Below are 55,760 nucleotides of genomic sequence, written 5' to 3' on the forward strand. Positions count from 1 at the left end.
GTGGGTCCAGCGGTCGCCGACCGCTGGATCGCGGGATCGAGCCCGCCGCATCGGGTGGAGGCGCATGTCCGAGGCATTCGATTGGTCATGGCTCCGGCAGGCAACTGCCGTGCCGGAGATCACGTTGGATTCGTACCTGGATCTACCGGAGGATCTGACCCGGCAGATCGAGGTCGAGGATGGCCGCATCATTCACTGCGAGTCGCCCAGCCCTAGTCATCAGCGTATCTCCCGGAACCTTGTCCAGGCGGTGCTGGATGCGACGGAGAAGCACGACCGCGACAACCGCACGTGCCATGAGGTGAACAGTGAACTCGATGTGCTGTTCTCCGAAGTACCGCGGTTCAATTACCGGCGTCCCGATGTCATCGTGTACCGATGTGTTCCCCGTGACCGCGGTGGTCGTTGGAAGGACAAGCCGCTCGCCGGGGACGTAGTCGTCATCGTCGAAGTAGTGTCGGCCTCTACCGTCACCGAAGATCTGATCACCAAACGAAGGCTGTACGCGAAAGCAGGAATTCCGCACTACTGGATTATCCGAATGGCCGGGGACGACGGTATCGCGATGTCCATCGAGCGGCTGCGATTGTCGGCGGACCAGCTATATGTGAGCGGCGGCGGTGCCGTTCGAGATAAGGATCTCTTCGCCGTGCAGACCGCTGACCCGTTAGAGGTCACCGTTACTTGGGACCAGCTGGACCGAGGGTTTCCGAGCTGATCGGGTGCTGGCCCCGCAATTCGTGACTGCGAGCGAGCGGTGATTGCCTTGGCCCGCACCGGTTCGCGGGATCCGCACCGTCAGGCGCCCCGGGCAGGGTGCGGGTCCCGAGAGTTGGTGCAGGTCCCGGGGTAGGTGTGCGCGCGGGTATGTTGCCTTGCATGGGAGGACGGCTTGCGCTGGTGGTGGGGGCGGAGTGTTCGGCGTTGGGGGAGCTGGGGTTCACGGGTCGGCTGGCTGCTGAGCTGTATGCGCGGTTGCGGGAGGTGGGTGGGTGGGGGAGTGCGACGGGGGTTGATGGGCCGGTGCTCGATCCGACTGCGGGAGAGCTGGTTACGGCGATCGATGTGGCGTTCGAGCGGGCTTCGGCGCAGCGGGCGACGTTGTTGGTTGCGTTCATCGGGCATGGGACGGCTACCAATTCGGGGGACTTCTATCTGATGGCGCGCGATTCGCCGTTGGTGCCGCGGTCGGACAACGCGTTTCATTTGACGCAGGGGATCAGGGAGCGGCTCAATACCTCGGCGCTGGACGGGTTGATCGTGCTGGTCGACGCGTGTGAGACCGAGCAGGGGGTGCGGGGTGCCGCGCGGCTGTGGACCGGGCCGCTGGCGCGGTCGGCGGGGCGGATGGAGTTGCTGGTGGCGGCGGGGGACGGGCCTGCCTATGCGGGATGTTTCACCCGCACAATGCTTTCCACCTTCGGTGCCGGACTGCCGCTGCGTGGCGAGAATCTGCTGCCGTACGACCTGGTCGATCCGGTCGCGCGCGGTTGTGCCCTGCAGCAGCCGTTGCACTTGTCGTTCACCGCGGGCACGGTGTCGACCAGTCCGGGTGGTGATGCCGGACTGTGGTTGGTACCCAACGCGGCTCGGCGCAGAGACGCGCTCACCGGTCGGCCTGCGGCCGGTGTCGTGGACCAGCTGACCCGCCGATTACTGTTCACCGACACGATGCGCGAGTGCCTTGCCGAGGTGATCGATGCGGGTGGCCAGCGGTTACGCGCGGTGATCGGTCCGCCGGGCGCAGGCAAGTCGACCCTGATGGCACTGCTTATCCGGCCCAGCGTGGTCGATGGTCTGGCCATCGCGCCCGAATATGTAACCGCGGCAATATTTCTCACGGCGAGCAGCTCGCTCGAATCGGTGGCTGAGGAGTTATCCGCTCAGCTGGCAGCGCGGGTTCCGGGGTATGCCGAAGCGCTGCGCGCTGCTCAGGAGCGTGCCGAAGCGGCCGAGTCGGATGTCTTCGATATCTGGGTCCGGCGGCCGCTGGCCGAGGTGTCGCGGCCGGGTAGCCGGATCACGCTGGTACTGGACGGCCTGGATCAGCCGACCGCAGGCAGCCGAAAACTGCTGGTGGCTGCGGTCGCTGAGCTGACCGGCCGCGAGGATCTGCGCCATGTCCGGGTCATCGCCGCGATCCGGGAGGGATCCGGCACCGACCGGCACCCTGACCTTGCGCACATGCATCGCGTCGCGCTGCCCGAGCCGACCGCCGCCGACATCGCCGCCCTCGTGCGTGCCGGGTGGCGCGAGCTCGTTCCGGCTGCACCGACCAGTTCGTTCGACGCGCCCGCCGCACTCGGTGAACCTGCGAAGTCGCCGAGCGGTCCAACGCTCACACACCAAGGGCTGCCGCCCTGGCTCGAGGAGATCAATAAGTCGGACGAGGGCCCGGTGTGGGGTACACCGCAGCCGGACATTGCCGAGGACGAGGACGAGGACGAGCCCGCCAGGGCGCCGGAAGCCGGGGGCTGGCTGCTGGCCCGGTTGCAAAGCGAAGTCCTGCCGTCGTTGATCGGGCGTTCGGTCTCGGTCGGCACCGAACTGGAAGCCGTTGTGGCCCAACGAGTCCGGACGGCCATGTACACGGCCGAACCCGCTGCGTCGGGCTCGATCGGTCCGCTGCTCGCCATCCTCGTGGCGGCCGGGGCAGGCCCGGTGCTACCCATCGAGCTGCTCGAGAACGCGATGTCGTCGTTCCGCGAGGACATCACTGCGGTCCGGATCCGCGACATCGCAGTCTGCCTGGGTGCGCTGATCACGCGCAGCAACCCCGGCACCGCGCAGGAATCCCTCGGCATCGCCCACAACGCACTGCTGCCGGCGCTGACCGCGCAGTTCACATGGCTCGACGTAGTCATCGAAGACGCGCACCGTGCGATCATTGCGGCGACGATGCGGTGCACCAGTGCCCGCGCCGTCGAGTACGCCCGTGGATCAACAGCCCGCCACTATCTCGAATGCGGCGACAGCGGGCGTGCGTTGGCCTACCTCACCACCCTCGAGACGACGCGTGCTGTCGACAACCGCGATTTGTGGGCCGCTTGGTTGCCGTCGATCGAGGCAGTGGCCGGTGCCGTTCATCCCGACACCTTGCATGCCCGGGAGTATCTCGCGCTGCGGCGGGCGGAGAGCGGTGACCTGCACGGTGCGATCGCCGAGTACGCGCGGCTGCTCGAGGGCCAGCTCGAGATCCTCGGACCGGACCATGCGAACACCCTGTCGACACGCTTCAATCTCGCCGTATGTCGTAGTGAGTCCGGCGACCTGGCGGACGCGTCGGCAGATTTGGCCCAGGTGCTCGCCGACCGGCGCCGGGTGCTCGGAGCGGACCATCCGGCAACGCTGGCGGCGCGGAACAGGCTCATCACACTCCAGGCGCGGCGGGGCGACCTGTCCGGCGCCATTGCCGAGGCGCGGCGATTGCTGGCCGATCGGCGTCGCATCCTGGGATCCGATCACGCCGAGACCATGGCGACGCGCAGTAACCTCGCGGGATTTCTCAGTGAGAACGGAGATTCGGCTGGCGCTATCGCGGAGCTGGTGGATCTGCTCGCGGATCAAGTTCGGGTGCTGGGATTTCACGATAGCCGCGTGCTGCTGACGCGCGCGAAGCTAGCTACCGTGCGTGCGCATAGTGGTGACTTCGAAGGGGCGATCGCGGAGTTCGAATCCGTGCTGGCCGACCAGCTTCGTCTGCACGGGCCCGACGACCCGAGCGTGCTCCGCACGCGTTTGAACCTCGCGGCTTATCGCGCGCACGCTGGCGATCTGGCGCGTGCGCTGACCGACTCGGAAGAAGTATTGGTCGACCAGATTCGGGTGCAGGGACGGGACCATCGCGCGACCCTGCTCACCAGAGGCAATCTCGCTTCTCTCCGCGCGCACAACGGTGACCTACCCGGCGCGATCGCCGAGGCCGAACAGGTCATCGCCGATCAGCTGCGCATCCTGGGCCCGGACCACCCCGACGTGCTGGTCGCGCGCAGTAACCTCGTGTCGTACCGGAAGCAGGCAGGCGACGTGCAGCGTGCTGTGCACGATGCCGAGCAGCTGCTCGCCGACCGCCTCCGCGTACTCGGGCCGGACCATCCGGACACGCTGCTCACCCGCAATAATCTCGCTGCGTATCGCGCGCACTCCGGCGATATTGCGGGCGCGGTGGCCGACTTCGCGCGCCTGCTCACCGACCAGGAGCGGGTGTTGGGCGCGGAGCACCGTGACACCAAGGTGACCCGTAATCACTTGGCGCACTGGCGCTCCCGGCTCCGTGAATAACCGGCGCTCCCGACTTCGCGAGGAGTGGGCGTCATGGAACTCGGTGTCGATGGGTTCCGGCGGCGCAGGCCCTGCCACCGATGAGAGCGGCATAGTCACAGCAGATCCCGCGCGAGCCGGGTCGCGCCGACGGCCATGTAGCTGCCGGTGAGGGCGGTCATGGCGACAGCGGTGGAGCGGGGGACGTCGCCGCGGGCAACGTGGGTGGCCCCGTGCGTGGTGTCGATGATGTCGACCATGAGGGCTATGCGCTGCCAGCGCGGCCGCTCCTCGGCGGGGGCCGTGAGGTAGCCGACGCCGAGCGCGATGGCTCGTGCGCCGAAGATTCGCGTCATATAGGTCAACTCAGGTGTCGAGCGAATGCCGAAGGCGGCGCTCAATTTTCGTGGCAGGGCGATGGCCGCAGCGCCCAAGACGATTCGACCGACGGCGAGGCCGCGCAGCGGACCGGCCAGCGGGGAAGGGGTCGGCGTGGTGTTCGTTGCCATGCACACGAGGGTCCCCGAAAGACGAGGCGGGGTCGATTACCTCGGAGGTAATCGACCCCGGGCCGACCGCTACGAAGTCCACTTCCCGCGCACGCCCGCGAACACCTGCGCCGCCGGGTCTGCGGTGATCTTGTCGGAATCGGTGTCGTAGTCGTACAACTCGGCGTACCGCCCCCAGTCGATGGCGATGTCGAGTTGCCGGCGCGCGTCTTCCGGTCCGAACCCGCGACGGAGCAGGTCGAGGAAGAACCCGGCGCGCAGGCTGCCGTCGGCACTACCGGCCAGCCCCTTGCAGATTGTGCGGACCAAAGGCGCACGGTGGCGGGCCTGTTCGGCGAAGATGCGCTTGCTCTCCTGGATGTCGGCGGTGGTGAAGCGGGAGCCGATGTCGGTGAGCAGTACGTCGCCGTGCTCGACGGTGATCAGGCCGAGCATCTCGGCGGCGTCGACCAGCGGCAGCAGGTCGTCGATCTCGAAGTTGAGTTCGTCGGCGATGTCGGGCAGGTCGGCGCGGCCGCCGTTGGCGTAGACGAGTTCGACCAGACCGGCCAGCCCGCCGACGGACGCGTCGGGCAGCGGCTGGGCCGTCGGCGTGGCCTTATCCGGTTCGGCGACAACGGGTTCGGTGTCGCGCCCGGTGAGCAAGCCGTAGATCTGATCGACCATGGCCTCGAACCACGGCGCGCGCCGGTCCCGCGGGCGCGGTTGCGACACTGGGATTTCGGCGATTATGCGACCCGGATTGGATCCGAGGACGAGCACTCGGTCGGCCAGCTGCACGGCCTCCTCGATGTTGTGGGTGACCACGCAGATCGCCTTGGTCGGGAAACCGTCGGTGGCCCAGAGGTTCACCAACTCGGTGCGCAGGTTCTCCGCGGTAAGCACGTCGAGCGCCGAGAACGGCTCGTCCATCAGCAGCAGATCCGGTTCCAGCACGAGCGCGCGGGCGAAGCCGACGCGCTGGCGCATCCCGCCGGAAAGCTCCTTGGGATAGGCGGATTCGAAGCCGTCCAGGCCGATCATGTCGATGGCGGCCAGCGCCCGCTGCTGCCGCTCGGCAGTCGGCACGTTGCGTGCTGCCAATCCGAGCTCGACGTTGTCCTGCACGGTGAGCCACGGCATCAGCGCGAACGACTGGAATACCAGCGCGGCACCGGGATTGCTGCCGTTGAGCGGTGTGCCGCGGTAGGTCACCTCGCCGTCGGACGGCGCGATGAGCCCGGCGATGATGCGCAGCAGGGTGGACTTCCCGGAGCCGGAGCGGCCGAGCAGGGCGACGATCTCGCCGCTGCGCAGTTGCAGATCGATGCCGTCGAGCACCCGCAACTCGTCGCCGGCGGCGCCGATGAATCGCTTGCCGACGCCCGAGATATCCAGCAGCACAGCGCGATCGGCCTCGGTGGTGGTCACGGTCATGATCGATCTCCCGTCGAACTAGTGGAGCGGTGGCCGGTGGTCACAGCGAGTACCGCCGTTCGGCCAGTGCGTAGAGCCGCCGCCAGAACAGCCGGTTGATGCCGACCACGTAGATGCTCATGACCAGCACGCCGATCAGGATCCGTGGTGCGTCACCGACTTTCGTCGCCTCGTGGATGTAGGAGCCGAGCCCCGCCGCGACCAGCGTGGTGGACCCGTAGTCGACGACCTCCGAGACGATGGACGCGTTCCACGCGCCACCGGCCGCGGTGATCCCGCCGGTCACATAGCTGGGGAAGATGGCGGGCAGAATCAGCCTGCGCCACCACAGTTTTCGCGGCAGTTGCAGGTTGGCCGCGGCCTCGCGCAGATCGGTCGGCACCGCGCTCGCGCCCGCGATGACGTTGAACAGGATGTACCACTGCGCGCCGAGCGCCATCAGGATGGTGCCCGCCCAGTTCAGGCTGGCCCCGCTCCACACGAGCACCGCGGTGATGAACGGGAACAGGAAGTTGGCCGGAAAACTGGCCAGCACCTGCACCACCGGCTGCGCGAGCCGGGAGACCTTGGGGTTCAACCCGATCCACACGCCGATGGGCACCCAGATCACGGTGGCGAAGACGAGCAGCACCACGACCCGCAGCAAGGTGAGGAAGCCGAGTCCGAACGCGTGCCCGACTTCGCCGAAGCCCGCGGTGGATTCGATGTACCCGACCACGCGATACCCGCCATAGGCGACCGCCGCGCCGACCACCACGGCGAACACCAGATCACCGGCCCGGCGCCGCACCGGCGAGGCGTGCAGCGGGTACTCGGCGAGCCCGAACACGCTCATCAGCCGATCCAGCGGCGCAACCAGCGGACCGAGCACCTTGCCCAGCAGCAGCGGAATGTGCGAGCGCCGCAACAGATTCAGCACGACACTGCGCGGCGCCTCGGCGGCCCCGGTGTCCTCCACCCGGAACCGCTCCGCCCATGCCGTGAGCGGCCGCCAGAACAGGAAGTTCACCCCGACGACCATCACGATCATCACGCCGATCGCGATGAACACCTTGCTCAGATCGCCGTCGCCGGTGGCGGTCGCGACGTAGGACCCGATCCCGGGCAGCGCGTATTCATGGTTGTTCACGCTGATCGCCTCGGACGCGACCAGGAAGAACCAGCCGCCGCCGAAGCTCATCATCCCGTTCCAGACCAGCGGGATCATGCCGCTCGGCACATCGACCCGCCAGAACCGTTGCCAGCGAGACAATCTCAGGTTGCGCGCGGCCTCGTCGAGCTCGCGCGGCTGCGCGGCCAGACTCTGGTAGAACGCGAACGCCATGTTCCAGGCCTGCGACGTGAAAATCGCGAAGATGGCGGCACTTTCGAGGCCGAGCTGCGAACCGGGGAACAGCGCGATGAACCCGGCGACGGTGATCGACAGGAACCCGAGGATCGGCACCGACTGCAAGATGTCGAGCAGCGGGAGCAACACCGTGCGGGCCCGCCGCAGCCGCGCCGCGGCGGTCGCGTAGACGAAGGTGAACAGGATCGACAGCCCGAGCGCGGCGAACATCCGCAGCAGCGAGCGCGCCGCGTAGTAGGGCAGTTGCCAGGGATCGGTGGACACGGTGGCGGGCGCGGCGGCTTGGTCGAACGGCACGTTCGCGCTCGCCGACACCCGGACGACCAGCCAGATCAGCACCGCGGCCCCGACGAACACCACGACATCGGCGAACCGGTTGCGCGGCCGATCGAGCGCGGTGCCCGCCGGGTAGGAACGAAGCAACGTCATGCCTGCGGCCCCTTCACATCCGAGGTCGCGATGTGCCACCCGACGCTGGTCACCGACGGTTCCAGGCTGAGCCTGCTCACCGCCGTCTCCATCTGCCGGTCGTCGCGCTGGTCACCGAACAGTTCGGCCCGCACCTCGACGCGGCCCGGCGTGCCGGTGTTCGCGCTGGAGATGGAGATCAGCTGGAAGTCGGTGCGGGTCAAGGCCTGCACCAGCAGGGCACGCACATGGGCTTCGTTGTCGTCGTTGGTGACCGCGACGAACTCGTAGGACGCAGGCTGTTCGTGCCCGGCCTCCGGCTGCTTGTCGACCGCGCGCCCCGCCGCCCGCAGCGCGACATTGACCACGATCACCGCGACCGTCCCCGCCGCGGCGGTGCTGAACATGCCTGCGCCGGCGAGGGCGCCGACCGCCGCCGCGCACCACAGCGTGGCCGCGGTATTGAGGCCGCGCACATTGAGCCCGTCGCGGATGATCACGCCCGCGCCGAGGAAACCGATGCCCGACACGATCTGGGCGGCCACCCGGGTCGGGTCGGCGGTGCCGCCGGAGAAGCCGTGCGCCGACAACAGCACGAACAGTGTGGCGCCCGCGGCGACGAGCGCGTTGGTGCGCAGGCCCGCCATCCGGGCCCGGTACTGCCGCTCGAAGCCGATGGCGGCGCCGAGGCCGACGCCGGCGAGCAGCCGGAGGATCATTTCCACTGTTGTCATGACCGCACTCCCTGAACAATCGTCAGCGCACCGTCGAGACCAGCAGGTTACGGGGTATTTCCCGAAACGAAATCGGCTGATGAGGTGTCACCGGGTGAATATTTGGCTAACAGGGGATACGGACTGTTACCGCCGGGCATCCGGCTCACCTCCTTCGTCCATCAGCGCACGACGAATGCCGGGCGTCACGTACTTGATCGTTGCAGAGCGCAGCACGAATGACCGCGAAAAACGCCGGTCAGCACCCGTCCTCGTTAGACCTTTGGCACTTCACGGCGTAAACCCGGTGGATCCGGGAGCCAATCGGGATCACCCCTTAAGCCGGGGAGATCTGTCCTGACCCGGGGCGTCTCTCGACGTTCGGGGTCGCTGGCCTGTTTCCGTGAAGGAGCCTCAGCGAACGATCGGCACCTTGCGCTGGTCAGTAAACACCCGAATGGAAACATTGGCAACCCAGATGTGAGCGCGGTCGCACCCGGGGCCGAATCCTGTTGCGCCGAGGGCGAATCAGGACCGATACAGCGAGCGGTACGCGGTGATCATCGCGACGCAGTGGTCGATGATCTCGTCGCGGGTGGCGCGCAGCGACCCGTTGAGCCACGCCGAGAACATGCCCGCGTTGCCACTGGCCATGGTCACCGCGGCGAGCCTGCGTTTGACCGGGTCGTCGATGTGGGAGAAGAGGTGGTCCTGCATGAGCCGGGTGAACACCGGCATCACCGAGATGGTGGTCTGGCCGAGCCCGGTACTGGAGTACGGCTCCACCAGGAACAGCCGGGATTTGCGCGGGTCGGCGAGCACCTTGTCGACCAGGATCCGGGCGAGCTCACGGTCGCGCGACGGCTCGTCGGCCGCGGCGAACGCGGTCATCGGCTCCAGGAACTCCTCGGCGACCTGCCGGTAGAGCACGTCGAGCAGCTCGTCGCGGCTGGTGAAGCTCTCGTAGAAGTACCGGTCGGTGAGGTTGGCCCGCCGGCAGACCGCGCGCATGGTCACCCCGCTGGCGCCGGCCTCACCGATCAGATCGAGCGCGGCCTCGAGGAGCGCGCTGCGGCGGGCCTCCCTGCGTTCGGTCAGGGTCGTGCCGCCCCAGATCCGCGGGCCCGCGTCGTCGTCTGATTCCTGGGCTGATTGCACCGCACCAGACTAGTCCGCGGCGAGCCCGCCGACCCGCACCGCCCGACTTCGGGTCTTGCCGAAACGGATTCGGCACGCGGGTCGCCGGGCCTGCCTGCGGCGCGTCGGTCAGGGCAGGACGACGCAGACCGGACCGAGGTTGACCCCGTTGCCGACGGTGGCGGCGGTCGAGACGAACGCTCCCGAATTGTGCACCGCGTAGACGGTGTGATTGCCGGGGAGCAGCGGTGTCCACTTCGCGGTCACCGTGCCGGAGGCGGGCACGGTGATCCAGCCGCCGGGATCGAAGGTGCCGGTGGCGTCGAAGAAGCCGATGACGTCACCGGGGGTCGCGGTGGCCGTGGCGATGTAGCTGCAGGTGGTGCCGAACGCGGTGGAACTGCCGAAACTCAGGCCGGGTGCCACGCCGACGGCGGTGACGGCGGCGGGCGCGGCGGGTGCGGTGAGCACCAGGGCGGCGGTCATGGCACCGAAGGAGGTCAGTGCGGCGGCGACGGATTTCTTCGACCGGTACATGAGGAATCTTCTCTCTCGGGCGTGAAATGGAGACGGCGCGGGCGTCCGCGCTCCCGAGTAGTCTCCGCGCGTCGCGAAAGAGACACGCCCGTAATGGCCGGATGACTCGCGCGCGTCACCCGCCACGTTCCAGCGGCAGGCCCGCGTCCCGCCAGGCGACGATGCCGCCCGCGAGGCTGCTCGCTCGGTAACCCGCCTGGGTGGCTCGGGTGGCGAACCGTAGCGACAGCTCGCCGACCGGGCAGACGAACACCACCGGCCGGGACCGGGGGAACGGGATGCCCTGGGCGAACATCTCGTCCAGCTGGTCGTCGCGAATATTGAGCGCGCCGGGCACGTGCCCGATCCGGTAGGCCATCGCACCGCGGGTGTCCACGATGGTCGGCTTGCCGGTGCGTTCCAACTCGGCCAGCTCATCGGGCGTCAAGGTCGGCGTGGCCGCCTGTTCGGCGGCGCTCGGGGGTGGTCGGCGCTCGGCGCGGTCGAACAGTTCCGGCCTGCGCTTCTTGATGTAGGACAAATACGGTTCCAGCCGGTCGCAGACGATGAATACGGCGACGATCGGGCCGTCCGGTCGGCGTGCCGAAACGTCCGGTACCGCAAGGGCTTCCAGGGCGGCCGCGTAGCTCGCGCCGCTGGTCGGCCCGGCCAGGATGCCGTAACCGGTGGCCAGCCGGAGGGTGGCGTCCACCGCGACGCCGGACTCGACGGTCACGATGTCGTCGTAGAAATCGGGCTGGAACAGCCCGACATCCCACATCTCACTCTCCGAACGGATACCGGGAATGAAGTCGGCGCGATCGGAAACCACTGCGACGGTGCGCAATTCGGGATTGTGCTTGCGCAGGTAGGTGGCGGTGCCTCTGGTCGACCCGGTCGTGCCGAGCCCGCCGATCAGGTAGTCGACCCGGTTGATGCCGTCGGCGGCCAGGTCCTCGTGGATCTCCCGGCCGGTGCCGTGGTGATGCGCCTCGATGTTCTTCTCGTTGGTGTACTGCGAGGCGTGGTAATAGGCGTCGGGCTGCTGTGCCATCGTCGCCTCGATCACCGAGTACACGTCGTTCGGCGTGGTCGGGTCGGGGCACTCGGACAGGCCGGGCAGCTCGACGATCTCAGTGCCCAACAGCTGCAACAGTTCTCGTACCTCGGTGACCTTGATCCGGTTGGTCACCGCGCGCAAGCCGATGCCGTGCATCGCGCCGAGCACCCGCAGCGCCTTCGCGGTATTGCCGCTGGACGCCTCGATGAAGCTCTGCCCGCCGGCCCGGATGGCGTCGAGCTCGTCGCGGATCATGCCCCAGGCCACCCGGTCCTTGACCGAGCCGAAGGGGTTGTGCGACTCCAGCTTCGCGTACAACTCGACATCGGGCAGACCGTGCACGGCGGGATCGAGCCGTAGCAGGGGAGTGTTGCCGATGAGTTCGGTGATGTGGTCGTAGCGCATCAGGGCGCCCCGCTGGGTCGGTGCGGCACCGGCGGACGCCACGGCCCGCGCGGCGGGGTGCGCCGCTGCGGTGGCAGCGCGACCGAGAGGTGCGGCTCGTAGTCGGCATCGCGGTACACCTGGAAGCTGCCCGCCCGGTGCGCCACCGCCAGCTTGATCGGCGGCGGCCGCATCGACGCCGTCGCCGCGGACAGGTCCATGTGATAGGCGGCGGTATTGGGGAACACCACCAGATCGCCGGCGCGCGGCCGTTCCGGCAGCCACACCTTGTGATTGGTGATCAGGTCCCGCTCCAGACAGAGCCGGCCCGCGAAATACACACCCACGGGCCCGGTTTCGGTCACCGGATGCAGACTCGGCGCGGTGTCGCCCGCGCCACGGGTCGGCACCACCGCACCGTCCGGCGGCACCGGCGAGGACGGCCGGTGCGCGGTGCTCGGCAGAATGATCGGATCCACCATCACCTCCTGGTCGGCCGGGGTCACCGAGTCGCGGCTGAGATCGACATTGACCAGCACGCTGCCGTCGGCGAGCTCCTTGACGAAGTCGACCCGGGCCACCGTCGCACCCGCGTGGTCGAGCAGCGCTTTGCCCGGCTCCAGCCACACTTCGAGCAAGTTGTCCGAGGCGACCTCCGCGACGGTGCGCCCGCCGTGGCGCTCCAGCGGGGCGGTGAGCAGATCGTCGAGCATCCTGGTGGCGGGAATCGTGTTGGCGTACTTGTGGAACACCGGAGTGCCGTGCACCGCGCCATTGGCGACGTGGTATCCGAAAGTGTTGCTGCCCCAGCTCATCGGTTCGCCGCGGCCCAGTAATGATTCGCGCAGCGCGCGCACATAACCGTCGAACCGATCGGCGTCCTCGGTGAAGACCTGCCGGAAGCCGCCGCCGATATTCAGCACGGTCGGTGTCAGCCCGTAACCGTAGGCCCGTTCGATCAGCGCCAGGCAGGCGTCGATCGCGCGGACCCGTTCGCCGAGGTCGCCGGAGTCCAGATGAAAAGCGAAGCCGAGCAGGTCGATTCGGCTGCGATGCGCCGAGAGCACGTCGAACGCCCGCTGCATATGCGCGAGCGGCACCCCGAAGCGACTGATCTGGCCCTCGTCGAAACCGGAAACCCGCAGCAGCACCGGCACTTTGGCACGGTCGCCGGCCAGCTCCGCGATGCGCCGGAGCTCCCAGAGATTGTCCACATTGATCGTGACGCCGCAGTCGATCAGATCGCGCAGGAAGACTTCACCTTTCGGCCCGGTCACCTCGATCCGCATCGGCCCGAACCCGCCGCCGATCGCACTCGCCAGCTCCTGCGGGGAGGCGACATCGATACAGATCTTGGCGTACTCGGCCGCCCGCACGAAGGCGCGCGACTGATTGGCCTTGTGCGCGTAGCAGATTCGATGCCGCGGCAGTCCGCGGTCGAGTACCTCGCGGAATTGCCGCACGTTCTCCGCGTACACCTGGGGAAACACCAGGTGCACCGGGGAGCCGAACCGGATCAGGGTCTCCGCCACCGCATCCGGGGTATCGAGGAAGGCACGCACCAGCGGATGCAGCTTCGCGGGTAGCGCCGGTAACGGTGCCGTCATACCGCGGTTTCCGACGGCTCGGCGGTCCTGGCGCCCTCCGCCGCGCGTTCCGGCTGCTCCGCGACCGGGTTGTAGCCACCGTCCCGGATGGCCTCGAAGGCCCTGGCCCGGTTACGCGGGCTACGGAATTCGGCGACCACCCGCTTGCTGATCAGGTCGATCTCGACCACCCGGATGTCCATCGACTCCAGCACCCCGCCGATGGTCCGGACACAGTGCTTACAGGTCATGTCCGGCACGTAGAACACCTGATCTTCGGCGGTGGCGGCGCGATCGGCGGTGTCCTCGTCCAGCGCGGCGCTCACCTCGACGAGCTCGCATCGGGCGACGGCCTGGGTGAACACCGTGACGAACTGGTCGACCACCACCGGCAGGACGGTGTAGTGCCCGCCGCCGAGGTGATGCGGCATCGCAGCCAAGCAGGCGGGCCGGGTCCCCGCAGGCAGCAGCGCGTACTGACGCGAGATGAGGTCGAGGTCGTCGTGATATTTGGCGAGCGCCGCCGCGATGCTGAGCCCTTCGACGTGGGTGGCTCGGCGCATCACGGTGTGTGCGTCGGCGATCGTCGCGTCCTTCATCGCCCGCAGCGTCGCGACGGTCTCCGCGGAGTAGCGCACCGTGCCGTCCGGCTGCGCGATCAGTGTCACCGGGATCATCCCGCGCCGATAGGTCGACGCCTGCAACTCCCAATACCAGCGGGTGGCGACGGCCGAGAAGAGGCCGGATTCGCGCATGCCGAGCGCGAGTTCGATGGCGCTGCGATACGGCGTCTGCCTGGCCAGCAGGGCATGCTGGGCCAGCGCCCGCCCGGCGGCCTCGATGCCGACCCGGAAGATATCCATCGGCTCGTGATCGGTGGTGGTGCCGTCGAGTACCGCGTGCGCGCGCGGGCCGAGCGCGGAAATGCGTTCGGCGAAAGCGGTATTGGCGTCGAGCGCGTGCCACAGCGCCAGCACGGTCTCGCGCATGGCGATCGGTACCAGCGGGCCGAGGCCGTCGGCGCGGTAGTGGCCGGTGTTCGGGATGCCGTCGCTGTCGGTCCAGGTGATCCGGTGGGTGGCGCTGGTGACCTGATAGGGCCGGCACGGTCGCATGAACCGCTCCAGGTACAACCGCTGCGAGTAGGTCAGGTGACTGTTCGGCTCGGTATGCAGTGCGGTGCAGGTGAATTCGAACCTGCGCTGCTCGGGGACGGCTACCGGTGTCGCGAACAGCCCCGGCTGTGCCAGCTCGGCGAGCACCCGGGACGCGGCTCGCCGGTCGTAGCGCGGGGTGTCCATTGTCATCTGACCTCCTCGGCAATCATCATGACGCACTTGGTGAATCGGTCGATCTCGTCGGCGGTGTTGTAGATATGGGTGCTGACCCGCACCGAGTCGTCGGCCTGCGCGCCGTCGGCGGCCGTGCAATGCAGGCCGGTGCGTACCAGGAAACCCAGTTCGCTCAGCACGAAGCCGAGGTCGGTCGCGGTGATCCCGTCGAGGGTGAACGAGACGATGCCGTAGCCGACCGGGGACGGCGTAAATGCGGGCCCCGGCAGGAATTCGAGTCCGTCGATCGGCCGGAGGGTGTCGATGAGCCGCACCGTGAGCTCGCGATTGTGCGCGGCGATGGCGCCGATATCGAACGACTCCAGCACCTCCAGCGCGCTGCCGAACGCGAGAATGCCGGGGATGTTGTGGGTACCGCCCTCGAGTAGCGCGGGCATCGCCGCTGGGACAAGCCCGGCCTCGCTCACCAGCACCCCCGAGTTGCCGCCGGGCAGGAAGGGCACCAGCTTATCGTGTACTCGCCTGTGGCAGTAGAGGATTCCGGTTCCCGGTGCGCCGAACATCTTGTGCGCGGCGAAGATTGCGAAATCCGCGCCGAGCTCGGTCACATCCACCGGTACGTGCCCGCCGCTCTGGCTGCAGTCGACGCACAGCAGAATCGCGGGGTCCAGCTTGCCGCGCAAGGGTGCCAGAGTCGTCAGCCCGCCGTACACGTGATGCAGGTGGCTGGCAGTGATCAGTCGGGTGCGCGGGGTGACCTTGGCGAGGATGTCGGCGGTGTCCGCCTCGCCACCGGCGGTCACCCGGGAGGGGATCAGCTCGATCCGGCGCCCGAAGCGGGCGAGCAGCCCGCGTAGGTGATGCCAGGGATGCACGTTCGACGCGTGATCGGCTGGGCTGTACAGGATTTCGTCGCCGTCCTCCAATACGGCCAGCCCCCAGGAGAGAGTGACGGCGTTGAGCGCCGCGGTGGCGCCGCCGGTGAAGACCACCTCGTCCGGGTGCTCGGCGCCGATGAAGGCCGCGGTGCGGTCCCGGATTCTGCTCAAACGGGTGGTGAGGCTGGTCGCCCACGGGTACGTGCCGCGTCCGGCGTTGGCGGTGCGTGAGCTGTGATAACGGTGAATGGTCTCGATGACCGGCAGCGGCTTCTGCGTGGTCGCGGCGCTGTCCAGATAGATCTCGGTGGAGTCGGCGAGTGCGGGAAAAAGCTTGCGGATGTCGGCAGGGGCGTGCGCCGCCGCCGGCGATAGTCGTCCGGCCGAGGCCCGCGCGAAATGCGGCCTCGAGGCATGGGATCGCAACGTGACGCTCCCTCCGCAAAACCGCTTCACAAGGTGCGTTGGACGCCACCAACGATACGCACTTCTGGCAGGTCTTCGAAGGATTCTCGTGGGCAACGGGTTTCACCTACTAGGGTGGAGCCATGTCTTTGACCTTGAAAGAGCGTCAAGAGTTCCTCGCACAGCCGCATGTCGCGGCCCTGTCGGTGGCGGGTGGTCCCGACCGGGGTCCGCTGTCGGTGCCCATCTGGTATCAATACGAGCCCGGCGGCGAGCCGTGGGTGATGACCGGGGCCGATTCGCGCAAGCTGCGGTTGATCCAGGAGTCCGGCCGGTTCACGCTGCTGGTGCAGCGCACAGAACCGACCACTCGGTATGTTGCGGTGGAGGGTCCGGTCGCCAAGATCATCCCGCTCACCGAGGAGCTGCACGTGGAGATGGTGCGGCGCTACCTGACCGGCGATGCCGTCGACCACTATCTGAAGCAGGCGGAAGGCTTCGGCGATCAGGTCGTGGTGTACCTGCGGCCCGAGCACTGGCTGTCCGCCGACCTCGGCGGCGTGTGAGCCGACCGGCTCAGTACTTGCCCTGGAGGTACTCGACCAGGTGCTGACGCTCGGTGGTCAGTTCGGAGATCGCGCTCTTCACCACATCGCCGATACTGACGATGCCGATCAGCCGGCCCTGGTCGATCACCGGCAGGTGCCGAATTCGATGCTCTGTCATCGTATTTCGTAGCCCGTCGACGCGGTCGTCGGGCGCGCAGGTGCGCACGTCGGTGGTCATGATCTCCGACACCGGGGTATCGAGTAGCTCCGCACCGCGCGCATGCAGGTTACGCACCACGTCGCGTTCGGAGATGATCCCGACGATCCCTTCGCCGTCACGTGACACGACAACCGCACCGATATTGTGCTCGGCCAGCGTGGCCAGCAGGCTTCGAATTGTCGTGTCGGGCGCGACCATTGCTACGTCGCTACCTTTTCTGCGCAAGATCTCGGCTATTCGCATGCTGTCACCCATCCAGATGTCTGCGGCAGTTTCAGGATCCCAAGTTCGGGCGCTGGTGACCAGCACGAATCAGTTACAGGGTCACGGGGTGGTCACAGGCGGCGGGTGACACTGCGGTCCAGATCGCGGGCGAGCAGTGCGATGGCGGCCTGCGAGATGCCGGCCGAGGTGGCCAGGTCGATGGTGGTGAGCTGCGCGATGCGGCGTAGTCGGTAGTCGACGGTGTTGGGGTGCACGTAGAGCTGACGGGCGGTGAGCTGGCGGTTCATATCGTTGCCCAGATAGGCGCGCATGGTTTCGAAGAGTTCGGCGTGCGCTTCCAGCGGATCGAGGATGGTGGCGATCCGCCGGGTCGCCGGCCCACCGCGGGTGAGTTGGTACTCCACCGCCAGATCGGCCATGTGATAAAGGCCAGGGGGCTTGCCACCCACCCGAACCAGATTGAGTAGTTCGTGCGCTTGGTCGGCGGATTCGGGGATCTCGTCGGTGTCGCAGGCGACGACGGTCGCGGTGAGCGGCACTTCGGCGGCCTCGGCGAGTTGCGCGAGAGTCTCGGCGGTGAGCGGGGTTTCGCCGTCGTCCACCGGGATGAGCATGGTGCCGCCCTTGGTGCTGAGCAATGCCAGCGCCCGCGAGGCGAACACGGTGGCCAAGGCCGATTGCAGCCTGCGTAGTTTGCGCCGGGCCGCGACGTTCGCGTCGACCCGCGGATCGCGTTCGTCCGGATGTTCCGAAAGCGATAGGGCCACTACCTGATACGCGTCGGCGATCGGGATGCCCGCCTGCCTGGCCAGGGCCGAACTGCCGCGCCCGCTCAGCAGCGCCGAGGCCAGCGTCTGTGCGGCGGTCTGGTGTTCCTTGGCGACGAGATGCTGTTCGTCGACGTAGGCGTCGGCCACGGCGGCGGTGACGGCGGCCAATAGTTCCAGCATGAGATCGGTGGCGACCAGCAGTTCGTTGACGTCATCGGCCCTGGCCGGGGCGGTGACCAGGCCGAACGCGATGCGCACGCCTTCGTGGTAACCGCGCAGAATGGTGCTGAGCGGGACGCCTTCGCGGGCCCACTGGGCGGCGGCCTCGCGCACCTCGCCGAGTTGTTCGTCGCCGGGAACGGTACGCCGGTCGAACATTTCGGCCACCAGGCCAAGACAGGTGCGGGTGAGTTTGGTGACGTCACCGCGCAATTGTTCGCCCGGCAGGGTGCGGCACGGCGCCATGCAGGTGGCGAAGTAACCCACCATCCGCGAGGCGACTCGATCGGTGTTCTGCAGTGGCACCGAGGCCAGCTGGCCACCGATTTCGAGCGCCGATTCTGGCGAATCGGGGGATAGATGCAGCGCGGAGAAGGTCATTCGGGTCGCTCCATTGCCACGTCGGGCGTAATAGAACTGTGCCCGAATCGTTCGGCTCACTATACGAAAGGGTCCTGCGCGTGGGAAGTTATCAGCGAGATCCCTTGGGAGCCTACGGCATTATGCGGTGACCTGTTCGTGACATACCACTACTGGCGAAACATCCACGTGGAATCACGTTATGCTCCGTGGAATGTTCGGCCGGACGGAATAGCCGACATGTTCGAACACCGATCGGCAGCAAAGGATTCGAGCGACTACTCGTCGTCGAGACCGGCGGAGAGGTAGGCGGCGGCGGCCAGCCACTGCCTGCACTGCGGGCCGTGCACCTCGTGGGCGGCCAAGATTTCCCGCGCTTGCCGGTAGGTGAGGCCGGGTGGTTCGACAGTGCAGTCGGATACCGGAACCGGAGCGGGACATTGCCGCAAAGTCTCGACGCCGGTGCCGATGACGGCAACCCGGCGGGGAGTCCGGAATGGCTGGCTCATTCGACCGCCCCTCGCGTGTGGCATGTGGGGAAGTTGCTGTGTAGGCGCCGCCGGCTCGAACTCCCTGCGTACCTCCCCGATATGGGTAAGAGTCTATGCCTGCGTCGCTTACAGATGCAAGTACATTTGCACGGACGCCGTCGTTGAACGACAGCTGAATTCGGACGGAACGGCGACCCTTATCGACCGCCGTTATCGTCGTCGATAAGGCTAGGGTTTGCGGGCTACCGCGCAGTAGGCAGAGATCGGCCTGGTCAGCGCGGTCTCGGAGCTGTCGGGACGCCACTGGGTGATCGAAACGAACCCGGGCTCAACGGGTTCCAGCCCGTCGAAGAGCTGCCGGAGCTGTTCCTTGGGCCGCGGAATATACGGCGTGCCGCCGGTGCCGATGTAGTTGTCGCAGAGCTGCACGAGGTCGGCGCTGTCGTCGGTGCCGTCCCACAGGACGAGGTAGCTGCCCGATGGCACGGCGTCCAGCACGGTCCGCACGATGCGGGACACGTCGGCGTACGACTCGGCGTGGCCGAGCACGCCCATGAACATGACGCCGATCGGCTGGTCGAAGTTCAAGATGTTGCGCGCCTCGGCGACGATGCGCTTGGGATCGTTGTAGTCGGCCTCTATATAGGTGGTCACCCCTTCGCGAGTTGTATTGGTCAACAGGGCCCTTGACTGCACGAGCACCATCGGGTCGTTGTCTATGTAAACGACTTTCGACGCCGCGGCGATGCCCTGGGCGACCTCGTGGGTGTTCTGCATGGTCGGCAGGCCGGTGCCGATGTCGAGGAACTGGCGCAGGCCGGCCTCGCGGGCGAGGTAGCCGACCGCGCGGATCAGGAACTGGCGCGATTGCACTGCCATGGTGACGATCTCGGGGTCCACTCCGATGCCCGCGTCACCGGCGATCCGGTCGATTTCGTAATAGTCCTTGCCGCCCATCCAGTAGTTCCAGATGCGGGCCGAGTGCGGGATGTCGGTCCGGATCACGGGGCTGTTGTCCGCGTGTGGCATGGATTGGGCTCCTCGGGAACGCCGGTGCGGGCACCGGTTGCCGGTGCACGCCGGGGGGTGTCGCCAATGACTGAAATATCCGATCTGCCCTGCGACAGTACAAGATTCAACTGTGGTGGATGGTCGCGTTCGACTGTCTGAGCAGGGGGTTCGCGAGGCGAAACGTAGGTGCGTCAGATCGCGGACCGAGTGGTCCGAATTAGTAGGCGCGCGGCGGCGAACTTCGTGCTATCGTCCAAACTGTTGGTGCAAATGCAAGAACGTTTGAGCGTGCATCTGCACGAACTGATCAGCCGAACATTGGCGTAACCGAGGAGTGGGGAACATGTCGGATACATCCACCAACAAGATCACTGGCTCGTGGCGAAAGAGCACCTACAGCAATCCGAGCGGGAACTGCGTCGAAGTCGCCGAGGCGACCAACGGCCAGGTCGCCGTACGGAACTCCCGGGATCCCGAAGGCGGGGTGCTGTTCTACACCCGCCCGGAAATCGACGCGTTCGTGCGCGGCGCGAAGGCCGGGGAGTTCGACTATCTGACGAGTTGAGCGGTAACATAAGCGATCGGTGCGGTGTGTTTCGCGACAGGTGGTTGTGACACACTGTGGGCAACCCCCCGAGTATCGGAGACGAACTCAATGATCGCTGAACCCGACGACGATGGTCTGGTGCATCCCGTTGTCGCGGAACGTGGTCCGACAGTGCTGCGTATTGCACTCGGCGGCCAGTTGCGCAGGCTGCGAGAAGCCTCAGGCATCACCCGAGAAGCAGCTGGCGACGCCATTCGTGGTTCGCACGCGAAGATCAGTCGTCTCGAGTTGGGCCGCACCGGTTTCAAAGAACGTGACATCAGGGACCTGCTGTCCCTCTACGGCGTCCACGACACCGAAGAGCGGGAGAAGTTCCTCGATCTGGCCAGGCAGGCGAACGAGCCGGGATGGTGGCATCGCTACAGCGATCTGCTGCCCCAATGGTTCGGCACCTACCTGGGTCTCGAACAGGCGGCGAGCAAGATCCGCACCTATGAGGCGCATCTTGTTCCCGGACTACTGCAAACACCCGAATACACCAGGGCGGTAGTCGCCCTCGGCTATGAAGATGCCGACACGGATCGGCGGGTTCAGGTACGGCAACGCAGGCAAGAGATTCTGCACCGCTCCGATCCGCCGATCGTGTGGGCAGTCATCGATGAGGCCGCGTTGCATCGCCCGGTCGGCGGTCCACGCGTGCACCGCGAGCAGATGGAACATCTCATCGAACTCGCCCAACTGCCAAACGTCACGGTACAGGTGTTGCCGTACTCCGCAGGCGAGCACGCCGCCGCGGGCAGCTCGTTCAGCATCCTGCGCTTCGCCGAAACCGAGCTCCCCGACATCGTCTACCTCGAACACCTGACCAGCGCCCTCTACCTGGACCGCAGACAAGACCTCGCACTGTATCTATCGGTCATGGACCGACTCAGCGTGCAGGCCGAGCGCCCGGAGAAGTCGATAGAAATCCTAGCGAAGTACGCCGAAGGCTACGATCGCTGATCACCCCTGCGAGGGGACCGATGCGGGCACGCGCCGACACCAGCTATCCGTCAGCGCTGCCCCATGATCCGAGCTCTGCGGTAGTTGCCTTGCCGCGCGCCGGACCGCTGACGATCGACCGCGCCTGTGGCGCAAAGCAGCTCGATGGGGCAGTTCCTGCCGTCCTGACAGCACGGCACAACCAACATCCGCGGCCAGCGGGACACCCCGGCAGCCCCCACCGANGGGCCGTAATGCCTTGTGTCGCGAGTGCTGGGCCGGAGGGTGGATCATCGCCAGTGGAGCAGGGTGGCTCAGTGCTTGCGGCACAAGGCAATTCGGTGTCCGCCGGACATCGGGCTGCCCGGAAGTTTTACAGCCTGATGAAACTGGAGGCAATCCGCCAGAACGTCGCAGGCTGCAGTGTATGGAAGTCCCAGTCGTCGACGACGTCGTGCGCCGTGGTGACGATCCGGTCGATGTCGAAATCATGTCGGGTGGCCGCACCCTTGGATTCGACGGCATCGATGACGAACGCGACGGCGGTTTCCCGCGAGTACGCGGTGTTCCTTTGGCCGCTACGGGCCGACGGTGTGCTCATTTTTGTACCGTTCGCTGGCTTGTCGACCAGTGCGGCGGCGGCTATTCCGAGCCGGCCGCCGGCGGAGAGTGGTTGGTTCATTCGAACGCCCCTGACGTTTGGCGGCAGCGGACCCACGGCGACTTCGGCCTTCGGCTCGACCATCCGGCCTCCCCTGGTTGTCCCCTGTAAAGCGTTGCGCGACTGAGTTTAGGTCGCTGTGCCTTTCAGATGCAAGTACATCTGCACGATCGATTTGCAAGCGCACGTGCGGGATTTGGCGTCTGCAAGTTTGCTGACACGGTGTTCCGATAAGACGATCAGTTGGCAAAAAGGACGTCTGTGCTGTAGTGAATCTGCGTGCCGGGTTCTACATACCGGTCGGCCGCTGCCCGCATGGCCAGAAAATGTTCGGTGAAGCGGTGCGCCTCGGCCGCTTCGTCATCGGTATATAGCTGGTAGAGGAAGAATCGGTGCGGATCGACGCGGTCGGCACAGACATCGAAGCGCAGACAACCCGGCTCGTCGCGCAGTGCCGACACCGCACTGCGGGAGATGGCGTCGAGGAAGTCGGCGCGCGATCCCTCCCGGATTTTCATGGATACGATGCGGCTGAACAAGTTTGCTCTCTCCTAACGAGAACGCGAAGGTCAATCGGCAAGGGGGGCAGCATTTTCCGAAACGACGCTGTCGGCGAGCTCGGCGACAGCCCGGCGGATCGCCGTGTCGCCGGAGACGAGTTCGAGTGTCGCGCCCGCGGTGTGTGCCGCGGGCAGCAGTTCGGCCAGCACGGCGGCAACGTCGGCCCGGGGGATGTCGCCGCGCGGAACGCGGGGTGCGGCCAGGGTGACCAGGCCGGTGCCCGCGGTATCGATGAGTCGCCCCGGCCGCAGGATCGTCCAGTCCAGCACGCGCTCGCGCAGGTCGTTTTCGGCCTGTGTCTTGGCATCGATGTAGGCGGCCCAGATGTCGTCGCTCCCGGGTGCGGGAGGTTGACCGGCGCCCATCGTGGAGATTTGCACGAAGCGCCGCACGCCTGCCCGTTCGGCGGTGTCGGCCAGCCGGACAGAGCCGTCCCTGTCGACAGTGTACTTACGTTCGGCGCTGCTGCCCGGTCCCGCGCCCGCCGCGAAAACCACTGCGTCCGAACCCTTCACGGTGTCCATCAGGTGTGCGGTCGCGGCTTTTTCCAGGTCGAGCACGGCGGGTTCGGCACCGACGGCGGTCACGTCGGCGGCGTGGTCGGGATTGCGGATGAGCGCGACGACCTCGTCGCCGCGGCGGGTGAGCAGGTCGGCGAGGAGGAGGGCGATCTTTCCGTGTCCGCCTGCGATGACAACGCGCATGGGTCGGTCCTTCCGATCGGGGGTGGTCCCGGACTCAGCGTTCGGGGCCACCCGGGTTGCAGCGCGCATCGACGGTGGCCTGATAACCGACCGCCGGACGCCAGGGTTCCAAATTCCAACTCGTTTTGTTCGGCTCGACCAATCGTGCCCAGATCCAATGGCAGATGAATTGGTCACGCATGCCGGGCGTGTCCGCGTCCGGCGATTCCGTGAGCACTTCCCGCCAGGCCCGTTCATCGGTGCCCGGAAAAGTGGTCTGCCGTCCGGCGGTTGTCGGGTAAACGCGCAGCCGTGACCCGTCGACGGTTTCGGCCCACTCGACGTGGTCGATCAGCGGCATCCCCGCGTAGGGGTCGACGGTGGGTGCGGCGGATGCCCGGGAGGTGCCGGGTGCCATAGGTGCTGCCGTGGTCGTCCGGGACGGCAGTGGGGCGGAGGTTGTCGTCACCGACTGATCGGCCGGGGCATCCGACCCGCAGGCCGTCGGCAGCAGTGCCGCACACAGCAGCACGCTCGTCCTGGCCTGACGCGCGAAATCGGACCGCCGCGATACACGAGTCGGCCGATTCGGCTGCCCCACTCCGGCTCCTTCCGCGTCGCGTTCGGACCGTCGGTGATCCGGCCCCGCCCTCCGAGCCTAGCGACCGCCCGGTACCTACGGCATCTCCGCCGACCGCAACGCCGGCCGGGCCGCGCCCCGGTGACACTCGCTCGAATGGCATGCTGCCCCCGGTTAGGCCACCGATTGTGGTGGCTTGCTCCTGAAGACTCGGATGGGGATAGTCGTTCGATGATGTGTACACGGATCATGGCGGGGGCGGCCGGGGTCGTGATCTCGGTGGGCCTCGCGTTCGCGACGCCCGCGGTGGCGGCAGTGGGTGAAGCACCGGGCACGGTGACGAATTCGGTGGAACTGACCGGGCGCTTCCGGGTGGACGGCGCGGCGACGGCGGAGCGGCTGACCTACTGGTCGCGCGGACCACGCGGACCGATGCAGAGCACGGGAGTGATCTACGTACCCGAAGGCACGCCGCCACCGGGCGGCTGGCCGATCGTCGCTTACGCGCACGGCACAACCGGTATCGCCGATCAGTGCGCGTTCACACTGGAACCTCGCGTGTACTACCTGGATACGTTGTATCCGGAGCTGCTGCGGTCCGGGTACGCGGTGATGGTCACCGACTACGTCGGCCTCGGCACCCCCGGCACACACCCCTACCTGGACGGACCCTCGCAGGCCCGCAGCGTGATCGACGGTGTTCGTGCCGCGCGGGCGGTCGCACCGGAACTGGGCACCAAGTGGGCGGTGTTCGGCCAATCGCAGGGCGCGCAAGCCGCTTTGTTCACGGCGAATCTCGCGCCCGCCGACGCGCCGGAACTGCAACTGCGCGGCGCGGCCGCCACCGGCCCGCCGTCCAACCTCGAGCTGCTCATCCCGCTGGCCGGCCCGTGGATACCGCGGTTGCCGCTGGAGAAGACCCCCGCGTACGTGGCCATGCTGCTGGCCGGATTGCGCGCGAGCGCACCGGAACTCGACGTCGACAGCTACCTGACCGAGACCGGTCAGGAGGCGTTGCGCGTGGTGGAGTCGGAGTGCATCACCGAGGCGAATGCCAGGCTGGCCGACGTCGCGATCGGCGCGATGCTGGCCAAGCCGCTCGATGATCCGGCGCTGTGGGCCGCCGCGCGGGCGATGATGCGCATACCGACCGCCGGGTACACACTGCCGCTGTTCGTCGGGCAGGGCCTGACGGATATGGAGGTGCCGCCGCCGTTGACCGCCAAACTGCTTGCCGAGCTGCGCTTGTCGGGCACCGACCTGGAAACCCACCTCTATCCCGGCGATCATCTGGGTGCCGCGCGGGCGGCGCTGCCCGATGCGGTGTCCTTCCTGCATCGGGTATTGGATCCGGCGTAGGCGGATTCGACGTCTGAAACTGCACTCGGTGCCGACCGGCGTGCGGTGCCGAGTTGCGGAATGTGCTGAAAAACGGTGACTTCCGCCGCACGCCCGGCGGAATCCGTTCAGTGCCAGAGCGATCGGCAGGGGAGTCGGCGTAATCCAGGTCGCACCATGCCGTCCACCGTGACCGTGAGCCCGGCGTGCACCGCGGCGGAGGTGAATTCCCAGGCCTCCGTGCTGCTTGCCGCGTATTCGAGGACCAGCGCGTCATCGGGAGTCGGGCCGTCGAAGTACACGGTGACGCGCCGCGTGGGCGCCTCGTCGATGTTCTCGCGGTAAGCCAGTCTGCGCACAGTGCCGTCCATGCCACCGTCTCCTTCCGGACCGGGCGCGGCAACCGCGCCGGGTAGTTGTGAAGGTAAGGCCAGGCCATGGACCGGAACATGTTCCGTCTCGTTGGCTGGACATGTCACAGGGCCGCCGCGCGATGGTGGGGTCGTGTCACGAGCGAATGCGGACAACCATCACAGACCGGTCGCTCCACACTTGTGAGATCTCAACATGATCTCCACCCGCTCTGCCGCTCGTCGGCGAAATTGCCGAGGATGAGTCACAACGTTGGACCCATTCGAGAGGCATCTATCGATGAGTCAGGCCCTACGTTCTATGGGCAGGGGAGCGACCCGAAACAGAGTGTTCCGCGCGTTCGGCGCGATGGCCGTCGGGCTGGCGCTCGTCGCCACGATGGCCGGACCCGGCACCGGCTCCCCGTTGTATCCCGCACCCGACCCCGACCCCTTCTACTCGACCCCGGCCGATATCGCCGACAAGAATCCCGGCGACGTCCTCGCGACCAGGGCGATGCCGCCACTGCTGATCTTCCCGGACACCACAGTGACGGTCGTGCGTTTCCGTTCCACCAGCTCCGAGGGCAAGCCGATCGCGGCCACCACCACCGTGCTCACGCCGCGCGCGCACGTCGAGGACGGTCCGCTGCTGTCGTTCCAGCACATCATCAACGGGCTCGGCGCCGAATGTTCGGTCTCCAAGGTGCTCTACACCGAGGACCCGAATCTTGTCGTGCGCGAGGCGCCGGGCTGGAATGTGCTGTTGCAACGCGGCTGGACGGTGGCGCTGCCCGATCACCTCGGCCCGAATTTCGCCTACGGCGCCGCGAAGCTGGGTGGTCAGATCACCCTCGACGGCATCCGCGCGGTCAAGCAGGTGGCCGAACTCAAAGTGCGGCAGAGCCCGGTATCGATGGTCGGCTACTCCGGCGGCGGCATGGCCACCGCGTGGGCGGCCGCGCTCGCCCCGAAGTACGCACCCGAACTGGATATCGCGGGCGCGGCGATGGGCGGCGTGCCGATGAACCTGGTGAAGATGCTGGAAGGCCTCGGCCTGGGCGCGCATCCGGTGTTCGGGCTCGCGCTGGCCGCGGGTCTCGGCCTGGAACGCGAGTATCCCGAGCGTTTCCCGCTCAGCGAGCAACTGAACGAGCGCGGCCTCGCCGCCCGCGCGAAGATGGCCAACAGCTGCACCAACGACATCCTCTCCGCGGGCGCGGGCAAGGGCGCGCTGGACTTCGCGAAGTCGACGTCGATGATCAACGACGGCACCGCCCGCGCGGTGGTGGAGGAGAACAGCCTGGAGCTCTACGACGGCGTGCCGAAAACTCCGGTGTTCGAATGGCATTCGCCGATCGACGGGCTCATCCCGATCGACGCGGTGGTGAACACCGCCAAGCGCTGGTGTGCCGCCGGGGCCGCGGTGCAGTCCGAACAGATCCCGGTGCCCGACCATCTCACCGCGGCGGTGCTCGGCATTCCGTCGGCGCTGAACTGGCTCGACGCCCGCTTCCGAGGGGAGCCCGCCCCGAACAACTGCTGAAAGTACCCGCAGCACCGAGCCGAACCGACTCGCCACGAGCGGCATTCGGCCCGGTTGTTGCGGTTCGGCCACGTGTCACCCACAACTCGGTCGTTTCGGCGCGTCGCGGCGCGTACGTCGGGTTAGCCTGACTGTCTGGTACAACAGGGCCTTTCGGGGGCGCACGTCGCATCTCCCTGCGCGCCAGGTGAACCCGACGTCCGCACCCAAAGGCGTGTGCCATGAGATGTTTACCCGCCATTGCCATGGCACTGCTGCTCGTCTGCCCGACCACGCTGGGGCAGGCGGCTGCCGAGCCGTTGCCCGCGCCACCCGGCCTGCCCGCGTTGCCGGAGTTTCCCGGCCTGTTCCCGCCACCGCCGGACGGTGGTTCGCTGCTGCCCGGGGTGCAGAAGCTGATCGATCAGATCATCCCGCCGCCGCCGATCGCACCAGCCCCCGAGTCGTCCACGCCCGGCTGGCAGGCCAGCAGCCTGGGGCCTTCGGTGGTCGCCTTGCGCGACGCGTCGATGCCCGCGGACGTCGGTGATCCGATGTTCGATGCCTGGCCTGCTGACCTGGCGGAACTGGCCCCGGGACAGGTGATCGAGGTCAGGGACATCACCGCGACGGCCGCACCGCTGATGCTGCTGCCGACCCAGCGCGCGCAACTGCTCAAGTACCGCACCACCGACGCGCACGGCGCACCCTCCTTCGCGACCGCGACCTTGGTGGTGCCGAGCGCGGCCTGGCCGGGGCAGGGCCCTCGTCCGGTGGTGGTCAACAATTTGCCGATCGATGCGCTCGGCCGTAGTTGCACCGCGGGATACACGCTGGCACACGGCCTCAACCCCGACACCAGCGTCACCGATTTCATCCCGCCGACCAGCTACGTCGCGGCGCTGCGTGGTTACGCGGTGCTCATCCCGGATCACGAGGGTCCGCGGATGGCCTACGCCGAGCCGTTCGTCGCGGGCCACGCGGTGCTCGACGGCATCCGCGCGGTGCGCGGCCTGCTCCCGGACGAGTTCGGCGCGAGCAAGTTCGGTATGGCGGGCTACTCCGGCGGCGCCATCGCCACGCACGGCGCGGTGAAGCTGATGGACGGGTACGCACCGGAATTGGCGGACGTCATCGTCGGCGCGGTGCTGGGCGGCGTGCCCGCGGACTACGAGATCCTGGCGCGCAGCATGAACGGCAACCTGGCCTCGGCGATCTTCATGGGCGCGGTGTTCGGCATCGGCCGGGAGCGCCCGGAGATCCTCGCGCGCATGAACAATCTGGCGCAGTGGGTGGCGACCTCGCCGGTGAAGAACCTCTGCGGCAGCACCTTCGGCGCGATCGGCTTGCTCATGCTGCCGATCGATATCGCCGCCAATATCCCCGACCCGCTGCACTCCGAGGTCGCGTCCGAGATCTACCGGGTGACCAGGATGGCGGAGATGAAGTCGGGCACGCCGCTGTATATCTACAACGGCGAGCAGGAATTCTGGATCCCGGCCGAAGGTGCGCGCAATCTCTATCTCGAGCAATGCCGGCTCGGCGTGCCTTCGGTTTATCGCAGTGTGCTCGGCGAGCACATCATCGCGGGCGGGCTCGGTTATCCGGAGGCAATGCTGTGGCTCGACGATCGGCTCCAGGGAGTGCCCGCACCGAATGAGTGCTGACGATTTGCCGAACCCCGGCGCGCCGTCAAGCCCACTGAATTATTGCTGTTAGCGTTTGCCGCGTTTGTCGCGATCTATGACGGACCACAAACCCTTCACGATGCCGGTTGGGCGACGTCCGGACTTGCCGCCCGCGCGATTCGACTCTGCCGTGTTTCGGTATTGTGGGCCGGTCCGGGCGGGCTCGACGCCGGGACTTTTCGAAAGAGGCAGATGAACGACATCACGACCACCGCGTCCGAACAGGCCTTGGCCTTGGTGGGCCGGCACTACCGGATGACCGAGCACTACGAAGTAGGGCGCGAGAAGATCCGGGAATTCGCCCGCGCCGTGCACGAGCGGCATCCGGCGCACTGGCATGAGGCGGCCGCCGCGGAGCTCGGCTACGACGCGCTGATCGCGCCGCTGACCTTCACCTCGATCGTGCTGATGTTGATGCAGCGCAAGATGTTCGAGTCGGTGCTCACCGCCTACGACATCGGCCAGGTGCTGCAGACCGAGCAGTCCATCGAGGTGCACCGCCCCGTGCTGGCCGGCGACCAGCTGCACTGCGTCTCCTATATCGAGTCGTTCCGGCAGTTCGGTGACAAAGACTTCATGGTGACCAAGAGCGTGCTCACCAACCAGCACAAGGAACTACTGCAGATCGCGACCTCGACCGCCGTCGCGCAGACCGGCGTGGCGATCGCCACCGAGCTGCGGTCCGCGGTCGACGGCGTCATCATGACCGGCCAGTCGACCGCCGACCGGCACGACGCCGCCACGCAGCGGAGCACGCTCGGCGAGGACGCGGGTGTGGTCGAGTGCTTCGATGAACCCGTGCGCACCGACCCGCTCGACCGCAAGCGGACCCCGCGCACCGTGCCGAGTTTCGACGAACTGTCCGTCGGCATGGAGCTGCCCGTGCACTCGATGCCGCTGTCGCGTGGTGATCTGGTGAATTACGCAGGCGTATCCGGTGATTCGAACCCGATCCACTTCAGCGACACGGTCGCGCGCAGTGCGGGCCTGCCGGACGTGGTCTCGCACGGGCTGCTGACGATGGGTCTGGGCGCGGGTTATCTGACCTCGTGGCTCGGCGATCCCGCCGCGGTCACCAGCTACGGCGTGCGGTTCGCCGGTTTCGCGCCGGTCGCGGCGACCAAGGCGAGTGCCATCGAGTTCCGGGGCAAGATCAAGTCGCTCGACCCGGAACGGCGGACCGCGACCGTCGCCCTCACCGCTACCTGCGACGGCCGCAAGCTGTTCGGTCGCGCGACGGCGGACGTCGCGCTGCGCTGACCCCGCCTACTGGCCGGCGCGGTATCGAGGGCCCGGCGCCGGGCACAGGGTCTTTGGTCAGTAGAAACAGACAAGCTTCGCATGGCAGACTCGATCTATGCGTCCTTCGGAGGTGCGTCAGTCGGCTGAATCCCCGCTGATCGGTGGGGCAGTTCCGGCGGGCGCACCGACGGTATTGCGCATGATGCTGGGTAGCAGGCTGCGCAAACTCCGGGAAGCCTGCGGGATGACCCGCGAGGACGCGGGCGAAGCCATTCGCGGCTCGCACTCGAAGATCAGCAGGTTGGAGCTCGGCCGCACCGGTTTCCGGGTGCGGGATCTGACCGATCTGCTCGATCTCTACGGGGTCACCGATCCCACCGAGCGCGAGGAATTCCTGGAGCTGGCGCGGCAGGGCAATCAGTCGGGCTGGTGGCACCGCGACAACGACTGGTTACCCAGGTGGTACGACACGTACCTCGGCCTGGAACAGGCGGCAACGCTGGTCCGCGCCTATGAACCGCGCGCGGTACCCGAACTCTTGCAGACCCCGGAGTATGCCCGCGCTCTCCTGTCACTGGCCCACTCGGGCGAGCTACAGCCCGATATCGAACGCCGCGTCGCACTGCGGATGCGTCGCCAGGAGATCCTGAACCGCCCGCATCCGCCGCAGCTCTGGGTGATCGTGGAGGAAGCCGCGCTGCGCAGGCCGATCGGCGGATCCGCGGTATGGAACGCGCAGATCAATCATCTGCTGAAGGTCGTCGAGAAGCGCAATATCACCGTCCAGGTGCTGGCCGACCATGTCGGCGGGCCCGCCCTCGCCGACGGCGCGTTCACCATGCTGCGCTTCGCCGAGGCCGATCTGCCCGACATCGTCTATCTCCAGCAGCTCACCAGCGCGCTCTACCTGGACAAGCAGGCCGACGTGGACGCGTATCGCGCCGTGGCCAACCAACTCTCGGTGCACGCCGCGCCGCCGGAGTACACCGTCTCGCTGCTGGAGGCGCTGCGCCGCCGGCAGCCGCCGATCCTCGATCAGCCGGCCGGCACCCGCCGAGTCTGACGGCTTTTCGTCACGTGATTCCGCTCGGCCGAGGTTGATTCGGCTCGGCGCGAATGGGCACCCGATACTCGAAAAGACTGGACGTTCGCGCTCTGTAGCGCGCTCGGCCGAGGTCGGTCAGCGTGACCCCGAAACCGAGTCCTCGCAGGGCGCGAAGTATTGTCCCGATGGGACAATAAGGTGGTAAAGTGACATTATGAGCGACACCGGTGTCGATCTCGATGGCCGCAGGCTGCGGACCAGACGCAGCCGGGAAGCGCTGTCGCGTGCGGCCTTCGAGCTGCTCACCGAGCGGGGGCTCGGCGCGGTCGCCGTCGAGGACATCGCGGTGCGGGCAGGCGTCACTCGGCGCACCTTCAGTCGGCATTTCACGTCCATCGCGGAGGCGATCCTCGGCGAGGTCGACCAAGACGTGCACCTGTTCAACGAGGCCCTGTGCCGCCGACCGGCGCACGAATCGCCGCTGGTCGCCTACCGCAACGCCGTACACGACTGGTTCGACGCGGAATACGGCGGCGAACGCGCCGCGCTGCTGGCCAGGCGGTGGGCGCTGTTCCAGCGCTTCGAGGAAGAACCCGAACTTTTCGCCGGATATCAGCGCATCCGCATCGAAGGTCAGCGAGAATCGGTGCGGATCATTGCCGCCCGGCTCGGCGTCGACCCGGAGCGGGACCTGCGCCCGGCCGCCGCGGTGGCCGCGGGTGCGGGCCTGCTGATCTCGGCCTTGCAGACCTGGGCCGCCGGCGACGATCCGAGCGGCCTGCCCGACCTCATCGAGGGATATTTCGACACACTCGTCGCACTCACCACCGAATTCCGGACCGAGGAGTCACCGTCATGACCACAGGGTCGGTGAATATGTATCGCAGGACGTGCCGTCGCGTCGGACTCGATCGAAATCCCATGCGCCGCAAAGAAGACCGGGTGCAGACCATGGTGGGGGTAGCCCTGGCGCTGGTGTTCCTGATACTCGTTCCGGTGCTGGTGATGTCGGTCGGCGCGCGGGTCTACCACACCGAAACCGGTGTGGTGCAGGCGAAAACGGCCCAGTTGCAGCGGGTCGAGGCGACGGTGACCGAGACCGGCAAGGCACCGCTGTACGCGCCGATCATGCCCGCCAAGGTCCGGTGGACCGACGCCGACGGCGTGGTGCACAACGAGGACTACCAATCGACCACCGTCGTGCAACCCGGCCAGGCCGTGACCATTTGGCGCAACAGTGCGGGCAAGATCGTCGAACCGCCGTCGCCGAGCCAGGCGCTCAGCAAGGCGGTGCTGTTCACCACCGGCGCCGTGCTCGGCACAATGGCCGTGGCGGCGGGCTGCTACGTCGCGCTGCGCAGCAGCCTCGACCGCAGGCGGCTGCGGATGTGGGAAATGGAGTGGGCGACAGCGGATCTGCGCTGGGGCAGCCACAGCTGACTCGAACACGCCACTGTCGGCGTTCGGTCACGTTGTGACACAGCGCAACCGGACGCGCTCTACTACACCGGCAAGAGGCTGTGCTTGCGCGGATTCGCTTTGGCGGTGTTCTTGTCGCGCAGCAACCGCAGAGCCTTGCGAATCTCCAGCCGCGTCTGCGACGGTTCGATGACCGCGTCGATGTAGCCGCGTTCGGCGGCGATCCACGGCGTGGCCATGGTGGCGTTGTAGAAGTCGATCATCTGCTGGCGCACCGTCGCCCGCTGATCGACCGGGGCGGCCTCGAGCTGCCTGCGTCCGACGATGCCGACCATGCTCTCGGCGCCCATCACCGCGATCCGGGCGGTCGGCCAGGCCAGGCTGATATCGGCGCCGAGCTGCTTGCAGCCCATCACCGCGTAGCCGCCGCCGTAGGCCTTGCGGGTCACCACCGTCACGATCGGCACGGTCGCCTCGATGACCGCGCGGAAGAAGCGGCCGCCGCGTTTGATCACGCCGCTGCGCTCCTCCTCGATGCCCGGCAGCACGCCGGGGGTGTCGACCACGAAGACGAGGGGCAGCCCGTAGGCGTCGCAGAGCCGGATGAAATGGGTGGCCTTGTCCGAGCACTGCGCGTCGAGCGCGCCGCCGAGCACCTGCGGCTGATTGGCGACGACGCCGACGCTGCGGCCGTCGACCCTCGCGAAACCGGTGATCAGATTCTGCGCGGTGGCCGCGCCCATCTCGTGGAAGTCGCCGTCGTCGAAGATCCGGACGAGGATCTCGTGCATGTCGTAGCCGACCTTGTCCGAATCCGGGATGATCGAGTTCAGTTCCAGGTCATGGCCGGTCACCTCCGGCTCCAGGCCGGGGTTCACCACCGGCGCCAGCTCCAGACAGCTCGACGGCAGGAAGCTCAGGTAGCTGCGCACCCAGTCGAAGGCGGCCTGCTCGTCGGGCGCGACATGGTGCACGGTGCCGTTGCGGGCCAGCGCCGCGGCGCCGCCCAGCTCGTCCGCGCTCACGTCGGCGCCGGTCACCTCCCTGGTGACCTCGGGGCCGGTGACGAACATGTACGACTTCTCGGTGGCGACCAGCACGTCCATATTGACCGGGCCGTACACCGAACCGGCCGCGCACTTGCCGAGCATGATGGCCACCTGCGGCACATAGCCGGACATGTCGCCCTGGCGCCGGCACATCAGCGCGTACCAGGCCAGCGAGGTGACCGCGTCCTGGATGCGCGCGCCGCCGGAGTCGTTGATCGCCACCACCGGGCAGGCGTTCTCGTAGGCGAACTCCATCGCGGTGGCGACCTTGCGGCCGAACATCTCACCGACCGAACCGCCGTGCACGGTCTGGTCGTGCGCGATCACCACGACCGGCCTGCCGTCGATGCGGCCGCGGCCGGTCACCACGCCGTCGCCGTACATCGCGCCCGGTTGCGCCGTCTGGCGCATCAGCGCGCCGATCTCCACGAAGCTGCCCGGGTCGAGCAGCGCGCGCACCCGTTCCCGCGCGCTCGGGATGCCTTTGGTCTTGCGTTTCGCGATGCCGGTCTCGCCGGCGGGTTCCTCAGCGAGCTCCAGGATCCCCCGCAGCTCTTCCAGCTTCTCTCGCGTACCGGTCATAGGTAGTGTTTTGCCCTTCGAAACTCTGCAGCGTCGCCGTACGGGGGCGCAGCGCTCGATGTTATCCGTGGTGAGAGCTACTGCACAGTTGTTCGTCACATCCGATGGGACACCTCACAGGTTTGGCCGGCCCGCTCTCGGTGTAGGGACACCCCGCGCGGCCTGCGGAGGGGGCGGATGTTTGTGCAAGTTACCAGTCTGCGCGGGCCGCGCCGATGAGTGATCCCGAGGTTCGCGCGCATGTCTGTTCGGGGACCCTCGGCTGACGTTAAGGTGACGCCGACGCAGCGCCGGAATGCGCGGTCGGCGCTGCGTCACACATTCTTTGATGACGCGCGGCCGCTGTGCGGTGGAAATCCCGGCGGGCCGAATGCGCGGTCGCCGTCGAAATCATGCCCGGGTGGTCGGTTGGCTGTGCCGAAAATCACTCGGCGGCTTGTGAATTCGCCCAATGGGTGGCGAGATCACTGATGAGATCCCCGATTTCGCGCTCGTATCCCGATTTGATCACGATCCGGCGCTAGCCTTCATGAGTCATGACGGCAATGCAGGTGAGTTCGAGTTCCGCGAGTTTGGCATCGAAACTGCTCGACTACTTAGCCGGGCACGCGGGCGCCGGTCTGCCGGGTGAGGTCACGGCCACCACCCGAGATTGTGTGGTCGCCGCGGTGCGGTTGCTCACGCCGCGGACCCCGTCGCGGGTGGCCGAGCCACCCGAAATCGCGGGTACCGCAACGCGTTGGGCCCGCGAAGGCGTCGCGCTGGAAACGGTGCTGGCCGCCTACCACGACGAAATTCGGGCCGGGCTCGAATTCGTCGCGGCGGATACCGAAGGTGACGACGTCGTCGCGGGGGCGCAACTGATCTTGCGAATCCTGGAAATGGTGACGCTCACGGCGTCGACCGCCTATGTCGACGAGCATCGGGTGGTGGCCAGGGAACACCAAACAGCCGCACAGACTTTGGTGTCCGCACTGCTCGGCGGCCATGCGGTCGGCGATCTGGCGATGCAGACCGGGATCGCGGTCGCACCGGCGTATCAGGTGGTGGCGCTGAGCATTCCGGCCCACCCCGAGGAGCGAAGACCCGGCCTCGGCGCCGCGGCGGCCCGGCGCAAACTGCGCAGGGTGCAGTCCGCGCTGGCCAAACCACTGGGCTCCCGGGCCTTGTCGCTGCTGTCCGCGGCGGGCGGCACCGTGCTCGTGCCCACCGATGTGCGGCCCGCCCGCATCGGCTCGCCCGCGATGACCGCCGAGGTGCTCGCCATGCTCAGCGACGCCGCCGAGGTGCCGCTGACCGCCGTGATGGCCGTCGGCTCCACCGCGCGCATTCCCGAACTCGCCGCGCGCACACATGATCTGCTGGACCGCATCCGCGCCGCGGAGCGCGCGCCCGGGCTCTACCGGGTGGCGGAACCGCAGGATTCGCCCGATTGTGACCCGGCCCAGCCGGTCCGGATTCCCGTGGTCACCTCGCCCAACGATCATGAAATCGGTCGTTCCGCTTGATGTCTCGCCTTTAGGGTCGAATTCCGCCGCGCCGAGCACAAGGAGTCCGTGTGACCACCGCATTGACCGATCGCGATATTCTGGGTGAACTGGAACCCGTCGCCGAACGTTTGCTCAATGACCACATTCGCAAAGCCAAGGCGTGGAATCCACACGATTATGTGCCGTGGGACGACGGCCGTAATTTCGCCGCCATGGGCGGAATGGACTGGGAGCCCGGTCAATCGAGGCTGACCGAGGTGGCCAGGACCGCCATGGTGACCAACCTGCTCACCGAGGACAATCTGCCGTCCTATCACCGGGAGATCTCGGAGACCTTCTCCCTGGACGGCGCCTGGGGCACCTGGGTCGGTCGCTGGACCGCCGAGGAGAATCGCCACGCCATCGTCATGCGTGACTATTTGGTGGTCACCCGCGCGGTCGATCCGGTGCTGCTGGAACAGGCCAGGATGGCGCATATGACCACGGGTATCGCGAAACCCGTGAAGGGCCAGCAGTTCCTGCGTTCGGTCGCCTATGTCACGCTGCAGGAATTGGCCACCAGAATCAGTCATCGCAACACCGGAACCGCGTGCGACGAACCCATCGCCGAGCGTATGCTGCAACGGATTGCCGCCGACGAAAATCTTCACATGATCTTTTATCGCAACATCAGCGCCGCGGCTCTCGACCTGATGCCGAACGAGACGCTGCGTGCCATCACCGACGTCGTCACGCGCTTCCAGATGCCCGGCCTCACCCAGCCGAACTTCCGCCGCAACGCGGTCGTGCTCGCCAAACACGGCATCTACGACCTGCGCCAGCACCTCGACGTGGTGGTGCGGCCGGTGCTGCGGGCGTGGGATGTGTTCGAGCGCACCGACCTATCCGGCGACGGTGAACGAGCGCGCGACGAGCTCGGCGCCTACCTCGACGAATTGGCCGAGAAGGCAACACGATTCGAAGAACAGCGCGACCGGGTGGCGGCCAGACAGGCAGAACGAGCCGCCGCGAAACCATGAGACGCCGGGGTCCGATCAGCGCGGCGGCGATGGCAGTCATCGCCGCGACGGTCGCTGTGCCCGCGGTGGCCGACACACCGGGCGTGCCGAGCGCCCCGCCGCCCGCCGTCGACCCGGCGATGACCAGGACCGGACTGCTCTCGATCGACAGCGTGGGCCCGCAGCGTGAGCGGCTGCGGATCTCGTCCGCGGCCATGCGGCGGGTGATCGAGGTCGACGTGCTGCGCGGCACCGGCGCGGCACCGCGCCCGACGCTGTACCTGCTCGACGGCGTCGACGGCGAGGCCACCTCGGGCTGGCTGAGCAAGGGCGGCGCGGCGGAGTTCTTCGCGGACAAACCGGTGGACGTGGTGCTGACCGGCGGCGGCACCGGCAGCATGTACAGCGACTGGGTCCGGCACGACACCGCCCTCGGCCTGAACCGGTGGGAAACATTCCTCACCGAGGAACTGCCGCCGATCGTGGAGTCGCTGTTACGTTCCAGCGGCCGCCGCGCCGTCGCCGGGGTCTCGATGGGCGCGCAGGCGGCAATGATGCTGGCACAACGGCATCCGGGGCTTTATCACGCCGTGGCGGGCATGAGCGGATGTTATTCGACGGCGGATCCGCTGGGGCGCGCCGTCACCACGATCACCGTCGCCTCGCGCGGTGGCAATGTCGAAAACCTCTGGGGCCCACCGACATCGCCGGAGTGGGCGGCACACGACAGCCTGCTCGGCGCGGAAGCGTTGCGTGGCACCGCCATCTACCTCTCGGCCGCCACCGGCGTGCCGACCGGCGCCGACCTGGTGGCCATCGCGCAGTCGCCCACCCTCGTCGAGGCGCTGCGGCTGGCGGGCGGTGGCGCGGCGCTGGAAGCCGGCGCCCGCTCGTGCACCGAGCGGTTCGCCGGTCGGCTGACCGAACTGGACATCCCCGCCGCCGTGCACTACGACACCGCGGGCATGCACACCTGGCCGGACTTCGAGGCGCAACTGCCACAGGCCTGGCAAGCCCTCGCCCCAGCCCTCTACTGACGCCCGCTGTGGGAGGTTCCGCACTCTCTCTCGGGATCCGCACTGCTTAGGGGCCCCACAGTGGGTGCGAGCCCCGAGAGAGAGTGCGGCTGTGCGGTGGCCGGTGGAATCAGCGAGAGGTTGTTGCGTTGACACAGGTATGACCTCGGCACTTCCGTCCGTCCGGTTCTCGATTCTGGACCGCTCGCGCGTTCGGCGCGGGCAGAGCCACCCTGCGGCGTTGCGCGACACCGTCGAGTTCGCCCGGCTCGCCGAGGAGTGGGGTTATCACCGTTTCTGGGTGTCCGAGCACCACAGCGTGCCCGGTGTGGCCGGGTCGGCGCCGACGGTGCTCGCCGCGGCGGCCGCGGCGGCGACCGAACGCATCCGGATCGGCACCGGCGGGGTGATGCTGCCCAACCATCAGCCACTGATCGTCGCCGAACAGTTCGGCGTGCTGGAGTCGTTGTATCCGGGGCGGATCGACATGGGCCTAGGCCGCTCGGTCGGCTTCACCGACGGGGTGCGCCGCGCGCTCGGCCACGACAAACGCGACGCCGAGGACTTCGACGCCCAGCTGACCGAGTTGCTCGACTACTTCGACCACGGCCGCAACGGCGTGCACGGCTGGCCGTCCGAGGGGCTGCGGATTCCGGCGTTCCTGCTGGCGACCGGCTCCGGGGCGGAGCGGGCCGCGCGGTTCGGGCTGCCGCTGGTGATCGCCGCGGTGGGCGGGCAGGACCGCATGGTCGAGGCGATCGAGCGATACCGGGCCGAGTTCCGCGCCACCACTTGGGGCGCGCACCCGTACGTCATGGTGTCGGGGTCGGTCGTCATCGCCGATACCACCGAGGAGGCGCACCGGCTGCTGCTGCCCGAGGCGTGGTCGAACGCGTCCTCGCGGCCCCGCGGCGAATTCCCGACGCTGATCCCGCCCGCCGACATCGAGGCGATGACCATGAGCGATCGGGAACGGCGCATCTTCGAGGACTCGTTGCGCGATCAGGTGCACGGCACCGAGGACGAGATCGCCGATCAGTTGGAGCGGTTGGTGCTCAGCACCGGTGCCGACGAGATCCTGGTGCACACAAGCACTTACGATCGGGCGGCCCGGCTGGAGTCGCATCGCCGGCTCGCGCGGCTCACCGGACTGCTCGGCTCGGCGAGCGCCGCCCGTGCCACCTCGGCGGTGTAGCCGAGGCTCGAGCGGCCAGTGCCGCCGGGACAACTTCGGCGGCGTAACCGACGGCTCGATCCGCCAGTGCCGCCCGGGCAACCTCGGGGATGTAGCCCAGGCTCAACCGGCCACGGGGAAGCGGACTTCCGCGGCGGCGTAGCCGAACAGCTTGCGACCGTCGGACCGGGCGTCGATCGCGATGGTGGCCCGGCGGCGGCGCGGATCGAGGGCGCTGATCCGGCCGTGGAACTCGATAGCGCTAGTCGCACGGGTTGGGACCCGTAGCGAGTGCGCGAAGTGGGCGAACTGCGCGCGAAACCTGCTGACAGCGGATGGATCGCCGAGCCAGCAACTCAGAAAGCTTGCTGCCAGACCAAGTTTCAGCATGCCCGGGGCGACCACCGATGGCAGGCCGGTCGCGGTCCGTTCGTCGTAGGTGGCCGACTCGGCGTCACCCACCACCTTCGCGTAGTTCATCACGTCACCGCGCGACAGATGCACGGTGTACGAAGGAAGTTCGGTGCCGACGGCGAGCGTCTCGAAATCGATGGCGGTGCAGGGCATCCGCGTCGCACACGGCGGGGCGACGCGGGCCGCGGCCGCGGGAACGAGGTTGCCGGGCACCGGACCCGGCCGGATGGGGGAGCAGCCCTGCACCGACTCGGCGAGCCCGGTCCTGGCGAGCAGCGCGGTCGACCCGGTCTGCACGGTCTCGCCGTGCTGATCGATCAGCACGCTCTTGATCGCCAGCACGTCGTAGTCGGCGAAATGCCGGAACGACTCGAAATAGATGTCACAGCTCAGCCGATCGCCCGCGACCAGCGGCCTGCCGAGGTCGAGGACCTGGTCCGCATGCAGAATCCGGGTCGCCGAATACCCGGTGATCAAGGTGTCCAGTATCTCCCGCTGCACCCGGTTCAGGATCATCGAGGACAACGTGGCCGGCGCGAGCAGTCCGGCGAAACCGAGCTCGGCGGCCGCGTCCGCACTCCAGTGCGCCGGGTGGTAATCCTGTACCGCACGGGCGAATTCGCGAATCGTCGCCCGGTCGATCGGGTAGGCGGTGGTCGATCGGTACCGGTGGTTAACCAGGGCGCCGACCTGGTCGGCCGGTGTGACGGAAAGGTCGCGCATCATTGCTCCTGCCTTACGAACCGGGACCGAATTGCCATGCCAGCGGCGGTATCTGATCCGGTGTCACCGTGCCGACCACCTCGACGCCCGCATCGGTGAAGGTGCCGACGGCCCGGTCGATATGGTCGGCCGAGGTGACCACCACCGCGTCCCGCGCACCGATCGCCCGCATGATGCGCGCGCTGTGTTCGGCGTTCTGCACGGTCGACGACGCCTCCGGCTCCAGGTGAATCCGCTCGGGTGCGATGCCGTGTGCGACGAACCAATCCGCCATGGCGCGCGCCTCGGTGATGCCGTTGTGCGGATTGCCGCCGGTGACGATGATCGGTGACGCCGGGGCGAGCAGGGCCTGTACGAAGCCGGCGTGCAGGCGGTCGATCAGCTCCGGGCGCATCGACCCATCGGGCAGCAGGCCGTAGCCGAGCACCACGATCGCAGTCGCCGGACCGTGCAGCGCCGGAAGAGGTTCCGGCTCCGGCGGGACCAGAGCCCGCAGCACATCCGGTAGTGCGCGGTCGGCCGAGCCGGTGCCCTCGGCCAGCGCGGCCGGGAAGTGGACGAGCGCGGCGGCGACGGCGACCGCGCCGAAGAGAGTGCGTACGGTGCGCCGTGCCGGGCACGACGGTCCGCGAAAAGGATTGGCGAACATGGGCAGCTCCGAGGATCAGCAGGCTGCGGACAGCGGGAAAGATTCACCCATGCTCGGCTATTCGTTCGTATTCGCCGCGGAATTCTTTTGTTGTCTGTAGACCTCACCGTCGGGCGTCGTCGCGGTTCGGAGAAAAGCACGTGCCTTTTGTGGGAAAGCGGAAATATCGTCCCGCCGCGCTGTGACCATTCCTCATCGACCAATTTGCTCGGCCGGACTGTGTCGTATACCTAACCGCGACAGCGGCTTTGGTGAGCTGTCCAGTAACCGCGCTGTCCCGTCGGCCGGTGACCTTCCCGGTTTTAGCGTTGGCGCAGTTTCGGTGCCGCCGAACGGCATCCCCCTCGGCACTGCGACACCAATTCTTGCTCGACGTAGGAAGGCATGCAATGAAACGAAGTACCTTCGGCCGATCGTCGCTCGCGGCGGCGGTGCTGACCGGTGTCTCGGTGCTGATCATGGGCATCGCCGGGGTCGGCGCGAGCGCTGACCCGGCGGCCGCGGCGACCGACCAGTCCCTGGCCGATTACATCGCCGCGGGCCGGAAGGCGGCGCCGGTCGCCGAATCCGGCAGCGCGTCCGGCTCCGCCTGCAACTCCGGTAGCGGCGCCGGGTCGGGCAACGGCTCGGGGAACTGTTTCGGCGGCTCGGGCAGCAGTTCCGGCCTGTCCGGTGGTTATGCCAGCGACACAGTCGGTTACGGCCCGCCGATGACCTCCTGGCTGGCCGCCTTCGGCCACGGCTTGATGAACCCGGATGTCGCGCCGCCCGGCGCCAACGACTGGAGCTGCAAGCCCACCGCCGCGCACCCCCGCCCGGTGGTGATGCTGCACGGCACCTGGATGAACGCCTACAACGGCTACGCGTACATGGGTCAGCCGATCAAGGACGCCGGCTTCTGCACCTTCACCTTCAATTACGGCCGGTCCAACCTGGTCCAGGGTGGCGGTCTCGGCTCGGTGCTGCCCGGCGTGATGGGTACCGGCTACATCCAGGACTCCGCCAAACAGCTGGCGACGTTCATCGATCGGGTGATCGCCGCGACCGGCGCCGCCGAGGTCGACATCATGGCGCACTCGCAGGGTGGCGCGATGGCGAACTGGTACACCAAGTTCGAGGGCGGCGCGGACAAGGTGCAGAACCTGATCACCTACGGTGCCACGCATCACGGCACCTCCCTGGTCGGCATCGGCGCGCTGGGCCGGGCGATCAACAACTTCGGCATCGACATTCTCGGCTTCATCGAGATCTTCGTCGGGCACGCCGGTATCCAGCAGACGATCGGTTCCGACTTCGTCAACCAGCTGAATGCCAACGGCGACACCATTCCCGGCGTCGACTACACGATTGTCGGCACCCGCTACGACGAGATCACCAACCCGTACGACCTGACCTTCCTGCGGCCGGGACCGGGGGCCTCGGTACAGAACATCACCTTGCAGGACGGCTGCGAACAGGACGTTTCGGATCATTTGACGATCATGTACTCACCCCGCGCCTTGTCCATCGCGCTGCGGGCCCTGGACCCGGCGGGCCACCCCAACCTGGAGTGCACCTTCAATCCGTGGCTGATCGGCGGCGGCGGGCAGCTGTAGCACCTCGATAGAACGTGCATCTCGGCGAACAGGTGGAACCCCAACCCTCCGAGCCTGTTCCGCCGGATGCGCCACCGTCACGGCGACCGATGCGCACAGAACAGATTCTTCAACCCCGCCTCTCTGTTCCGTAGCGTATTTCGGCCCGTGGCGAAAGTGCCCACCGGAAGGCGACCGCACGCGCCGCCCGGTGGGCACTGTGCTTTTTCACCGAATCTGCAACAGGTTTACCGGACCTGGATGAAATTTACGTGCCATTGGTCGCGTGGTTATATCCGCTCCATGAGTCGCTGTTTGCCTGTAGGTCGCACCGTCCGGCACGGGTTTTTCCGGGGAAATCGCCCCGGATCTTCCCGTGCCGGACTGTGCCGTTTCCGTGTATCCCGAACGCTGCGCCCGACGCAGGAAGGCATGTCGATGAAACGAAAGACCTCCCGTCGATTATCGATGGCGGCGGCGCTGCTCGGCGTCTGCGCGCTGCTCCTGGGTGTCGCGGGTGCGGGCGCGAACGCCGCACCGCCGGACGCGTCGATCGAGCAGCGCATCGCCGACCGGATCGACGCGAGCGGACCCGGCGCCGCGATCGCCGACTACGGCTTCAGCGCGGGTCTCTCCGGCGGATTCGCTAGCGAAACAGTCGGTTCCGGTCCGGTACTGCCCGCGTGGCTGGCGGCCTTCGGCTATGGTCTCACCCATCCGGACGCCGCCCCGCCCGGCGCCAACGACTGGAACTGCCGGCCCACCGCCGCGCACCCGCGCCCGGTGGTGCTGCTGCACGGCACCTGGATGAACGCCTACAACAGCTTCGCTTTCATGAGCCAGCCGATCAGGGACGCGGGCTTCTGCACCTTCGCCTTCAACTACGGCCGCGCCGATCCGACCCAGGGCGGCGGCTTGCCGCCGCTGCTGCCCGGCGTGATGGGCACGGGCAACATCGAGATCTCGGCCAAGCAGCTGGCCGCCTTCGTCGACCGGGTACTGTCGGCCACCGGCGCGCCCGCCGTCGATATCATCGGGTATTCGCAGGGTGGCGCGATGGCGAACTGGTACACCAAGTTCGAGGGCGGCGCGGCCAAGGTGCAGAACCTGATCACCTACGGCGCAACGCATCACGGGTCCACCATCGACGGTATCGCCGCGCTCGGCCGGGCCATCAACAACATCGGCGCCGACATCGTCGGCGCCAGCTCGATCGTGGTCGGCCATGCGGTCGCCGAGCAGACCATCGGTTCTGATTTCGTCAACCAGCTGAATGCCAACGGCGACACCGTCCCCGGCGTCGACTACACCATCGTCGGCACCCGCTACGACGAGATCATGACCCCCTACAACCTGACCTTCCTGCGCCCGGGCCGGGACGCGTCGGTGCAGAACATCACCCTCCAGGAGGGCTGCGAACAAGACCTCTCCGATCACCAGACGATGATGTACTCACCCCGCGCCCTGTCCATCGCCCTGCGCGCCCTGGATCCGGACGGGCACCCGGAGCTAGTCTGCACCTTCAACCCGTGGCTGATCGGCGGCGGCGGGCACCTCTGACACCGGCTCGGTGGCGCTCGCGCACTCGTGCGACATCCTGACCTCGATGTCACTCGCGGTGAGCGCCGCCGAGGTCTTGGTCGCCAGATGCTCGGCCCAGGACAACTCCTGCGCCAGGGCGATCGCCGAGTTCGTTGTGGTGCAGTGGAACTGAGCGGACGCCACGCTGTCGTCCAGCGCGAAGATCACATCGACGGCGACCTTGCGGTGCACCGTGACGGTGATCGCCGCGATCGCCCGGCGCTCGACGCAGTGTTTGACATCCACGGTGGCCAGCGGCAGGTCGCGCACCCGTGGGGTGCTGATGCCGACCACGTTGCCGTAGCGCCACCGGCGCGGTGACCGGCCGCCCGACTGCCCGACGGCCTCGTGCACCGCGAGGATGAGATCGTCCAGCGCCGGAGCTGGGACGGTCACCTCATAGGTATAGCGACGGTTCACGATAGGTGCCCACACCTTCCGCGTGTGGTCGCGATGTGTCGCACCGGCGACCGAGTCCAGAACAAGTAATGCCCGAGAAGATCGTGGGCGCAACCGATTCGCACGACGGCAGGGTGCTTGCCGAGTGCCGTGGTCTGTTCCGTCCGCGAACCCTGACGATGTCACGATTTCGCATCGTTGTCTGTCGGTCAAATGTCCGACACCGTCGTCGGGGAGTAATGGAGGTTACCGGATCGCATCCACTGTTCGAATGACTTCGATTCGACTATCGCGATGTTAGCGTCGAAGTGAACGAAAGACCGTGGCGCAATGCGACTACAACTCATCCAGCGTGATCAAACCGTCCTGCAGGGCGCGGGCCACCAGCGCGGCCTTGGTATTGGCCGCCCGGTCGACCGCCGCGTACTTGGCGCGGATGCGGGTGATGTGGGTGTTGACCGTACCGATCGACAGGTAGAGCTGCATGCCCACTTGGGTTTTCGAGTCGCACTTGACCCAGGCGACCAGCACTTCGAGTTCGCGCGCCGACAGGTGCGGGTCGCGCCACAAGGCGATCGGGTTCGGGTTCGGTTGAGATCGGGGATCCGGAACGATGGAGTGCATCTGTATTTCCCGCTTCATGCAGTATCAAGTCGGCCCCGGTCCCGCACCTCCCCGAAGGTTGCAGACCAATAACCGATGTGCCCACTGAATATACGATCCGCGGTGGCTTCTGGGAATTCCCCAGCTTTCAGCCCGCAGGTCTGGGGTCTTGCTTCGCGTCGCGAACGAGTTGGTGGTCGTCCAGGTCGGACCGTACCGCGCCGTCGGCCTGCACCTCGATGCGCAGTTCGCCGTTGTCGCGCAACAGGATCGAGGCGAGCGTCGCGCGGCCCGGCGGCAGGATGCGCGCCGTGACCGTGCCACCGTCGGCATAATCGAGCGCGTCGCGTAAGACGGTGCGCACCTGTTGTCGGAGGCCGGGGTCGACCTCGTCCAGGCCGCCGCCGTCGTCGAGCACCACCGTCACCCCGCGCTGGCGCGCGTAGCGTGCCGCGGTGCCGACCGAGGCATCGATCATCAGACCACCGAGGATGTCGTCGCGCAACTCCGCCTCGACCAGCTTGCACTCGGCCTGCTCCTGCGCGGTCAGTCCACGTCCGGACGCGATGATCTCGAGCAGCGGCCGCGCGGCGCTGTCGAGACGGGCGACGCGCTCGTCGCGCTCCTGCTGGGCGGCCTGTGCCGCGGCTTCGGCGGCGGCGCGGTCGGTATCTTGTTGGCGCAGCGCGAGAATCGAGTGCGCCATCGGGCGGACCACCCTGGCGAAGAAGGTCGCCATCAGCAGCGGGGTCAGGTTGATGAACGAGAACCCCACGCCGGTAAGCAGTCCCTGACCGGTGCGCGCGGTCCACCAGCCGCAGACGGCGATCTGCCCGAGCACGCCCGACCAGGCCCACAGCGGTGCGCCGCGCACGCAGAGGAAGTTCAGATACGCCGAAGCCGCGCCGAGAAACCAGAGCTGGGTGGAGTTGTCCATCGGAATCGGCAGCTGCCGGATGGCCAGTGCGGTCGCGAGCGGGGCGGCCAGCGCGGCGGGCGCGGCGAACCGGACCGGCAGCGGATCGCCGGGGGCGAGGATCATCGCGGCGGCGGCGCTGAGGATGAGGAGCGCCGCGAAGACAGTGAACCGGATATCGCGGATGCCGTCGTTGGCGGCGAGCGCCATCGAACAGACCGCGACGGCGAGCAGGCCCGACAGCAGCCACGCCGCCGGGGTGCGCATGCCGAGGATGTCGCGGACGTCGTCCCGGACCGTCTGATTCGTCGTCATCGGGCCACCCACCCGGCGCTGACATGGCAGCCGCGCCCCGGCGCGGCATCGATGGCGGACCAACCGCCCGGTAGTTCGGCGAGCCGATCGGTGATGCTGGCGCGCAAGCCGATTCGATCCGGCGGGACGGTCGCCGGATCGAATCCGACGCCGTCGTCCATGACATCGACGCGCACCGAAGTCGCGTCGGCCGTCACCCGCACCGCGCAGTCGGCCGCGTGGGTGCGCGAACCGGCGTGGCGCTGCCAGTTGCGCAGCGCCTCGCCCACCGCGGCGGCCAGCGCGGTCGCCACGTCGCTCGGCACCGCGAGGGTGCCGCTGGCGGGGCGGTCGGCGTGCAGCCGCACCGAGTCGTCGACCTCGGCCGCCGTCGCGCGGATGCCGGCGACCACCTGATCGAGGTCGACGGTGTCCGGCTCCGGCCGGCCGGTGCGCAGCCGTTCGAGATCGCGCAGCGTCATGTCCGCGTGATGGGTCAGGACGGTGGAGTTCGGCGCGCGCGACGCCTCGAGCAGTGTCGCGATGACCCAGTCGTGCGCCAGGGCGTCGAAGCGCCGCCGCTCGAACCGGCGCGCCTCGGCCGCCGCGGTGGCGGTGGCCTTGGCGCGGACGGCGTGCGAGGTGCGATCCAGCGTGCGCCCGACCCGCACCAGCACCACGCATGCGGCGCAGGGCAGCGCCGAATACGCCACGGCGAACAGCATTTCCGGCACTATCGGGTTGCCCGCGTCCGGTCCTCGGGCGTACGCCGCGGCGATCTGGGCGAGCGTCGCGGCAACGGCGAGATAGCCGAAGGGCATGAGCCGCCAGAAGATACAGAGCGCCAGTGCGGGCAGACCCGGAATCCAGGTGATCCACAACGACTTCTCGGCAGGCACGAGGGCATCGGCGCGCACCACCAGCCAGGCGATCGCGGCGAGCAGGTAGCCGAGCGCGAAAGTCAGGACCGCGTAACGGACCAGATCGAAGCGCCAGCGCGCCGCGGCGACCACGATGCCCACGGTGGGCAGGTAGATCGCGGTGAGCGCGAACGGTGTCCACCACGGCGCGGCGAGCGCGGACTGGGCCAGGGCGGTGGGCATGGTCAGGGCGGCGTAGAAGATGCCCCCGGAACCGACGAACAGGCTTGCGCCACGGACGAGTCGGGCTTCGGCGCTGCGCCGTGGCGCGGCCGTTTCGATCATCGGGGCCGGGAATCGCCGCCGAGGAAGCCGTCCCGCTTGGCCTCGCGGTACAGGTCCACCCGCGAGCGGACCGGCCTGCCCGCCTCGGCGTACCGACGGCGGATCCGGCTCAGGTAGTCGTTGACCGTGTGTTCGGAGAGGCCGAGTTTGTGCGCCACCGACGCGGCGGTCTCGCCGTTCGCGTAGTGCTCCAGCACGTCTCGCTGCCGCGGCGGCAGATCGATGTTGGTCAGCGCCGGGTCGCTGTCGATGGCCGAGGCCCAGGCCATCGTCGCGACCTGCCTGCCGGAGGCGGCCGCGCGGATCATCGCGGTGGTGCGTTCGGCGGGATCGCTTTTCAGCGCGACGCCGAGCACGCCCGCGCGGGCGGCCGAGCGGATCAGGTCCCGCCAGTCGCCGGTGGTGTAGACCAGGCAGGGAATGTCGAGGCTGTGCAGCAGTTCGACATTCGCGCGCGGGCTGGAGCCGTCGGGCAGCCGCAGGTCCAGCACGGCCAGGTCGAGATCGGTGGTCCGCTCCAAGAGGGCGGGCACCGTCTGCGCGATCGCCACGACAGTGAGATCCGGCTGTTCGGACAGGATCGCGGCCAGGCCGACCGCGACCGCCTGGTGGTCTTCGACGATGCCGATGCGTCGCACGGTGCCCGGTGTCGCGTAGGGGCCTGGCAGATCGGTGACGGCGACGCCGGCCATTGTGAGGAGTCGACGGAGCACCATGAATGGCATTAAATCACTCGGTCCCGAAAGTTCCAAGTGAATCCGTTCGGCAATTAGGATTTCGGCCTCGGCGGCGGTGGGAGCGAATGCCGGGTCCGGCATTGCGCGTCGTACGACGTAATCTGATATCGACCGGTCGGTTCGGTGCGAAACCTGGTGAAACAGGTTGTGGCAGTGGTGATCAGCGACCGTACCCGTCGATGATCCATAGCCGTTTTCGGCACCTCGGCTTATGCTGATTCGAATTCCGCATTTTCACATGCGGATCGGACATCAGTCGACCGGCGCGCGGTGTGCGCATTAATTCCTGGATTTGCTCCGAATTACCTATTTTGACTTCACCGAGACGCGAATGGTGGCCGGGGCGGTCCCGGATCATGGACATAGGTGTCGAGTGTTCAGCGGACAGACAGTGGGCACCGGTGCCACGAGACTCACTGGATGAGGTCACGGGGGCGCACCGCCGCCCCGGCGGAACGACACAGGGAGAAGGACGTGCACTCGAGTCGGCATCCGGACAGCGCCGCGATGCTGTTGTCGCGGCTGCGATTTCCGGTGGTGGACATCGGTTATGGCATGCGCGCGGAGGTATGGCTGCCCGGCTGCCGGGTCTTCTGCCGCGACTGTCTCGCGGAACACACCTGGGTGTTCGACGAATCGACCCGCTGCGGTGTCGGAGCGGTGCTCGACTGGCTGCGCGAGTTGCCTGCCGACCGGATCGACGGTGTCACGATCTGCGGCGGCGAGCCGAGCGACCGGCCTGCGGCGCTCCGTGCCCTGATCGACGGAATCAACACGTGGCGAACAGGGTTGACCCGCCCGGTCGATCTGCTGCTGTACTCCGGTCGTTCGACCGCCGTGCTGGATGAGCGGCTGCCCTGGCTGAGCGCGTCGGTGGACGCGCTCGTCGCCGAGCGGTTCGACGCGGGCGCCGGCGGTCCGGCGAGCCGGCGCGTTGTCGTCAGCTCCGCGCTCGGCATGACACGTTATGCCGCAGCGCCTTTCGCGGCCGATGTCACGTCGTGCGATAGCTGCGGGCGACCAGCGCCGAGCGCAGATACCACAGGCCGGACGGTTGGGACGGGTCGAAGCCGGTGAGCTGACCGATGCGCTTGAGGCGATAGTCCACGGTGTTGGTGTGCACGTGCAGGACTCGTGCGGTGCGCTGCCGGTTGAGGTTGTTGGCGATATGGCGCTGCAGGGTTTCCAATAGCTCGGGGTGTTCGTCGAGCGGATCGAGCAGCTGCCCGAGGTACTCGCGGCCCGGACCCGGGCGGGTGAGCTGGTATTCGAGCGCGAGTTCGTCGAACCGGTACAGCCCGGCCACCGCTTCGAGTCGCTGCACCATGTCGAGCAGTTCATGGGCCTGGTCGGCGGCGTTCGGGATCTGCTCGGGGGTGGCCTCGACCATGGTCGCGGTGATGCCGACCTGGGCGGCGTGCGACAGCTGGGTCACCAGGGCGTCGTAGCCCGCGTTGTCGAAGGTGGGGGACGGGATGAGGATCGTGCCGCCGTCGACGCTGAGCAGCGACAGCGCGCTGTCCCCGCAGCGGGTGGCGAGTTCGGCCTGCACCCGTCTGAGCTTGCGGCGCGCGACCACCTGGCTGTCGAGCATCGGATTGTGTTCCTCGCGATGCGGCGGAATCGCCACGGCCAGCACGGCATACGAGGCCGCGATGGCGATCCCGCATTCGCGGGCCATGGTGGAGGTGCTGTGCCCGCCGAGTAGCGCGGAGGTGAGCGTGTGCACGGCGGTGTGGTGCTCGCTGACCACCGAGCGCAGTTCCTTGATGTAGGCCACCGAGATCGCCGAGCTGATCATGTCCAGCATCTCCAGCACCATCTTGGCGCCGTCGACCAGGCTGTCGAAATCCTTGATCGACGCGTCGGACACCACCAGGTCCAGCCCCATCTTGAAGCCCTCGTGGATGGAGTGGTGGATGGTGTCGATGGGCACGCCCTCGCGCGCCCAGCCCGCCGCCGCGTCCTGTAAGCGCTGCAACTTCCCCGGGATGTCCTGGCCGTCGAGCATGCTCACCGCGAACTCGAGGCAGACCCGGGTGATGGTGGTGACGTCGCCGGAGATCGCGTCCGCGGGCAGGGTCCCGCACGGGATGACGTTTTCGACGAAGTGCCCGACCATCTGGCGCGACAACGCGCGAACGTCCTTGAGCGGGGACGACATCGGCTTGCCGGCGAGCGTCAGGCTCTGCCGGGCCGAGTTGTCGATCGACATTGACGACTCCTTCCGCCCCCGAAATATAACTGTGCGGCGCATTCACACTAAACGTTCTATTCCGGCGATGGACCGATTCGCAAGGTTCTGTGTGCGGCTCGCAGACTGGTCGGTCGGTCCTTGTACGTCGTCACAGCGTGTCGGGATTATTGAACTGGTCGCTTGATTTGTTGAAGCCTCTTCAAACGGTTTTTACGCCAGCACCGCGATATCGAGTTCGCGCAGGCGAGCAGGATCGGCGATCACCTCGTATCCCGCCACCCGATCGTCGCGCACCGTAACCACAAGGGCGAGTAGCAACTTGCCGCGTGGGGCGACGAGGATGCCGACCGCGCCGTTTACCAGGGCCGGCGCCGCCACCCGCGAACGGCGTTGCAGCAGTACGGTTTCCTTCGCGACCGCCCGGGCGCCGCGCACCACGGCCGACAGGCCCGCGGGCAGCGCGGCCGGATCGGCGACGCGGACCACATCCGGGGCGAGCACGGCGAGGAGCGCGTCGAGATCGCCACCGCGGGCGGCGGTCAGGAAAGCCTCGACCACATGACGTTGCTCGGCGAGTTCGGCTGCGGTGGCGGTGGTTTCGCCCTGAGCCCGCTGCCGCGCGCGGCTGGCGAGTTTCTTCGTGGTCGCCGTGCTCCGCCCGACGATCGGCGCGATCTGGTCGAACGGCACCGCGAAGAGATCGTGCAGCACGAACGCCACCCGCTCGTCGGGACCCAGCGTGTCCAGTACCACGAGCAACGCCCGGCCGACCGAATCGATCAGCACCGCTTCGTGTTCCGGGTCGCTGTCGTAAGCGGTGTCGCCGAGTTCGGCGAGCAGGTCGACGGGTTCCTCGCGCCGCGCGGCCCGCGACCGCAGCATGTCCAGGCAGATTCGTGACACCACCGTGGTGAGCCAGCCTGCCAGGTTCGCCACCTCGTCGCTGTCCTGTCGCGCGAGTCGCAGCCAGGCCTCCTGTACGGCGTCGTCGGCCTCGCTGAGCGATCCGAGCATCCGATACGCGACGGCGCGCAGATGGCCGCGATGGGTCTCGAATCGCTGCGCCAGCACGTCCTGCGCCCGCATCGGTCACCTTTCCGTTCCGCCCTCCGTCAGATGGTTGACGGATCCCACCGCGCCCGGTTGTTCCGGTGCGGCGCCGCCGAGGCGCCACACCACGATCGCAGACCGGTCGCAGCACACATCAGGAGGGTGTTACCCATGTCCACCGCTTATGTCATCGTCACCATCGTCGCCGCGGCCGCCATGCTGATCGCGTCCGGCGTCGATGTCTTCCGCGCCCAATGGGTGCGCGACAACATGCGCACCTACGGCATCCCGGATTGGACGCTGATGCCGTTGGCCGTGATCAAGGCGGCGGGCGCCGCCGGCCTGCTCGTCGGCCTGGCCATTCCGCCGCTCGGACTGGCCGCCGCGATCTGCCTGGTCCTCTACTTCATCGGCGCGATCATCACCATCGCCCGCGCCCGCGGGTACGGCGACCTCGGCTACCCCATGCCCTACCTGGCACTGGCCGCCGCGTCGCTGGTGCTGTTCGTGCTCGCCTGACCGGCGCTACCCCTCCTGGATGAACTTCGCCGCCTGCTCGCCGATGAAGACGGCGGGCGCGTGCGTATGACCGCGGATGAGCAGCGGCATGACGGAGGCATCGGCGACGCGAAGGCCTTGTACGCCACGCACTTCCAGGCGCGGGGTGACGACGCTGGCCGGGTCGGTGCCCATCCGGCAGGTGCCGACCGGGTGATAGAGGGTGTGCGAGTAGCCGTTCAGTGCGAGTTCGAGGGTGGCTTCGAGCTGGGCGGGGGCCTGCGGCGGGTAGATGAACGGCCCCAGTACGGCTTTCATGGCCGGGGTGGCGGCGATCTCGGCGCAGGTGCGCAGGCCGGACATGAGGGCGGCGCGGTCGGCGCCCGCGCTGTCGGACAGGTAGCGCGGGTCGATCACCGGCTTGGCGGCCGGATCCGGGGCGGCGAGGGTGATCCGCCCGCGGCTGTGCGGACGCAGCAGCACGGTCGCCAGGATGACGCCGTGTTCGGTCGGGTCGACCAGGCCCTCGTAGTAGAACGGCGCGGGCGCGAAGATCAGCTCCAGGTCGGGCAGGTCCAATTCGGGGTTGCTGCGGATGAATCCGTAAGCCTCACCGACATTGGAGGTCAGCATGCCGCGATGGCGCAGCAGGTAGTCGAGCAGTTGGCGCGGCTTCTCGGCGCCGAACAGCGAGTCGGCGGCGACGCCGTAGCCGATCCCGGTGACCAGGTGATCCTGCAGGTTGGCGCCGACCTCGGGCACGTGCCGCAGCGCGCGAATACCCTGGCGCGCCAGTTCGTCTCGATCACCGATGCCCGAGAGCATCAGCAACTGGGGGCTGTTGATCGCGCCACCGCACAGCACCACCTCCCGGCGGGCGGTGACCGTGTGCGGGCCGCCGCCCTGGTGGTATTCGACACCGACCGCGCGGGTTCCCTCGAACAGCACCCGGGTGGCGGGCGCCTCGGTCCGGACGGTCAGGTTCGGCCGCCGCATGGCAGGCCGCAAGTAGCCGTCCGCGGTGCTCCACCGCCTGCCGCCGTGCTGGGTGACCATGGTCTCGCTGAAACCTTCGGGCTCCGGCCGATTCGGCGGCTCGACCTCGAAACCCGCCTCCCGCACCGCGGTCAGATACGCGGCGGTCAGCGCGCGTGGACTGCGTTGCCGCGAGATGTGCAACGGGCCGTTGGCGCCCTCGTCCGGATACTGTGCATCCTGGACGTTTTCGATCCGGCGGAACTGTTCGACGGCGGCCGCGAAACCCCATTCCTCGCCCGCGAGCAGGCCCCACTCGTCGTAGTCGGCACGGAAACCACGCACCCACATCATCGCGTTCATCGACGAGGAGCCGCCGAGCATCTTGCCGCGCGGCCAATAGATCTGCCGATTCTTCAGCTCGGGCTGCGGCTCGGTGAGATAGTCCCAATCCACCTCGGTGCGAAAGAGTTTCGCGAATCCGGCGGGAATATGGGCGAACTTGTTCTTGTCCGGTGGGCCCGCCTCCAGCAGCACCACCGACGTATTCGGATCGGCACTGAGCCGGTTCGCCAGCACGGCGCCCGCGGATCCGGCGCCGACGATCACGTAGTCCGCGGTAAGCCCACCTGGTTGCACTGTCCCACTCCGATCTGCGCTGCCTACGGCAAAGATACGAGGATCAGGTGTGCCGATGGTTCGCTTTCGGTACAACCGGACGCAAGTCACCCGAGTACGGAGGTATAACGACAGTGGACGCGGGAACAGTGATCGTCACCGGTGGTAGCCGAGGCATCGGCGCGGCAACGGCCCGGCTGCTCGCGGGTGCGGGCCACCCCGTTTGCCTGACCTATCGGGCGGACAGCGCCGCGGCGGACGCGGTGGTCGCCAACATCGTCGCGGACGGCGGCAGCGCGCTCGCGGTGCGCGCCGACATGAGCGAACCCGCCGACATCGATGCGCTGTTCCGTACCGTCGATGCCGAGCTCGGCACGCTCTCCGGCTTGGTCAACAACGCCGCGACGCTCGAAACTCAGTGCCGGGTAGTCGAACTCGATGCCGAACGGCTACACCGCGTAATGACCGTCAACGTCGTCGCCCCGATGCTGTGCGCTAAATACGCCGTCCAGCGCATGTCCACCGAGCACGGAGGCCTGGGCGGCGCGATAGTCAATGTGTCCTCGGCCGCGGCCCGGCTCGGTTCGGCGGGGGAGTACGTCGACTACGCCGCTAGTAAGGGTGCCCTGGATACGTTCACCCGTGGACTCTCCGTCGAGGTCGCGGCGGAGGGTATTCGAGTGAACGCGGTGCGCCCCGGCTTCATCCATACCGACATGCACGCCCTGGGTGGCGAACCGGGCCGCGTCGACCGCGTCGCGCCGAGTTTGCCGATGCGTCGAGGCGGCCGACCGGAGGAGGTCGCTGAAGCCATTGTCTGGCTGTTGTCCGAGCGGGCGTCCTATGTCACCGGCTCGTTCATCGATGTGGCCGGCGGGCGGTGAGGCCGGTCACAAAACGAACGATCGGTCGTACAGGTTGTTAGTCTCGGTACATACCATTCGGTTCCAATCTCTGGAAAGGCGTGATGGATATGGTGGACGAGGACCGCGCGCGCAAAGCCGCGATGATCGAAGAGTTCTTCCGACTCACCTCGGCCAAGGATTTCGAAGGTTTCCTGGCGTTGTGCACCGACGACATCCACATGTCGATTCCGTACCAGCTGCCGGGCTTTCCGGACCACGCCGACGGCAAGGACGAGATCCGGGCCACCCGGACGGCGGTGGACCGGTATGAGCCCTATGCCTTGTGGGCGACCAAGATCGAGCCGATGCTGGACACGGACCAGTTCCTGGTCGAATCGAAGGGCGACATGGTTGTTCGCGCGACCGGCAGGCCCTACCGCAACGACTACGTGAACGTCTTCCGGTTCCGCGACGGCAAGATCGCCGAGTGGGTCAGCTACCACGATCCCCTGCGTCAGATGGTCGCGTTCGGACTGACGGAACTCCCGGTCCCCGCCGAGTCCTGAACGCCCGCACCGGCATCCGCGACCCGGCGAGGTGCCGTAGCGGGTGCCTTACTTCAGGATGAGCAACGCGGACTTCTCGATTCGATCGGCGATCTCCGAGTACGACGCGTAACCCATGCCCGCGCGCACCAGCGCGCCCGCGTAGAGCAACTCCAGTGATTCGACGACGTCCGGGTCCGCGTCCGGGCCGAGCGCCCGCATGATGCGCTTGCGGATCTCGGTCCCGATGCGGCCGCGCAGATGCACCACATCGGGGTCGCGGCCGAGCAGCGCGCTGGTGACCGCGCCGGAGAGCTCCTGCTCGTCGGCGACGAGCATCGCGATATCGCGCAGTTCGGCGACCACCCGGACGGTCGGGTCCGGGTCCTGGCTGGCCGGCGACGGCGCGGAAACCAAACGCCGCCAGAAGATCTCGGCGACCAGGTGTTCCTTCGAGGAGAAGTAGGTGTAGGCGGTGGCGGTGCCGACTCCCGCCGCCGCGGCGACCAACCGGATCGTCATCCCCGCGAACCCTTCGCGGGCAAGCACTTCCACCGCCGACTTGGTGAGCTTGTCGACGGTGTCGGCCTGCTTGCCGGAGAGCCTGCGGCGGGTCGCCTCGACGATGACGGGATCGGATTCGGACATGTGTCTGGATACTACTACGGGCAAGTCAGTTCTTCGCCGCGGCGATGCCCGCCCTGCGGCCGTAGAAACTGCCGTCACCCAGCGATGCCCCGCTGACATACCCGCCCGCGCACAACCCGGAGGTGCAGCGCCCGGCGGCGAACAGGCCGGGAATCGGCTCGCCGGAGACGTGCAGCACCCGGGAGTCCAGATCGGTGCGCAGCCCACCGAGGGTGAAACCCGCCGTGTACCCGCGCATGTCGAACGCGGCGAGCGAACCTTGTAGCGGCCGAACCCATTCCGGCTTCTTGCCCAGCAGCGGGTCCTTGCCGTCGGCGGCGTGCAGGTTGTAGCAGTCGACGGTGGCTTGCAGCGCCAGCGTCGGCAGGCCCATGTCGGACTCCAGTTCGGCGACCGTCTCGGCGGCCCAGGTCGGCGGCTGCCGGAAGAACGGGGTGGCGGTCTCGGTGGCCAGCCCGGCCTCGTAGGACGCCTCGTCGATGACCAGGAAGGCCTGGTTCTCCTGCTGGATCAGCGTCGCCTGGCCGATCCGGCCCGGGTAGGTGTCCTCGGCGATGAACCGCTGGCCGCGCCCGTTCACCAGGATGCCGCGCGCCATCAGCTG

Annotated in this window: 54 protein-coding genes and 1 riboswitch (1 of these 55 cut by a window edge); of the genes, 22 read left to right on the top strand and 32 right to left on the bottom strand. The window is 67.5% G+C overall.

The genetic code is table 11. From position 1 onward, the window contains the following. Nucleotides 1–64: 64 nt before the first annotated feature. Nucleotides 65–718 carry a Uma2 family endonuclease gene (locus tag DBO33_RS20595; protein WP_159080383.1) on the top strand — a complete coding sequence of 218 codons (654 nt, stop codon included), beginning with the start codon at nucleotides 65–67 and terminating at the stop codon, nucleotides 716–718. A 161-nt stretch (nucleotides 719–879) separates the two neighbouring features. Continuing rightward, a complete protein-coding gene (locus DBO33_RS20600; RefSeq protein WP_159080384.1) occupies nucleotides 880–4,281 on the top strand; it encodes a tetratricopeptide repeat protein in 3,402 nt (1,133 codons plus the stop codon). Nucleotides 4,282–4,376: 95 nt separating this feature from the next. On the opposite strand, the gene DBO33_RS20605 is transcribed toward DBO33_RS20600, so the two are convergent. From DBO33_RS20605 to DBO33_RS20650, 10 genes are all read right to left on the bottom strand, one after another. Then, complete coding sequence (locus tag DBO33_RS20605; RefSeq protein ID WP_107656502.1) at nucleotides 4,377–4,769, bottom strand: hypothetical protein; 393 nt, start codon at nucleotides 4,767–4,769, stop codon at nucleotides 4,377–4,379. A gap of 69 nt (nucleotides 4,770–4,838) precedes the next feature. Beyond that, nucleotides 4,839–6,185, bottom strand: a complete 1,347-nt coding sequence (locus tag DBO33_RS20610; RefSeq protein WP_107656503.1) for an ABC transporter ATP-binding protein — start codon at nucleotides 6,183–6,185, stop codon at nucleotides 4,839–4,841. 40 nt (nucleotides 6,186–6,225) lie between these two features. Further along, nucleotides 6,226–7,962, bottom strand: coding sequence for an ABC transporter permease (locus tag DBO33_RS20615; protein ID WP_107656504.1), 1,737 nt, complete (start codon nucleotides 7,960–7,962; stop codon nucleotides 6,226–6,228). Then, nucleotides 7,959–8,675: an MgtC/SapB family protein gene (locus DBO33_RS20620; protein WP_107656505.1), complete on the bottom strand. Its 717-nt coding sequence runs from the start codon at nucleotides 8,673–8,675 to the stop codon at nucleotides 7,959–7,961. Before DBO33_RS20620 ends, DBO33_RS20615 begins: the two co-directional genes overlap by 4 nt. 241 nt (nucleotides 8,676–8,916) lie before the next feature. Continuing rightward, nucleotides 8,917–9,087: riboswitch (M-box (ykoK) riboswitch) on the bottom strand. A 95-nt stretch (nucleotides 9,088–9,182) separates the two neighbouring features. Beyond that, a complete protein-coding gene (locus tag DBO33_RS20625; protein WP_107656506.1) occupies nucleotides 9,183–9,812 on the bottom strand; it encodes a TetR/AcrR family transcriptional regulator in 630 nt (209 codons plus the stop codon). A 108-nt stretch (nucleotides 9,813–9,920) separates the two neighbouring features. Continuing rightward, a complete protein-coding gene (locus tag DBO33_RS20630; RefSeq protein WP_107656507.1) occupies nucleotides 9,921–10,328 on the bottom strand; it encodes a hypothetical protein in 408 nt (135 codons plus the stop codon). Nucleotides 10,329–10,443: 115 nt separating this feature from the next. Beyond that, complete coding sequence (locus DBO33_RS20635) at nucleotides 10,444–11,772, bottom strand: pyridoxal-phosphate dependent enzyme (RefSeq protein ID WP_107660448.1); 1,329 nt, start codon at nucleotides 11,770–11,772, stop codon at nucleotides 10,444–10,446. After that, a complete protein-coding gene (locus DBO33_RS20640; protein ID WP_107656508.1) occupies nucleotides 11,772–13,358 on the bottom strand; it encodes a type III PLP-dependent enzyme domain-containing protein in 1,587 nt (528 codons plus the stop codon). Before DBO33_RS20640 ends, DBO33_RS20635 begins: the two co-directional genes overlap by 1 nt. Then, the gene (locus DBO33_RS20645) at nucleotides 13,355–14,644 is read right to left on the bottom strand and encodes a heavy-metal-associated domain-containing protein (protein WP_107656509.1); all 1,290 of its coding nucleotides are present in this window, start codon (nucleotides 14,642–14,644) and stop codon (nucleotides 13,355–13,357) included. Before DBO33_RS20645 ends, DBO33_RS20640 begins: the two co-directional genes overlap by 4 nt. Continuing rightward, on the bottom strand, nucleotides 14,641–15,933 hold the full coding sequence (locus tag DBO33_RS20650; protein ID WP_234390945.1) for an aminotransferase class V-fold PLP-dependent enzyme: 1,293 nt from the start codon (nucleotides 15,931–15,933) through the stop codon (nucleotides 14,641–14,643). Before DBO33_RS20650 ends, DBO33_RS20645 begins: the two co-directional genes overlap by 4 nt. Before the next feature lie 122 nt (nucleotides 15,934–16,055). On the opposite strand from DBO33_RS20650, the gene DBO33_RS20655 reads away from it, so the two are divergent. Then, nucleotides 16,056–16,478: a pyridoxamine 5'-phosphate oxidase family protein gene (locus tag DBO33_RS20655; RefSeq protein ID WP_107656510.1), complete on the top strand. Its 423-nt coding sequence runs from the start codon at nucleotides 16,056–16,058 to the stop codon at nucleotides 16,476–16,478. 10 nt (nucleotides 16,479–16,488) lie between these two features. Here the strand turns inward: DBO33_RS20655 and DBO33_RS20660 are convergent, their stop codons facing one another. The 4 genes from DBO33_RS20660 to DBO33_RS20675 form a co-directional block, all read right to left on the bottom strand. Further along, nucleotides 16,489–16,923 carry a CBS domain-containing protein gene (locus DBO33_RS20660; RefSeq protein WP_107660450.1) on the bottom strand — a complete coding sequence of 145 codons (435 nt, stop codon included), beginning with the start codon at nucleotides 16,921–16,923 and terminating at the stop codon, nucleotides 16,489–16,491. A gap of 92 nt (nucleotides 16,924–17,015) precedes the next feature. Continuing rightward, complete coding sequence (locus DBO33_RS20665) at nucleotides 17,016–18,275, bottom strand: PucR family transcriptional regulator (RefSeq protein ID WP_107656511.1); 1,260 nt, start codon at nucleotides 18,273–18,275, stop codon at nucleotides 17,016–17,018. Nucleotides 18,276–18,532: 257 nt separating this feature from the next. After that, on the bottom strand, nucleotides 18,533–18,763 hold the full coding sequence (locus DBO33_RS20670; RefSeq protein ID WP_107656512.1) for a hypothetical protein: 231 nt from the start codon (nucleotides 18,761–18,763) through the stop codon (nucleotides 18,533–18,535). Between the two features lie 210 nt (nucleotides 18,764–18,973). After that, a complete protein-coding gene (locus tag DBO33_RS20675) occupies nucleotides 18,974–19,774 on the bottom strand; it encodes an SAM-dependent methyltransferase (RefSeq protein WP_107656513.1) in 801 nt (266 codons plus the stop codon). Between the two features lie 325 nt (nucleotides 19,775–20,099). On the opposite strand from DBO33_RS20675, the gene DBO33_RS20680 reads away from it, so the two are divergent. Both DBO33_RS20680 and DBO33_RS20685 read left to right on the top strand, forming a co-directional pair. Further along, nucleotides 20,100–20,321 (top strand): DUF397 domain-containing protein, encoded by a 222-nt coding sequence (locus tag DBO33_RS20680; RefSeq protein WP_107656514.1) that lies wholly within the window; start codon nucleotides 20,100–20,102, stop codon nucleotides 20,319–20,321. Nucleotides 20,322–20,411: 90 nt separating this feature from the next. Continuing rightward, on the top strand, nucleotides 20,412–21,305 hold the full coding sequence (locus DBO33_RS20685; RefSeq protein WP_107656515.1) for a helix-turn-helix domain-containing protein: 894 nt from the start codon (nucleotides 20,412–20,414) through the stop codon (nucleotides 21,303–21,305). Nucleotides 21,306–21,657: 352 nt separating this feature from the next. Here DBO33_RS20685 and DBO33_RS20690 read toward each other — a convergent pair whose 3' ends face one another. The 4 genes from DBO33_RS20690 to DBO33_RS20705 all read right to left on the bottom strand — a co-directional run bounded on the left by DBO33_RS20690 (nucleotide 21,658) and on the right by DBO33_RS20705 (nucleotide 23,790). Next, nucleotides 21,658–22,029 carry a hypothetical protein gene (locus DBO33_RS20690; protein ID WP_107656516.1) on the bottom strand — a complete coding sequence of 124 codons (372 nt, stop codon included), beginning with the start codon at nucleotides 22,027–22,029 and terminating at the stop codon, nucleotides 21,658–21,660. Between the two features lie 155 nt (nucleotides 22,030–22,184). Then, a complete protein-coding gene (locus tag DBO33_RS20695) occupies nucleotides 22,185–22,484 on the bottom strand; it encodes a putative quinol monooxygenase (protein ID WP_107656517.1) in 300 nt (99 codons plus the stop codon). A gap of 30 nt (nucleotides 22,485–22,514) precedes the next feature. Continuing rightward, on the bottom strand, nucleotides 22,515–23,210 hold the full coding sequence (locus DBO33_RS20700; protein ID WP_107660451.1) for an SDR family oxidoreductase: 696 nt from the start codon (nucleotides 23,208–23,210) through the stop codon (nucleotides 22,515–22,517). Nucleotides 23,211–23,244: 34 nt separating this feature from the next. Next, entirely contained in the window at nucleotides 23,245–23,790 is a 546-nt protein-coding gene (locus DBO33_RS20705; RefSeq protein ID WP_199856706.1) for a DUF2599 domain-containing protein, read from the bottom strand. Nucleotides 23,791–24,000: 210 nt separating this feature from the next. Here DBO33_RS20705 and DBO33_RS20710 point away from each other — a divergent pair, with 210 nt between their 5' ends. Beyond that, nucleotides 24,001–25,128 carry an alpha/beta hydrolase gene (locus tag DBO33_RS20710; RefSeq protein WP_234390946.1) on the top strand — a complete coding sequence of 376 codons (1,128 nt, stop codon included), beginning with the start codon at nucleotides 24,001–24,003 and terminating at the stop codon, nucleotides 25,126–25,128. Between the two features lie 107 nt (nucleotides 25,129–25,235). Here the strand turns inward: DBO33_RS20710 and DBO33_RS20715 are convergent, their stop codons facing one another. Next, a complete protein-coding gene (locus DBO33_RS20715; RefSeq protein WP_107656518.1) occupies nucleotides 25,236–25,478 on the bottom strand; it encodes a hypothetical protein in 243 nt (80 codons plus the stop codon). Nucleotides 25,479–25,779: 301 nt separating this feature from the next. Here DBO33_RS20715 and DBO33_RS20720 point away from each other — a divergent pair, with 301 nt between their 5' ends. From DBO33_RS20720 to DBO33_RS20745, 6 genes are all read left to right on the top strand, one after another. Further along, nucleotides 25,780–27,003, top strand: coding sequence for a lipase family protein (locus DBO33_RS20720; protein WP_407670526.1), 1,224 nt, complete (start codon nucleotides 25,780–25,782; stop codon nucleotides 27,001–27,003). Between the two features lie 221 nt (nucleotides 27,004–27,224). Beyond that, complete coding sequence (locus tag DBO33_RS20725) at nucleotides 27,225–28,649, top strand: lipase family protein (protein WP_234390947.1); 1,425 nt, start codon at nucleotides 27,225–27,227, stop codon at nucleotides 28,647–28,649. A gap of 213 nt (nucleotides 28,650–28,862) precedes the next feature. Continuing rightward, nucleotides 28,863–29,930 carry a fused (3R)-hydroxyacyl-ACP dehydratase subunits HadA/HadB gene (locus DBO33_RS20730; protein ID WP_107656520.1) on the top strand — a complete coding sequence of 356 codons (1,068 nt, stop codon included), beginning with the start codon at nucleotides 28,863–28,865 and terminating at the stop codon, nucleotides 29,928–29,930. Between the two features lie 97 nt (nucleotides 29,931–30,027). Then, entirely contained in the window at nucleotides 30,028–30,975 is a 948-nt protein-coding gene (locus DBO33_RS20735; RefSeq protein WP_107656521.1) for a helix-turn-helix domain-containing protein, read from the top strand. A 196-nt stretch (nucleotides 30,976–31,171) separates the two neighbouring features. After that, nucleotides 31,172–31,816, top strand: coding sequence for a TetR/AcrR family transcriptional regulator (locus DBO33_RS20740; protein WP_107656522.1), 645 nt, complete (start codon nucleotides 31,172–31,174; stop codon nucleotides 31,814–31,816). Beyond that, entirely contained in the window at nucleotides 31,813–32,397 is a 585-nt protein-coding gene (locus tag DBO33_RS20745; protein WP_159080385.1) for an Rv1733c family protein, read from the top strand. The genes DBO33_RS20740 and DBO33_RS20745 overlap by 4 nt, the downstream gene beginning before the upstream one ends. Before the next feature lie 62 nt (nucleotides 32,398–32,459). On the opposite strand, the gene DBO33_RS20750 is transcribed toward DBO33_RS20745, so the two are convergent. Further along, the gene (locus tag DBO33_RS20750; RefSeq protein WP_107656524.1) at nucleotides 32,460–34,007 is read right to left on the bottom strand and encodes an acyl-CoA carboxylase subunit beta; all 1,548 of its coding nucleotides are present in this window, start codon (nucleotides 34,005–34,007) and stop codon (nucleotides 32,460–32,462) included. 536 nt (nucleotides 34,008–34,543) lie between these two features. Between DBO33_RS20750 and DBO33_RS20755 the strand changes: the two genes are divergently transcribed. From DBO33_RS20755 to DBO33_RS20770, 4 genes are all read left to right on the top strand, one after another. Beyond that, nucleotides 34,544–35,515 (top strand): transcriptional regulator, encoded by a 972-nt coding sequence (locus tag DBO33_RS20755; RefSeq protein ID WP_234390948.1) that lies wholly within the window; start codon nucleotides 34,544–34,546, stop codon nucleotides 35,513–35,515. A 50-nt stretch (nucleotides 35,516–35,565) separates the two neighbouring features. Beyond that, nucleotides 35,566–36,516 (top strand): acyl-ACP desaturase, encoded by a 951-nt coding sequence (locus DBO33_RS20760; protein ID WP_107656525.1) that lies wholly within the window; start codon nucleotides 35,566–35,568, stop codon nucleotides 36,514–36,516. After that, entirely contained in the window at nucleotides 36,513–37,532 is a 1,020-nt protein-coding gene (locus tag DBO33_RS20765; protein ID WP_107656526.1) for an alpha/beta hydrolase, read from the top strand. Before DBO33_RS20760 ends, DBO33_RS20765 begins: the two co-directional genes overlap by 4 nt. Nucleotides 37,533–37,671: 139 nt before the next feature. Continuing rightward, nucleotides 37,672–38,706: an LLM class flavin-dependent oxidoreductase gene (locus DBO33_RS20770; RefSeq protein WP_107656527.1), complete on the top strand. Its 1,035-nt coding sequence runs from the start codon at nucleotides 37,672–37,674 to the stop codon at nucleotides 38,704–38,706. 102 nt (nucleotides 38,707–38,808) lie between these two features. Here DBO33_RS20770 and DBO33_RS20775 read toward each other — a convergent pair whose 3' ends face one another. Then, nucleotides 38,809–39,822 (bottom strand): fused (3R)-hydroxyacyl-ACP dehydratase subunits HadA/HadB, encoded by a 1,014-nt coding sequence (locus DBO33_RS20775; protein ID WP_159080386.1) that lies wholly within the window; start codon nucleotides 39,820–39,822, stop codon nucleotides 38,809–38,811. Nucleotides 39,823–39,835: 13 nt separating this feature from the next. Beyond that, entirely contained in the window at nucleotides 39,836–40,471 is a 636-nt protein-coding gene (locus DBO33_RS20780) for a YdcF family protein (RefSeq protein WP_107656529.1), read from the bottom strand. A gap of 389 nt (nucleotides 40,472–40,860) precedes the next feature. Here DBO33_RS20780 and DBO33_RS20785 point away from each other — a divergent pair, with 389 nt between their 5' ends. Both DBO33_RS20785 and DBO33_RS20790 read left to right on the top strand, forming a co-directional pair. After that, nucleotides 40,861–42,066, top strand: a complete 1,206-nt coding sequence (locus DBO33_RS20785; RefSeq protein ID WP_107656530.1) for an esterase/lipase family protein — start codon at nucleotides 40,861–40,863, stop codon at nucleotides 42,064–42,066. A 417-nt stretch (nucleotides 42,067–42,483) separates the two neighbouring features. Further along, a complete protein-coding gene (locus tag DBO33_RS20790; RefSeq protein ID WP_107660456.1) occupies nucleotides 42,484–43,605 on the top strand; it encodes an esterase/lipase family protein in 1,122 nt (373 codons plus the stop codon). Here DBO33_RS20790 and DBO33_RS20795 read toward each other — a convergent pair. The 5 genes from DBO33_RS20795 to DBO33_RS20815 all read right to left on the bottom strand — a co-directional run bounded on the left by DBO33_RS20795 (nucleotide 43,555) and on the right by DBO33_RS20815 (nucleotide 47,735). Next, a complete protein-coding gene (locus DBO33_RS20795; protein WP_107656531.1) occupies nucleotides 43,555–44,046 on the bottom strand; it encodes a hypothetical protein in 492 nt (163 codons plus the stop codon). The two genes, DBO33_RS20790 and DBO33_RS20795, sit on opposite strands and share 51 nt — an antisense overlap. 315 nt (nucleotides 44,047–44,361) lie before the next feature. After that, a complete protein-coding gene (locus DBO33_RS20800; protein WP_107660457.1) occupies nucleotides 44,362–44,649 on the bottom strand; it encodes a response regulator transcription factor in 288 nt (95 codons plus the stop codon). 127 nt (nucleotides 44,650–44,776) lie between these two features. Further along, nucleotides 44,777–45,859 (bottom strand): hypothetical protein, encoded by a 1,083-nt coding sequence (locus DBO33_RS20805; protein WP_107660458.1) that lies wholly within the window; start codon nucleotides 45,857–45,859, stop codon nucleotides 44,777–44,779. Further along, entirely contained in the window at nucleotides 45,856–47,043 is a 1,188-nt protein-coding gene (locus tag DBO33_RS20810; RefSeq protein ID WP_107656532.1) for a sensor histidine kinase, read from the bottom strand. The genes DBO33_RS20805 and DBO33_RS20810 overlap by 4 nt, the downstream gene beginning before the upstream one ends. Continuing rightward, nucleotides 47,040–47,735: a response regulator transcription factor gene (locus DBO33_RS20815; protein WP_107656533.1), complete on the bottom strand. Its 696-nt coding sequence runs from the start codon at nucleotides 47,733–47,735 to the stop codon at nucleotides 47,040–47,042. Before DBO33_RS20815 ends, DBO33_RS20810 begins: the two co-directional genes overlap by 4 nt. Nucleotides 47,736–48,254: 519 nt before the next feature. Here DBO33_RS20815 and DBO33_RS20820 point away from each other — a divergent pair. Further along, nucleotides 48,255–48,857 carry a 4Fe-4S cluster-binding domain-containing protein gene (locus DBO33_RS20820; protein WP_159080387.1) on the top strand — a complete coding sequence of 201 codons (603 nt, stop codon included), beginning with the start codon at nucleotides 48,255–48,257 and terminating at the stop codon, nucleotides 48,855–48,857. Here the strand turns inward: DBO33_RS20820 and DBO33_RS20825 are convergent. Next, nucleotides 48,775–49,995: a PucR family transcriptional regulator gene (locus tag DBO33_RS20825; RefSeq protein ID WP_107656535.1), complete on the bottom strand. Its 1,221-nt coding sequence runs from the start codon at nucleotides 49,993–49,995 to the stop codon at nucleotides 48,775–48,777. The genes DBO33_RS20820 and DBO33_RS20825 overlap by 83 nt on opposite strands. Before the next feature lie 192 nt (nucleotides 49,996–50,187). Next, complete coding sequence (locus DBO33_RS20830) at nucleotides 50,188–51,063, bottom strand: sigma-70 family RNA polymerase sigma factor (protein WP_107656536.1); 876 nt, start codon at nucleotides 51,061–51,063, stop codon at nucleotides 50,188–50,190. A 135-nt stretch (nucleotides 51,064–51,198) separates the two neighbouring features. Between DBO33_RS20830 and DBO33_RS20835 the strand changes: the two genes are divergently transcribed. Then, complete coding sequence (locus tag DBO33_RS20835; RefSeq protein WP_107656537.1) at nucleotides 51,199–51,546, top strand: DoxX family protein; 348 nt, start codon at nucleotides 51,199–51,201, stop codon at nucleotides 51,544–51,546. Between the two features lie 6 nt (nucleotides 51,547–51,552). On the opposite strand, the gene DBO33_RS20840 is transcribed toward DBO33_RS20835, so the two are convergent. Further along, a complete protein-coding gene (locus DBO33_RS20840; protein WP_199856708.1) occupies nucleotides 51,553–53,139 on the bottom strand; it encodes a GMC family oxidoreductase in 1,587 nt (528 codons plus the stop codon). A gap of 113 nt (nucleotides 53,140–53,252) precedes the next feature. Between DBO33_RS20840 and DBO33_RS20845 the strand changes: the two genes are divergently transcribed. Together DBO33_RS20845 and DBO33_RS20850 are read left to right on the top strand one after the other, a co-directional pair. Beyond that, on the top strand, nucleotides 53,253–54,002 hold the full coding sequence (locus DBO33_RS20845; protein WP_107656538.1) for an SDR family oxidoreductase: 750 nt from the start codon (nucleotides 53,253–53,255) through the stop codon (nucleotides 54,000–54,002). An 89-nt stretch (nucleotides 54,003–54,091) separates the two neighbouring features. After that, entirely contained in the window at nucleotides 54,092–54,529 is a 438-nt protein-coding gene (locus DBO33_RS20850; RefSeq protein ID WP_159080388.1) for a nuclear transport factor 2 family protein, read from the top strand. Between the two features lie 48 nt (nucleotides 54,530–54,577). Here DBO33_RS20850 and DBO33_RS20855 read toward each other — a convergent pair whose 3' ends face one another. Together DBO33_RS20855 and DBO33_RS20860 are read right to left on the bottom strand one after the other, a co-directional pair. Then, nucleotides 54,578–55,156: a TetR family transcriptional regulator gene (locus DBO33_RS20855; RefSeq protein WP_107656540.1), complete on the bottom strand. Its 579-nt coding sequence runs from the start codon at nucleotides 55,154–55,156 to the stop codon at nucleotides 54,578–54,580. Between the two features lie 25 nt (nucleotides 55,157–55,181). Beyond that, nucleotides 55,182–55,760: the end of an FAD-dependent oxidoreductase gene (locus DBO33_RS20860; RefSeq protein WP_107656541.1), read on the bottom strand. 891 nt of this gene lie beyond the right edge of the window; only the last 579 of its 1,470 coding nucleotides appear in the window; the start codon falls outside the window, past its right edge; the stop codon is at nucleotides 55,182–55,184.

This window comes from Nocardia suismassiliense (assembly GCF_900269665.1).
Classification (GTDB): Bacteria; Actinomycetota; Actinomycetes; order Mycobacteriales; family Mycobacteriaceae; genus Nocardia; species Nocardia suismassiliense.

What these genes read in the sequence shown, in the direction of transcription:
- DBO33_RS20850 (WP_159080388.1), top strand. Translation starts at nt 54,092, where the DNA reads ATGGTGGACGAGGACCGCGCGCGCAAAGCCGCGATGATCGAAGAGTTC.
- DBO33_RS20620 (WP_107656505.1), bottom strand. Translation starts at nt 8,675, where the DNA reads ATGACAACAGTGGAAATGATCCTCCGGCTGCTCGCCGGCGTCGGCCTC.
- DBO33_RS20680 (WP_107656514.1), top strand. Translation starts at nt 20,100, where the DNA reads ATGTCGGATACATCCACCAACAAGATCACTGGCTCGTGGCGAAAGAGC.
- DBO33_RS20635 (WP_107660448.1), bottom strand. Translation starts at nt 11,772, where the DNA reads ATGCGCTACGACCACATCACCGAACTCATCGGCAACACTCCCCTGCTA.
- DBO33_RS20710 (WP_234390946.1), top strand. Translation starts at nt 24,001, where the DNA reads ATGATGTGTACACGGATCATGGCGGGGGCGGCCGGGGTCGTGATCTCG.
- DBO33_RS20790 (WP_107660456.1), top strand. Translation starts at nt 42,484, where the DNA reads ATGAAACGAAAGACCTCCCGTCGATTATCGATGGCGGCGGCGCTGCTC.
- DBO33_RS20785 (WP_107656530.1), top strand. Translation starts at nt 40,861, where the DNA reads ATGAAACGAAGTACCTTCGGCCGATCGTCGCTCGCGGCGGCGGTGCTG.
- DBO33_RS20800 (WP_107660457.1), bottom strand. Translation starts at nt 44,649, where the DNA reads ATGCACTCCATCGTTCCGGATCCCCGATCTCAACCGAACCCGAACCCG.
- DBO33_RS20720 (WP_407670526.1), top strand. Translation starts at nt 25,780, where the DNA reads ATGGGCAGGGGAGCGACCCGAAACAGAGTGTTCCGCGCGTTCGGCGCG.
- DBO33_RS20745 (WP_159080385.1), top strand. Translation starts at nt 31,813, where the DNA reads ATGACCACAGGGTCGGTGAATATGTATCGCAGGACGTGCCGTCGCGTC.
- DBO33_RS20810 (WP_107656532.1), bottom strand. Translation starts at nt 47,043, where the DNA reads ATGATCGAAACGGCCGCGCCACGGCGCAGCGCCGAAGCCCGACTCGTC.
- DBO33_RS20830 (WP_107656536.1), bottom strand. Translation starts at nt 51,063, where the DNA reads ATGCGGGCGCAGGACGTGCTGGCGCAGCGATTCGAGACCCATCGCGGC.
- DBO33_RS20765 (WP_107656526.1), top strand. Translation starts at nt 36,513, where the DNA reads ATGAGACGCCGGGGTCCGATCAGCGCGGCGGCGATGGCAGTCATCGCC.
- DBO33_RS20600 (WP_159080384.1), top strand. Translation starts at nt 880, where the DNA reads ATGGGAGGACGGCTTGCGCTGGTGGTGGGGGCGGAGTGTTCGGCGTTG.
- DBO33_RS20835 (WP_107656537.1), top strand. Translation starts at nt 51,199, where the DNA reads ATGTCCACCGCTTATGTCATCGTCACCATCGTCGCCGCGGCCGCCATG.
- DBO33_RS20815 (WP_107656533.1), bottom strand. Translation starts at nt 47,735, where the DNA reads ATGGCCGGCGTCGCCGTCACCGATCTGCCAGGCCCCTACGCGACACCG.
- DBO33_RS20755 (WP_234390948.1), top strand. Translation starts at nt 34,544, where the DNA reads ATGACGGCAATGCAGGTGAGTTCGAGTTCCGCGAGTTTGGCATCGAAA.
- DBO33_RS20735 (WP_107656521.1), top strand. Translation starts at nt 30,028, where the DNA reads ATGCGTCCTTCGGAGGTGCGTCAGTCGGCTGAATCCCCGCTGATCGGT.
- DBO33_RS20700 (WP_107660451.1), bottom strand. Translation starts at nt 23,210, where the DNA reads ATGCGCGTTGTCATCGCAGGCGGACACGGAAAGATCGCCCTCCTCCTC.
- DBO33_RS20770 (WP_107656527.1), top strand. Translation starts at nt 37,672, where the DNA reads ATGACCTCGGCACTTCCGTCCGTCCGGTTCTCGATTCTGGACCGCTCG.
- DBO33_RS20655 (WP_107656510.1), top strand. Translation starts at nt 16,056, where the DNA reads ATGTCTTTGACCTTGAAAGAGCGTCAAGAGTTCCTCGCACAGCCGCAT.
- DBO33_RS20605 (WP_107656502.1), bottom strand. Translation starts at nt 4,769, where the DNA reads ATGGCAACGAACACCACGCCGACCCCTTCCCCGCTGGCCGGTCCGCTG.
- DBO33_RS20805 (WP_107660458.1), bottom strand. Translation starts at nt 45,859, where the DNA reads ATGACGACGAATCAGACGGTCCGGGACGACGTCCGCGACATCCTCGGC.
- DBO33_RS20740 (WP_107656522.1), top strand. Translation starts at nt 31,172, where the DNA reads ATGAGCGACACCGGTGTCGATCTCGATGGCCGCAGGCTGCGGACCAGA.
- DBO33_RS20640 (WP_107656508.1), bottom strand. Translation starts at nt 13,358, where the DNA reads ATGACGGCACCGTTACCGGCGCTACCCGCGAAGCTGCATCCGCTGGTG.
- DBO33_RS20750 (WP_107656524.1), bottom strand. Translation starts at nt 34,007, where the DNA reads ATGACCGGTACGCGAGAGAAGCTGGAAGAGCTGCGGGGGATCCTGGAG.
- DBO33_RS20730 (WP_107656520.1), top strand. Translation starts at nt 28,863, where the DNA reads ATGAACGACATCACGACCACCGCGTCCGAACAGGCCTTGGCCTTGGTG.
- DBO33_RS20690 (WP_107656516.1), bottom strand. Translation starts at nt 22,029, where the DNA reads ATGGTCGAGCCGAAGGCCGAAGTCGCCGTGGGTCCGCTGCCGCCAAAC.
- DBO33_RS20725 (WP_234390947.1), top strand. Translation starts at nt 27,225, where the DNA reads ATGAGATGTTTACCCGCCATTGCCATGGCACTGCTGCTCGTCTGCCCG.
- DBO33_RS20645 (WP_107656509.1), bottom strand. Translation starts at nt 14,644, where the DNA reads ATGACAATGGACACCCCGCGCTACGACCGGCGAGCCGCGTCCCGGGTG.
- DBO33_RS20855 (WP_107656540.1), bottom strand. Translation starts at nt 55,156, where the DNA reads ATGTCCGAATCCGATCCCGTCATCGTCGAGGCGACCCGCCGCAGGCTC.
- DBO33_RS20675 (WP_107656513.1), bottom strand. Translation starts at nt 19,774, where the DNA reads ATGCCACACGCGGACAACAGCCCCGTGATCCGGACCGACATCCCGCAC.
- DBO33_RS20660 (WP_107660450.1), bottom strand. Translation starts at nt 16,923, where the DNA reads ATGCGAATAGCCGAGATCTTGCGCAGAAAAGGTAGCGACGTAGCAATG.
- DBO33_RS20715 (WP_107656518.1), bottom strand. Translation starts at nt 25,478, where the DNA reads ATGGACGGCACTGTGCGCAGACTGGCTTACCGCGAGAACATCGACGAG.
- DBO33_RS20780 (WP_107656529.1), bottom strand. Translation starts at nt 40,471, where the DNA reads ATGTTCGCCAATCCTTTTCGCGGACCGTCGTGCCCGGCACGGCGCACC.
- DBO33_RS20615 (WP_107656504.1), bottom strand. Translation starts at nt 7,962, where the DNA reads ATGACGTTGCTTCGTTCCTACCCGGCGGGCACCGCGCTCGATCGGCCG.
- DBO33_RS20595 (WP_159080383.1), top strand. Translation starts at nt 65, where the DNA reads ATGTCCGAGGCATTCGATTGGTCATGGCTCCGGCAGGCAACTGCCGTG.
- DBO33_RS20670 (WP_107656512.1), bottom strand. Translation starts at nt 18,763, where the DNA reads ATGAGCCAGCCATTCCGGACTCCCCGCCGGGTTGCCGTCATCGGCACC.
- DBO33_RS20685 (WP_107656515.1), top strand. Translation starts at nt 20,412, where the DNA reads ATGATCGCTGAACCCGACGACGATGGTCTGGTGCATCCCGTTGTCGCG.
- DBO33_RS20610 (WP_107656503.1), bottom strand. Translation starts at nt 6,185, where the DNA reads ATGACCGTGACCACCACCGAGGCCGATCGCGCTGTGCTGCTGGATATC.
- DBO33_RS20665 (WP_107656511.1), bottom strand. Translation starts at nt 18,275, where the DNA reads ATGACCTTCTCCGCGCTGCATCTATCCCCCGATTCGCCAGAATCGGCG.
- DBO33_RS20825 (WP_107656535.1), bottom strand. Translation starts at nt 49,995, where the DNA reads ATGTCGATCGACAACTCGGCCCGGCAGAGCCTGACGCTCGCCGGCAAG.
- DBO33_RS20630 (WP_107656507.1), bottom strand. Translation starts at nt 10,328, where the DNA reads ATGTACCGGTCGAAGAAATCCGTCGCCGCCGCACTGACCTCCTTCGGT.
- DBO33_RS20775 (WP_159080386.1), bottom strand. Translation starts at nt 39,822, where the DNA reads ATGCGCGACCTTTCCGTCACACCGGCCGACCAGGTCGGCGCCCTGGTT.